Here is a 57671-nt window from a genome sequence, read left to right on the forward strand (position 1 = left end):
GATGGTGGCTACGCGGAAGAAACCTTCCACGGTGCTTCCGCGACCCGCGATCCCGGTAGCGGCCCGCGCAAGAAGCGCTCCAACGTGGCCGATCCGTTGATCAACCCCAAGTTCGCCGCACCGGCCGACCGCACCAAGCGCGCGTGGTGGCTGTTGGGCGCCACCGCACTGGTTCCCGGCTCCGCTCAGCTGGTGGCCGGACGCAGGCCGTTGGGACGCTTGGCGCTCCGGGTGACCGTAACCGTGTGGGCGCTCATTCTCTTCGCTGCCCTGCTGTGGCTCGTGTGGAAGACCGCGCTGATCTGGCTGCTCACCAACTCGGTCACCTCGTGGATTCTTATGTTCGGCCTGCTGGGCCTCGCGTTGGGCTGGGTATTCCTGTGGTTCGACACGCTCCGCCTGATCAGACCAGGTTTGTTGAGCGACAAGGTCCGCCGCGCCGTGGTCATCGTGACCGTGCTGGCCATGCTCATCACCGGTGGTGGTTTGGGTTATGCCGCCCACTTGGTCTCGGTGGCGCGGGGGGCGGTCTCCAACATCTTTGGCGGCGGTTTACCGTTCGCCCCGGACGACGGGCGCTACAACCTCCTGCTCATGGGCGGCGACGCCGGTGATGACCGCGAAGGCCGCCGCCCCGACTCCATGACCGTGCTCAGCGTGGACGCGGACTCCGGTCGCACTGTGACCGTGTCCTTGCCCCGCAACCTGCAGAACGTGCCGTTCCCGCAAGATTCCCCGTTGCACGACGTGTACCCCAGCGGGTTCAGCTGCGGCGACGAGTGCATCATGAACGCGATCTACACGGACGTGATGCAGAATCACCAGAACCTCTATCCGGACGTGGCCGACCCCGGCGCAGAAGCCACCAAGGATGCCGCCGAGGGCGTCACCGGCCTGGAGATCCACGGGTACGTGCTGATCGACATGGACGGTTTCGAGTCGCTGGTTGATGCCCTGGGCGGCATCACCCTGGACGTGGGTGGACGCGTGCCCATGGGCGGTGGCACCAACATGGACACCGGTCTGCCGAACCCCATCTTGGGCTGGATCGAACCCGGTGTGCAGCACATGGACGGCCATCACGCCCTCTGGTACGCCCGGTCCCGCGAGGGCGCCACGGACTATGACCGACAGGCGCGCCAGCGTTGCGTACAGGCCGCAATGCTCAAGCAACTGAATCCGGTCAACGTGGCCACCAAGTTCGAGGATCTGGCCAACTCGGGTGAAGAAATTATCGAGACAGACATTCCGCAGTCCTCCATCGGTTCCCTGGTCAACGTGGCCATGAAGGCCAAGAACCACGACCTCGAGTCCTATGCCGTGGGCCCACCGTTCTACGACCAGTCCTTCCCCACCTACCCGGACTTCGAGCTGTTCCAGTCCGATCTCCAGGGCGTGCTCGAGAAGGCAACGGACGACGGCGCTGAGGCGGCGTCGTCGTCGAGCGTTCCGGCCCGTGGTGTGGCCGGCGCGCCGGGTGGTGTGGGCGTGGGCATGTCGGTGCCCGTGCCGGCCTCCCCCGCGATGTTGACCACCGCCGAGGAGTTGTCTCCCAACGGCACCTGCTCCGTGCCGTAACCGAATCCGCGCTGCGCGTTCTGACCTGAGCGGCAGGTCGGTACAGTGGACGCGTGGCAAATATCCTGCAGTCCCAGGAATGGGCAGAGTTTCAGCGAAGCATCGGACACCAGGTCGTCCAGGCCTCCGGAGACGGGTGGCGCTACCTGGCCACGGTCGAGGGCGGGCGCACGGGCCGGTACCTGTACTGCCCGTACGGTCCCGAGGCGGATTCCCCACAGGCTTTCGACGCCGCTCTGGCGGACCTCACGCGCGTGGCCAAGGAGCACAAGTGCTGGTTCGTGCGTGTGGAACCGGCCAATGCGAATTTCGTGGACGGTCTGGAAACGGAGAAGTCTTCGTTGCGCCGCCGCGGTATGAAGGTTGCCCCGCGTCAGGTTCAGCCTTCGCACACGCAGCTCATTGACCTCAGCAAGGACGAGAAAGAGCTGCTCAAGGACATGAAGTCCACCAACCGAAATCTGTACCGGAACATCCACAAGAAGGGTGTGACGATTGAGCGCTCATCCAACCCGGAGGACGTCAATTACCTCCTGAAGTTCTTGGACGACACCGCCAAGCGCAAGGATTTCAACCGCCAGCACGACGACTACCTGCGCGCGGTAGCCCGGTCGCTGATGCCCGCCGGCGCTGCCGCGATCTATCTCGCGAAGCTCGAGGACGAGCCCATTGCGGCCTCGCTCGTGTACGACTCCTCGGACACCCGCACCTACGCCCACGCGGCCATGGATCAGTGTCACCGCAAGCTGTCAGCGGGCATCCCGCTGGTGGTCACGATGATCATGGACGCCAAGGAGAAAGGCCTCGCGTGGTTCGACTTGTTCGGCACCGCACCCGAGGGCGCTGGTCCAGAGCACGAGTGGTACGGATTCACGTCTTTCAAGAAGTCGTTCGGTGGCTCGCCGGTATCGTTTGCGGGCACATGGGACCTGCCCGTTTCGACCGGTGGCTACACCGCTTACACCGGCGTGCGCCACGCCCGGGAAGCGGTCACTGCGGCTCGGAAGAAAATCCGCGAGCGTACCATCGAGGCATGACTAAAACTGCTCTGATCACCGGTGCCACCGGAGGAATTGGCCGCGCTTTCACCACCGAATTGCACCGGCGCGGCTATCAGGTGATCATCACCGGTCGGAGCACGGAGAAGCTGACTGAACTGTCTCAAACCGTGACCGACGGTGCTGCGCAGATCGTGGCCGCTGACCTGGGAACGCAGGACGGGATCTCCACCCTGGTGGACGTGATTCGCTCCAACCCGCTGGACATCCTGATCAACAATGCAGGTTTCGGCACGCACGGTGCTTTCGCCGAACTGGACATCGATCGCGAACTCGAAGAAGCCACCGTCAACATGACCGCTCTGATGGCCACCACCCACGAGGCGCTTCAGTCGATGACCGCGCGGCGCACCGGCGCAATCGTGAACATTGCGTCTGTGGCCGGGTTCCAGCCCATTCCCTACATGGCCACGTATGGCGCCAGCAAGGCGTTCGTGGAACGGTTCACTCTTGCCGTGGGCGTTGAGGCCCGCAAGTCAGGTGTGCTGGTGACCTGCGTGAACCCTGGTCCCGTGGATACCGAGTTCTTCGACGTGGTCGGTTCCAGTGCCGTGAAGATCGGCCGTGCGATGAGCCCGGAACAGATTGTGGCTTCCGCCATGACCGCAGTGGACAAGCGCCGTTCCCGCGTGGTGGCACCTCGCACCTTCCACGCGGTGGAGGCCCTCACCCGCGTGCTGCCCGCACCGTTGGTGGCCCGGGCGACATCGATTATTTCCGGGCGGTGAGCGCGGCCGCTGCGGCGCTGATGCCGGTACGCGGCTGGCACTGCGTCGCACTACATTGCACGGCGCCGCGCTGCGCGTGAGGTGTCGTTAGAGCCCACGTTTACACCTGAGGTGTCATTAGAACCTTCCACGCTGGCGAAAAGGGTCCCAACGGCGCCTGAGGTGTTCCCGAGGGTCCTACTGGCCCCTCAAATGCGTTCGTCATCTCGCGAGAACCGCCACGCCTGACGTCGCGTTAGAGCCCACGTTTACACCTGAGGTGCCGCTGGAACCCTCCATGCTGACCAAAAGGGCCCTAACGGCCCCTGAGGTGTTCCCGAGGGTCCTACCGGCTCCTCAGATGCGTTCGTCATCTCGCGAGTACCGCCGCGCCTGAGGTCGCGTTAGAACCCACATTTACACCTGAGGTGTCATTAGAACCTTCCGCGCTGGCCATAAGGGCCCTAACGGCGCCTGAGGTGTTCCGGAGGGCCCCGCCAGCCCCTCAGATGCGTTCGTCATCTCGCGAGAACCGCCACGCCTGACGTCGCGTTAGAACCTACATTTACACCTGAGGTGTCATTAGAACCTTCCACGCTGGCGAAAAGGGTCCCAACGGCGCCTGAGGTGTTCCCGAGGGTCCTACCGGCTCCTCAGATGCGTTCGTCATCTCGCGAGAACCGCCACGCCTGACGTCGCGTTAGAACCCACATTTACACCTGAGGTGTCATTAGAACCTTCCATGCTGGCCAAATGGGTCCCAACGGCGCCTGAGGTGTTCCCGAGGATCCTATCGACCCTTCAGGTGTGTCCTCCCAGGGTGGTGAGTATTACCAGCGCGCGGCGTCGCGCATGGCGGCGGTGCCCTCATCCACGACCCGTCGCGCGAAGCCGCGGACTTTTCCGCGCTCGGCAGGATCGGTGCCATTCGAATCGGCACTCGAGGCGGCGTCGTCGTCGTCCTTTTTCATGAAGGATGGACGCGTGGGCATGGACACCTTGGGGACCGTGACTTTGGGCAGGCTACGTGACTTCTTGTCTTTCGCTGGCTGCTCGGTCGTGTCAGCGGTGTCGGTCGCCGCGTCACCTGAGGGTTCGGAAACCGACGCCGCCGACTTGGCTGCCGTCGGCCGCTTCTTCTGCTTGGGTGCGGCGGGCTGGCGAGCGAGGTCCGGATCGGCGTCGACGGCGCTATTGGCATCTTGCGCCGCGAGGGAACCGGTCTCGGGCGCGGCGGGATCATCCTCGCGAGCGGGCTGCGCCGAAAGAACCTTGAAGCGGCGCTTCTTCCTGGGCGGGCGCTCTCCGAAAATCTTGTGCCTGGTCTTCTCGGCGCGGCCAGCCAATTGATAGGCGCTGACCAGCGGGTACTCCCACACGCCCAGGATTTCGCGCTGCTCCTCGGCGAGCTCGCGCAGAACCACGGACGCGTTCTCGGAATCCGGATCGCCGGCCACCACATTGTGGACGCGGCGCTGCTGGAGCTGCACCAGCCCGGTGAGTAAGAGAGCGTCGTCCACACCCAACTGGCGGGCGCGATCGGTGAAGCCCACGCGATACAACAGCGCGGACTCACCGGTGTGCACGAACCACAGGTAGCCAAGTGCAGTTTCCTGCTCACCCTCGGCCTGTTCGGTGGCCACCAGGAACACGGAGTCCTGGCCCACGGCCTTGAGCAAATCATCGATGTGAGCGGTGCGCAGACCCACGTTGGCCAAGCTCTGAGTGTTGGCGGAAACGCGGCGCACCTTCACGCCAGCGACCTTGAGTCCCGCACGGCAGCGTTCGAGGGTCCCACTGGAGAGACGCTTCGACAGGTCGCTCTCGGTTTCGCCCAGGCGCACGATCAGTTCGCGGGGGCCGGCCTCACCCTTGCGGATCTTGTCCCGACGGCGATAGCCCGCCTCTTCAAGGTCGGAAAGCAGCTGTGGGTTGACCGCTGTGTCCGGGCTGATGCGAAGGACCGCACCGTCGTGCTTCTCGCGGGCGTAGTCCTGAAGCGCGCCCAGCACCTTGACGAGTTCGTGGGGACTTTTCACGTGCAAGGACCGAGCGTCCACCACCGTGTGCTTGTCTTCGGGGTAGATCAGGAGCTGGCCGTAGCCGATCGTTTGATTGGCGCGGTTCACCATCACGCGTTCCACGCTGATCTGCTCATCGCTGAGGGCTTCTGCCTCGCCGATGCCCCACAGCAGCTGGGGATTTCCGCCGGTCACGCGAACCCTGGCGTCCCACGTCTTCCGGTTGTCACACGGGTTCACGCTCAATGACACGGTGCGTCCTTTCGTTAGTCCCCAGCACACCGTCATACAGCTTAGCTGTGGACAGCACTCGCGCGTGACCACCCCGTGGGGCAATCACGCGCGAGTATTCAATGACTTCAAAGAGGTCAGTGGATCAGTTGTTGCCGCGCTCGTACTTCTCCCACTTCTTGGCCACGTGCTCGGCCTCGACCATGCGCACGGTGCCGGACTTGGAACGCATCACGATGGACTGGGTGGTGATCCTGGGCCCGCGGTAACGCACACCCCGCAGCAGATCACCGTCCGTGATACCGGTTGCCGCGAAGAAGCAGTTGTCCGAGGTCACCAGCTCGTCCGTGGTCAAGATGCGATCCACATCCAGACCGGCCTCTGCTGCCTTCTCGCGCTCGGCCTCATCGGTGGGAGCCAAGCGGCCCTGGATCACACCGCCGGTGGCCTTCACGGCGCACGCGGTCACGATGCCTTCCGGGGTTCCGCCGATGCCCATCATCACGTCCACACCGGTTCCCTCGCGGCACGCGGCGATGGCGCCGGCGACGTCGCCGTCGAGAATCATGCGCGTACGGGCACCGGTCGCACGAATTTCCTCCACGAGACCCTGGTGACGGGGACGATCCAGCACGCAGACGGTGAGCTGGTTGGTCTTCACGCCGCGAGCCTTGGCCACGAGGTGCAGGTTCTGCTTGACGGGCAGACGCAGGTCCACCATGTCTGCAGCTTCCGGGCCGACCACGAGCTTGTCCATGTAGAACACGGCGGAGGGGTCGAACATCGAACCGCCGTCCGCCACGGCAATCACGGCCAGGGCGTTGTTCATGCCCAGAGCGGTGAGCCGGGTTCCGTCAATGGGGTCAACGGCCACATCCGAAGCGGGGCCGTGCCCGTCACCCACCTGCTCGCCGTTGTACAGCATGGGGGCTTCGTCCTTCTCGCCCTCACCGATCACCACGGTTCCGTTGAAGCTCACCGTGGACAGGAACGAACGCATGGCGTCCACTGCCGCGCCGTCCGCTCGGTTCTTGTCACCCGCGCCAACCCAGTGACCACCGGCAATTGCGGCAGCCTCCGTAACGCGGACCAGTTCCAGAGCCAGATTTCGGTCCGCCGCGTTACCTGAAGCGCTACCTGCGGTTGTTTGAGTCGCCATGTTCCTCACCTTCGAGTCAGCTGCGCTCGTGAATCTCGCGACGCACGTGTTCGTGGGCGAGCACACAAGCCTTGCGTGCGTTTCCAGCATATCCCCGGCCTTGTCCGATTGGGCGGGTATGTCACGGCACGGCACAATAGAGGGGTGAGTGATTCAGCTACGACGCCGCCCCGCAAACCTGACGAGCCTCAGGTCACCTCCGCAACCCCGGAGGAAGGCGCCCCGCTGCCCCAGATCACCACCAAGCAGGCGGCCAAAATCAACGCACCCATCCGCGGCATGATCATCTCCATGGCGGTGCTGCTCATGCTCATCCTGCCGTTCTTGTGGCTCGCTCCTAAGCCTGATGCTCAGCCCTACCGCGCGGATGTGAACGTTTCCGAGGAAGCGGGCTTCGTAGCGGAGCAAGCGGAGTTCACTCCGGCTGCGCCCGAACTTGGCGACGACTGGACCGCCAACTACGCGCGCTGGCAGGCGAACTCTCAAGAAGGCGTTCCCCTCTGGAGCGTTGGCTACCTCTCCCCCAATTACCGGTTGGTCGAAATGGTGCAGACGGCCGAGTCCAACCCCACATGGTTGGCCCAGCGCACAGAACTGATTCCCGCGACCGGGCAGAAGAACGTGGGTGGCATCTCGTGGGACATTCACCACCGTGACCCCTCGGGTAAGCAGGAAAAATTCACCGCGTGGGTCGGCGAACTCGATGATTCCACCGTGATCCTTACGGGCAAGGCGACCGAGGGCGAATTCGAGCACGTCGCGAAGGCGCTGGCCGAGGGCCGCTGAGCTCACACCTCGCCCGCATCATGGAGCGACACATCTGAGGTAGGGGTTCGCAGCATCCGTGGCGCTGCCTACATCTCGGGCAGAGGTTCGCACACTATGTAGGTCTCCCGGCATCTGAGGTAGAGGTTCGCACGCGAAGTGCGGTTTTTGCTACGAACGTCTGCCATATTTGTTTGCGCTCGGGATTCGCTGGCCCAGATGTTCATGCGCGGTGCGTGGCACAACACCCTGAGGTTTACGCTAGGAACGCGCCACCGGGGCACGCTCCCGTGACGCACCAACCGTGAGTCGAACCGGGAGCCACCGTGAGCGAAAAGATCCAACCGAAGATCAGCGACGCCGACAAGCCGACCAGCATGCCCAAGACGCCGCAGGATGCGTGGCAGCGATTGAAGGACGGCAACGAGCGGTTCATCGCAGGTGAGACCCTGCATCCCCACCAGGATGCGCAGCGCCGTAAGGAACTGGAGCATAAACAGAAGCCGTTCGCCGTGATTTTCGGCTGCTCGGACTCCCGGCTGGCCGCGGAAATCATCTTCGACCTGGGCCTGGGTGACGCGTTCGTGATCCGCACCGCCGGGCAGGTCATCGACAATGCGGTGCTGGGGACGCTCGAGTACGCCATCGATGTGCTGGGCACTCCCCTGATCATGGTGCTCGGCCACGACTCGTGCGGCGCCGTGACGGCGACCAAGAACGCCGTCGACTCCGGCGAGCTACCGCGCGGCTTCCAGCGCGACCTGGTGGAGCGCATCACGCCTTCCGTCCTGGAGTCCAAGCGCAAGGGTCTGGACACCCTCTCCGACATGGTCGTGGAGCACACCAAGCAGACTGCCGCCCGCATGTTGGACCAGTCCCGTTCGATCGCGGCGGCCGTCTCCAAGGGTGACGCCGCAGTGATCGGCGTGTTCTATCACCTGGATGCCGGCAAGGCCGAACTCGTCTACGGCCACGGCCCGTGGTTCCCGGAGCGCGGCTGACAGCGCACTCGATTCTGCACGGCAAGGTGGCGTGTCACGGCACGCCACCGTCAGCCCGGCCCCGATCCGAGCGCATAAGCTAGGGGTCATGGCAGAAAATACTGAGTACCGCATTGAGCACGACACCATGGGTGAGGTCCGCGTTCCCAAGAACGCCCTGTACCGCGCCCAGACCCAGCGTGCCGTGGAAAACTTCCCCATCTCCGGCTCCACCCTGGAGCGCCAGCACATCAAGGCGCTCGCCCAGGTAAAGAAGGCCGCAGCCACCGCCAACGAGGATCTGGGTGTCCTGGACGCCCAGCGCGCTCAGGCCATTCGCGACGCCGCTGACGCCGTCGCCTCCGGTGACTACGACGAGAACTTCCCCATCGACGTGTTCCAGACCGGTTCCGGAACCTCTTCCAACATGAACACCAACGAGGTCCTGGCAACCCTGGCCTCCCGTTCGCTGGAGTCCGAGGGCGTGGAGGTCCACCCCAACGACCACGTCAACGCCTCGCAGTCCTCCAACGACGTGTTCCCCACCTCCGTGCACGTGGCCGTGACCAACGCGCTGATCAACGACCTCAAGCCCGCCATGGATGTGCTCGCTACCTCCTTGGAGAAGAAGGCCGAAGAGTTCAAGAACATCGTGAAGTCCGGCCGTACACACTTGATGGACGCCACCCCGGTGACCCTGGGTCAGGAGTTCGGTGGATACGCAGCACAGGTCCGCTACGGCATCGAGCGCATCGACGCTTCCCTGCCCCGCGTGGCCGAGGTTCCCTTGGGCGGCACCGCCGTGGGCACCGGCATCAACACCCCGGACGGTTTCTCCGCCCGCGTGATCGAGCTGCTGGCCGAAGAAACCGGCCTGCCGATCACCGAGGCCCGCAACCACTTCGAGGCCCAGGCCAACCGTGACGGTCTGGTCGAGGCTTCCGGGCAGCTGCGCAACATCGCGTACTCCTACATGAAGTTCATGAACGACATCCGCTGGATGGGATCCGGTCCCAACACCGGTCTGGGCGAGCTGCACATCCCCGACCTGCAGCCGGGTTCCTCCATCATGCCGGGCAAGGTCAACCCCGTGATCTGCGAGGCCGCTATCCAGGTCTCCGCCCAGGTCATCGGCAACGACACCACCGTGGCACTGTCCTCCACCAACGGCGCGTTCGAGCTCAACGTGGGCATCCCCGTGATGGCCGCCAACCTGCTCGAGTCCATCCGCCTGCTCGCCAACATCTCCCGCGTTGCCGCGGAGAAGATGGTTGACGGCCTGGTCGCCAACGAGGAACGCTGCACCTTCCTGGCTGAAGCTTCTCCGTCCATCGTGACCCCGCTCAACAAGGCCATCGGTTACGAGGCCGCGGCCAAGATCGCCAAGCACGCCGTGGCCAACAAGGTCACGGTGCGCGAGGCCACCATCGAGCTCGGCTACGTGGACGGCGACAAGCTCACCGAGGAGCAGCTGGACAAGGCTCTGGACGTCACCACCATGACCGGTAACTACTGAGCCAACCACTGATCGGTCCTAGCGATCGGTCACCGGCTCTCGGCTAAAAGCTTTGGCACCGCACGCACCGTGCGGGGCCGAAGCATTTTAAAGGTTAGGTCAGGCTTTCCAGCGGGACCAGGCCGCTTGCCGGGAGGTTCCGGCCGCACCGGCCACGGCCGTCCACGACGACGCCGCCGCCACGTTGCGGGCGCTGATCCCCAGGGACTCACCCACGGTTCCGCTCAGTCGCAGCAAAGCTTGGAATGCTTCCGGGTCACCGCTGGCGGCGAGTTGGCGCACTGCTTCCATGGCTGCGCTCTCCAACTGGGCCACGGGTGCCGGTCCGCCACTGGGTTCAGGAATCTCTGTACTCACGAGTCCATCATGGCACCGAGGATCAGCGGCCCACCAGTACGACGTCCAGGGTGTCGTCCGCGTCCTCGAAGCCACGCTTCCAGGACACACCCGGCCAGCGGTACTCAACGTGCCCCTCGTCCGGGCGGTAGTGAGCGGTGAACAGAGTGCCGAAGCCGCCGGAGAAGTTGTCCTGATACAACGGATCGGTCAGGAACTGATCGCGCATCTCATCCGCGGTGATCTCGGTGCCCACGGTGCGGTCCAAGTGCTCGAGACGTTCCTTGGAGAAGAACTGCGCGGCCTTGGCCGGGTACTCGGGCTCCTTGCCGCGGTGGTTGGTCGCGGTGCAGGCGTCGAAGAACTCGGCCTGCTGGCCGGGAGCTACGAACGCGGTGAACTTGTCACCGGAGGTGTCCACCACGGTGATGTTGTAGGACATGGACACCGGCAGATCCCGCAGCAGCTCGCGTGCCTGTTCCGCAGTTTCGGCCACTTCCAGCAGGTAGCGGATCACGATCGGGATCGCGAAGCCCGGGCCCGATCCAGGGCGGCCACCGAACGTCAGGGACACGGCCAGACCGGCGTCGTTCATGCCGTCCAGCAGACCCCACAGGCAGTCACCGGTGCCGATGACCTTGCGCCCGGTGAACTCGCTGGAGTAGACCGTGGCCTCCCACAGGCTCGGGACATAGTCGTAGTTGCGGGTCAGCGAGGTCTCCTCGCCGGTGAGCGCTACCTGCGAGCAAGCCGGTGCGAATGCGGGAAAGTTCCACATGGTCAGGAAGCGTGCCGCGACATCGTCATTGCCGGTCAGCTCCACGAGCTTGCGCCACGTGGGCAGCAGCTCGGGCATGTACTTCTCGAGCATCCCGCGAGCCTCTTCCAACTCGGGTCGCGCGTCCGGACCGGACTGGTAGAAGGCGCGGTAGGCCGGCCAGGTCGCGTCGAACAAGGCCTTCCATCGCGGACCCGGCTGGGGCTCGCGGATACCGAACACGGTCACGGGGAATTCGCGCTGGGCAGTCCACGACGCCACGGCGCCGTAGTTCTCGCCGCTGGTCTCCGTTTCTGTGGCCCGGGTAGCGGTTGCGGTGGAGGTGCCATGAGCCGGGCGGGTGGCGCCACCGGCAAAGTCAATGGTGGGTGCTGTGCGGTAGAAATCGACCCAGTTGATCCGAGGTGAAGCGGTCTCGGCCCAGTTGACGGCGGCCCAGTCAATGGCCGCCCAGTCGATGTCGGTCCAGTGAGCTTGGGTACGGGGTGCGGTGGTTTTCTGTTCGCAAGTCATGTGTCAAGGAAACATTGACACGGGGTGGTCTGTCAAGTTTTTCTTGACGCCGGGTTCATGTGATTCACCTCACGACTCACGGTCCCGCGCCTCACAAACCCCTCCACGAGGCGCGTTCACAGGGCTAGGCTGAGACGGAAGCAACCTTTCTACCGGGCCCTTCGCGGCCACACTCATTCAGCAGGAGCGATTCGTGAAACTTGCAGAACAGATCATCCAGCAGCTCATGGACGCGGGTGTCCAGCGCATTTACGGCGTGGTGGGTGACAGCCTGAACCCCATCGTTGATGCGGTGCGGCGCACCGGAGGTTCAGCCAAGGGCGGCATCGATTGGGTTCACGTCCGCCACGAAGAGGCCGCGGCATTCGCTGCGAGCGCCGAGGCCCAGCTCACCGGCCAGCTGGCGGTATGCGCGGGTTCGTGCGGCCCGGGCAACTTACACCTGATCAATGGGCTATACGACGCCAATCGGTCCGGCGCCCCGGTGCTGGCGATCGCCTCCCATATCCCGTCGCAGTACATCGGTTCTTCCTACTTCCAGGAAACCCACCCGGACCGCCTGTTCAACGAGTGCTCGGTGTACTCGGAGTTGATCAGCACCCCCAAGCAGTCCCCGGCCGTGGTCAGCTCGGCCATCCAGCACTCCTTGACGGTTCCGGGCGTGTCCGTGGTGACCCTGCCCGGCGATCTCGCGGAATCCGAGACCGAAACGGATGCGCGCCCGTTCTGCGTACCGGAACCGGGCGCCGTCGTCCCCTCGGACGCGACCATCGAGCGTATGGCCGCCACCCTGAACAACGCGAAGGATATTGCGATCTTCGCGGGCATCGGTGTGGCCGGCGCTCACGACGAGGTGATTGCCCTCGCGGACACCCTGGGTGCTCCCATTGGTCACTCACTGCGCGGTAAGGACCAGATCCAGTACGACAACCCGTTCGATGTGGGCATGACCGGTCTGCTCGGTTACGGCGCGGCCGCCGAAGGGCTGTACGGCGCAGACGTGATGGTCATGTTGGGCACGGATTTCCCCTACGACCAGTTCCTGCCGGACGTGACCACGATTCAGGTGGACACGGACGCTTCCGTGATCGGGCGCCGCACCGGCGTGGACATTCCCGTGCACGGTGACGTGAAGTCGACCATCCTCAAGCTCCTGCCGGAGCTGAAGCGGAAGAAGAACCGTTCCTTCCTCAAGAAGACCCTGGCCAAGCACGACAAGCTGATGAACAAGGCCGTGGGTGCCTACACCCGCAAGGTCGAGAAGATGACGCCCATTCACCCGGAGTACGCGGCGTCGATCCTGGATCAGGTCGCGTCCGACAACGCGATCTTCACAGCGGACACCGGCATGTGCAACGTATGGACGGCCCGCTACATCAACCCACTGGGTACCCGGCGTGTGATCGGTTCCTACCTGCACGGTTCCATGGCCAATGCACTCCCCCAGGCCATGGGCGCGCAAATGGCTTACCCGGACCGCCAGGTCATTTCGGTCTCCGGCGACGGTGGGTTGTCCATGCTCATGGGCGAGCTGCTCACGCTGGCGGCCTACAACCTGCCCGTGACCGTGGTGGTCTTCAACAACTCCTCGCTGGGGATGGTCAAGCTGGAGATGCTCGTGGACGGGATGCCCGATTTCGGGGTGGACGTACCCCAGGCGAATTACGCAGGAATCGCCCAGGCCATTGGTTTGCAGGGCATTCGTGTGGAGAAGCCCAAGGATGTGGAGGGTGCCTTCACCAGTGCCCTGGCACACCAGGGCCCCTCGCTGGTGGAGATCATCACGGACCCCAACGCCCTGTCGATCCCGCCGCAGATCGAGAGCTCCCAGGTCTTCGGGTTCGCCACGGCCATGTCCAAGATGGTCTTCAACGGCGGCGCGGGCGAGGCTGTCTCCATGGCGCGCTCCAACCTGCGCAACATCCCGCGCGGCTGACTCCCGCGGGATGTTCCTCTATTCGATGGTGAAAAGGGTGGCGGTTATCACATGAGTTTCGCTATGATCTCATATGAGAGTGGCCCAGGTCACTCTCGCCATCCTTTTCTCCTACGGATCGTCCGGCACGTGCCTGCCGGGAAAGAGGAACTACATGTCCAGCGTGCGCTACGATCACGTCACCTGTCAGTACCCCGGGGCCGAGCGCCCTTCCGTCTCTGACCTCAGCCTCGACATCGCCGACGGCGAGTTCCTGGTTCTCGTGGGCCCCTCCGGTTGCGGTAAATCCACTACTCTGCGCATGCTCGCGGGCCTTGAAGACGTCACGGGCGGTGCCATTCACATCGGCGACGACGAAGTGACCGATACCCCCTCGCGTGATCGTGATATCGCCATGGTCTTCCAGAATTACGCCCTGTATCCGCACATGACCGTGCGCGACAACATGGGTTTCGCGTTGAAGATCGCCAAGGTGGGCGAGGCCGAGCGCAATAAGCGCATCGAGGAAGCCGCCAAGATCCTGGACCTCACCGAGTATTTGGACCGCAAGCCCAAGGCTCTGTCCGGTGGTCAGCGTCAGCGCGTGGCCATGGGCCGCGCTATCGTGCGCTCGCCCCAGGTATTCCTCATGGACGAACCCCTGTCCAACCTGGATGCCAAGCTGCGCGTGCAGACGCGCACCCAGATCGCTTCCCTCACCCGCCGCTTGGGCGTGACCACGGTCTACGTAACCCACGACCAGACCGAGGCTATGACCATGGGTGACCGCGTAGCAGTACTCAAGGATGGCCGGCTCATGCAGGTGGACACGCCCCGTGAGCTCTACGACCGCCCGGCCAACGAGTTCGTGGCCGGTTTCATCGGCTCTCCCGCCATGAATCTCTTCCGTACCACCGTGACCGAGGACGGTTCGGTAGAGCTCGGGAGTCTGAAGCTTCCGCTCAGCGCTGCCGCTCGCGAAGCGCTCACGGGTTCTGAGGTCACGGTGGGCATCCGCTCCGAAGACCTGGTGCCCTCGGAGAACGGCCAGGGCTTGGCTGTCATTGCAGACATCGTGGAGGAGCTCGGGGCGGACGCGTACGTCTACGGCCACCTCGACCACAGCGCCGATCAGCACGTCACTCCCATTGCCGGTGTGGCCGGCCAAGAAGAAGACACCGTTCCCAACACCGGAACCAGCGAAGATGCGGACGCGAGTCCCATTGTGATCCGCGTGGACGGCAGGCAACCACCGGCCGCCGAATCCACTGTGTGGGTCAGCACCCATGGCGACCGGGTTCACCTCTTCGACGCCAGCACGGGCGAACGGCTCCCGGACTGATCTCCCACGTTCATGCCTGTCAACGTCACGCGCTCTCGTGGGGAGCGCGTGACGTTTCTTTGTTTGATGCCCCACCCGTCCACTCGATCAGCCCCTATGGAAAGGCCGCCGACATGACAACAGCCAGCCCCGCCGACATCCCCGTGATCCCTGCCACCATGAAAGCCAGCGTGCTGCTGGCTCCTCGTGAACTGGAGCTTCAGGAGCGGACCGTCCCGCACCCCGGCCCGCACGAGGTGCTCATCCGCATCACCTCGGTGGGGGTCTGCGGCTCCGATACGCACTACTACGAGCACGGTCGGATCGGTGATTTCGTGGTCGAAGAGCCCATGATTTTGGGCCACGAACCCTCCGGCGTCATTGTGGCCGTCGGTTCCGAGGTCACCGACCGTCACGTGGGTCAGCGCGTCTCCCTGGAGCCTGGGATCCCCCAGCCGTTCTCGCCTCAGACACTGCACGGGCAGTACAACTTGGATCCGGCCGTGCGCTTCTTCGCGACCCCGCCCATCGACGGCGTGTTCTGCGAGTACGTGACCCATCCCGCCCCCTTCGCGCATCCCGTCCCCGATGCGCTCTCCGACGACGCCGCCGCCCTCCTCGAGCCGCTCTCCGTGGGCATCAGCGCGGTGCGCGCCGCCGGAGTGACCCTGGGTGACCGTGTCCTGGTCACCGGAGCCGGCCCGGTCGGCCTGTTGGCCGCCCAGTGCGCTCGTCTGGCCGGCGCATTGGACGTGGTGGTCACGGACACCCGGGACGACCGCCTGGAAACGGCCATGAATTACGGCGCCACCGAAACCTTCCGAGCGGACAACGCTCCCTCGCCGGACGAGCCCTTCCCCGGAAGCGGCTACACCGTGCTGCTCGACGCGAGCGGAGCCGAGCCCGCGATTCTCTCCGGGATGCAGCGCCTGACACCTGAGGGCCGCGTGGTGCTGGTCGGCATGGGTGCGGACACCCTGCGGCTTCCGGTGCCCCTGATCCAGGAGCGACAGCTGCACCTGACCGGGATCTTCCGCTACGCCAACACGTGGGACACGGCCATTCGCATGGTCGAGCAGGGCCTCGTGGACTTGGATTCCTTGGTCACCACACGACACGGCCTGGACGACGTCGCCGCGGCACTTACCACGGGGACGCGCCCAGGCGCATTGAAGGCTGTCGTGAACCCCTGACGGGGTCGATGGACGTTGTCTACTTGATGGCGCCCATCGACAGGCCGCGCACCAGCTGCTTCTGCGCGATCCAACCAGCGAGCACCACGGGCAGTGAAGCCAGCACGCTGGCGGCCGAGAGACGTGCCAAGTAGAGACCCTCACTGGTCATGGTGGACACCAGCATGATGGGCACCGTGGCTGCATCCGCGGCCGTGAGGTTGAGTGCGAAGAAGAACTCGTTCCACGCGAAAATCACGCAGATCAGAGCCGTGGACGCGATGCCCGGAGCCACCATGGGAATCAGCACCACGCGCATGGTGGTCATCAACGACGCACCGTCCATCTGGGCGGCCTCGAGCACCTCACGCGGAACCTCTTGGAAGAACGAGCGCATCATCCACACCGCGAGCGGCAGGTTCATGGCCGTGTAGAGGAACACCAGGGTCCAGATGTTGTCCAGCACCTTGAGCTTGCCGGCCACCACGTAGATCGGCATGATCACGGCGACCACGGGCAGCATCTTGGTGGAGATGAAGAAGAACAGCACGTCCTTGGTCTTCTCCACGGGCCGAATACTCACCGCGTAGGCCGCGGGAATGGCCAACAGGATCACGAGGATTGTGGACACGACCGTGGCGATCACCGAGTTCCACAGGTACCCGCCCGCCCCGGCCTCGAACACGGCCTTGTACTGGTCCAGTGTGGGAGTGAAGAAGAATTTGGGAGGGTTGGAGGCGGCGTCGGCCTCTTGTTTGAACGAGGTGAGCACCATCCACAGGACGGGCATGAAGAACCCGAGGGCCAGCAGCCACGTGAACAAGGTGAGCGCCGCGGAGCCCGCGCCGCCTCCTTTGCGCTTGCGACGGACGGGCGGCTCCGAGGTTTCGGCGGAGGGCGTCTGTGTTTGAACGGTGGTGCTCATCAGTTCTGCTCCGTGCTCATGAAGCCCTTGAAAATCAATCGCAGGGCGAAGTTGGCAATGATGATCGTGGCGATGACAACCACCACGCCCATGGCTGCGGCCTGACCGATGTCAAAGCCCAGGAAGGCGCGCTGGTAGATGTAGTAGGGCAAGTTGGCGCTACTGGTACCGGGGCCGCCGGCGGTCATCAAGTAGATCTGGTCGAACGTGTTGACCACGTAGATGGCACCCAACAGCACCGACAGTTCGATGTAGCGGCGCAGGTGCGGCAGCGTGATGAAGAAGAACGTCTGCAGGGATGACGCACCGTCCATCTGCGCAGCCTCCAGAACATCCTTGGGCTGGGACTGGAGCCCCGCCAGGATCAGCAGCATCATGAACGGCGTCCACTGCCACACCAGGGCGATCAAAATGGAGACCACGGGGTGGGAGGACGTCCAGTCCACGGCCGGGATTCCGAAGATTCCTAGGAACCAGTTCACCAGGCCGAAGGTCGGGTTGAACATGGACACCGACCACAGTGTGGATGCCGCCACCGGCATGATCAGGAACGGCGTGATCAGCAGGGTGCGCACCACGCCGCGGCCCAGGAACTTGCGGTCCAGCAACAGGGCGAACAGGATGCCGAGCACCATGGCGATCAACACGCATCCGAGCGTATAGATCACCGAGTTCATCGCGACTTGCCGGAACGTGCGGTCGGCGAAGATCTCGATGTAGTTGCTCAGCCCGACGAACACGTCCGAAGCCGGGTTCAACAGGTTCCAGGAACGCAGCGAGTACCAAATGGTGATCAGGAACGGAATCTGCGTGGCAACGATCGTGAAGATCAGGGCCGGCAGGAGCGGGAGGCGCCGCTGCCACGCGTCACTGCGACGCGGTGCTTGAGCGCGGGATTTGCGCGGGCGGCCAGTACGGGCAGCCCCGGTTGACGTAGACATGGCGGTTACTGGCCTTCCTCACGCTGATAGGTGCGAGCCACCTGTTCTGCATAGGCCTGGGACTGCTCCAGGGCCTCATCGACGGTGATCTGACCGGCCACGGCCGCCGAGATCTGCTGGCCCACGCGGGTGCCCAAATCCTGGAATTCGGGAATGGCCACGAACTGAAGTCCTTCGTACGGGACCGGGTGAGTCATGGAAGATTCCTGCGACGCACCGTCCATGGCATCCAGGGTGGGCTGCGCGTACGCCTGCGAGATCTCGCGGTACTCCGGCACCTCGTAGGTCGAGTAGCGCGACCCCGGTGGCACGCGCTCCCAACCGAAGCGCTCACCCACGAGCTTGATGTACTCCTTGTTGGTCATCCAGGACACGAAGTCCCACGCGGCGTCCTTGTGATCGGAAGTGCTGGGGATGGCCAGCGACCAGCTGTAGAGCCAGCCTGCATCCTCGGTGTCCATGACGGGTGCCGGTGCGTAGCCGTTCTTCCCCGCCACGGTGGAGGACGCGGGATCCTCGATCGAGGAGACCATGGCCGTGGCGTCGTACCACATGGCCGCATTGCCCTGGCTGTAGCGGGTGATGCAGTCGCCGTAGCCGGAGGTGGCCGCGCCGGGCTGACCGTGCTCGCGCACCAGGTTCACGTATTCGTTGACGGCCTGCTTGGTCTCGGGCGAGGTAAGGGTCGGATTCCAATCCTCGTCGAACCAGCCGCCGCCGTAGGTGTTCATCACGGTGCTCAGCGGTGCCATGACCTCGCCCCAGCCGGCCAGGCCACGCAGGCAGATACCGGAAACGCCGTTGTCCGGGTCATCCAGTTTGGCCGCCAGCTCATTGATCTCCGGCCAGGTGGGGTTCTCCGGCATGGTCACGCCGGCCTTCTCGAACATTTCCTCGTTATAGACCAGGAATGAGGACTCGCCGTAGAAGGGCACCGAGTACATGTCGTCCTCGTAGCTCAACGCATTACGGATCGAGCCGATGAAATCCTGATCGTCATAGCCCTCGGTCTTGTCGATGTAGGGCTGGAGGTTCTCGATCCAGCCGTTCTCGGCCCAGATCGGCGTCTCGTAATTGGAGATCATGACCACGTCGAATTCACCACCACCGGTGGCCACCGAAGCGGTGATCTTGGCGCGGGCCTCGTTCTCGGGCAGGGACACGAATTTCACGTTCACGTCCGGGTGGGCCTTGGCGAACTCGTCCTGTAGTTCCATGGCGTCCTGCATTTGCGGGTTGGACACGATGGCCACGACGATCTCGTCCTTGGTTTCGTCCGCGGATGCGGCGCAACCGGTCATTGCAAAACCCGTGACGAGAGCGAGTAACAATGCTTGCCACCACGCTCCTCGCCGCACTGCGGTGCGATGACGGCCCCTGACACGATCCGGAGCAGCTGTGCTGTTACGCATGATGTTCCTTGTCATCGGTGTTCTGATGTCGGAAGAGCGCAGCTAGCGTCAGCTACTCTCAAGTGAGAATCTATGGATTCACATCTGAGATGTGATGCTAGTCATATAGACTCAGATGATCAAGAGCCGACCCCTCAGATGCGGTGAATAATGTCCATACCCGATCCATGGCCTCCCAGTGATCAACCGGAGCGCCAAAAACTCTTAGCCCAACTTGCGCAGCTGTACTTCGTGGACGGCGCATCCAAGGTGGCCATCGGCAAACAAACGAACCTGTCCCGGTTCCAGGTGGCCGCCCTCATCCAGGAGGCGCAGGACACCGGAATCGTCCGCATCGAGATCACCATCCCGGATAACGACCAGGATGCCCAGCTAGCTCACGCATTGGGCATCGAGAAAGTCGTCACCGTGGGAACGGGGCCGTGGTCCGCGGACCGCCACACCCTCGCCCGAGAGACGGCCCGGGTGTTCATGGATCAGGTCAACCCGGAAGACGTGCTGGGCATTTCGTGGTCGCGCACCCTCCAACTCGTGACCCGTGAACTTCCTCCACTCCCCCACAATCAGGTGATTCAGTTGGCCGGGGCACTCAGCAACGAAGACAGCCAGGCAGCTCCCCGGCTCCTGGCCGACCTGACCTGCCAGTCCGCGTGGCCCCTGTGGGCACCGCTCATTGTGGAGAACGCCCCCGCGCTCATGAAGAGCCCAGAAATTGCGCAGACCCTGGATCGCGCGAACAGCCTCGACGTGGCCTTGATCGCGATCGGTAGTTGGTCTCCGGAGCTGTCCACCGTCTGGAACAGGGTGAACCCGGAGGTCGCGGAGCAGGCCCGCGCCTCGGGCGCCGTCGCCGAAATCTCGGGCCACCTACTGGCCACGGATGGCACGCCGGTCGACTCACCGGTCGAGTCCATGGTGGTCGCGGCCTCGGTGGAGCAGATCAGAAACGCGCGCACCACGGTGGCCGCCGCCTTCGACGCCGGTCGGGCACCGGCCGTACATGCCGCCGCGAGGGCGGGGCTCATCAATGTCCTTGTGTGCGACGAGCCGTTGCGCCACGCACTGGCCGCACTCGTCGACCACCCCGAACCCACCCCGGCCAGCGCCGGCTGACCCCTCGACGTCCGAAAGGTAAAAGCGTATGCCCGCAACGGTGGTGGGGATCGACTCCTCAACACAGTCCTGCAAAGTAGTGGTCGTGGAACTGGAGAGCGGAGAGGTGCTTTCGACCGCCACGGCGCCCCATCCGGACGGCACGAGTGTCGATCCACGGGTGTGGCTGGAAGCCCTGAGGAACGCGTGGCGAGCGGCGGGCGTGCCCGAGCGCAGCGACGTCGTGGGCGTATCCGTGGCCGGGCAACAACACGGCATGGTGGCCGTGGACGCCCAGGGTGAGCCCGTGCATGACGCACTGCTGTGGAACGACGTGCGCAACGCTCCACAGGCTGCCCGCATGGTGACCGATCACGGGTTGGATTGGTGGATGGAAGCCGTGAACATGGCGCCGATCAGTTCCATGACCCTGGCCAAGCTCGCGTGGCTGCGGGAGAACGAACCCGAGGCCGCAGCCCGCGTGCACCGGGTCATGCTGCCCCACGATTGGCTCACGCTGCATCTGTGCGGGGAATTCGTCACGGACCGCTCGGACGCTTCCGGCACCGGCTATTTCAACGCCACGGACAACCGGTACCGCCCCGAGCTGCTCGAGGAGTATTTCGGCGCGGTTCCGGAACTGCCGCGGGTGCTCGAGGCTCACGAGACCGCAGGGTCGTTGAGTTCCAAGTGGGGCGGGTCCGGCGAGACTCCCGCCGTGGTCGGCGCAGGCGCCGGTGATAATGCTGCCGCGGCACTTGGCCTGAACCTCGAACCGGGCGAGGTCACCATTTCCGTGGGCACCTCGGGCACGGTCTTCGCCTGCAGCGCCGAGCCCACGATCGATCGCTCCGGCGTCACCGCGGGATTCGCGGATGCCACGGGCCAGCACCTTCCGCTGCTCTGCACCATCAATGCCGCGCGCGTCATGACCACCACGGCCGAGACCTTGGGTGCGGATTTGGACGAATTTACGCGGCTGGCTTCCAGCGGCCCCAGTGATGCCGGCGGGCTCACGATGCTCCCCTATTTCGACGGCGAGCGCACGCCTAACCTGCCCGAGGCCACTGGCCGCCTGGACGGACTCACCCGGGCGTCATTCACGCGTGAGAACTTGGCGCGTTCCGCCGTCCTGGCCGTGGCGAATTCCCTGGCGGACTGCCTGGATATCCTGCGCGACATCCACGTGGATGTGGAGCGCGTGCTTCTGATCGGCGGCGGCGCCAAGTCGGACGCGCTGCGCAGTGTCCTTCCGGACACCCTGGGCCTGGCAGTGAGCGTTCCACGTTCCTGGGAGTACGTGGCGCTGGGCGCCGCGCGCCAAGCCGCGTGGGTTGCGACCGGACAGCAACCCGAATGGCCCCGCGTGATCTACAGCGAGTTGGAGCCCACCGGCGACGCGGGTATCGGCGAGTTCCGCGAGCGCTATGGTGCCTTGCGGCGCCGCTACGAGGAGCAGTTGAGGTAACGACGCCGCTCGGAGACTCCGCGGGTCAGGCGAGGGTTCCGTTGACCGCGGCTTGGATCGTGGCTCGGGCTCCTTGGCCGCGGAAGCTTCGCAGTGCCGCGAGATACGGTTCGGTGAACTCAGGGTGTTCCACCAGGTCGCCGAAGAGTTCTGAATCGCGGATGAACGCGAGTTCGTCATCATCGTGTTGGGCGGCAGCAATCATGACGCGGTCCTTGCGTTGATCGACCACGTCGATCGGCTGGCCGTCCTCGTCAGTTCCTTCCGCGTAACGCGCCCACGAGGCCACGATGGTGGCGGAGAGCGTGACATCTCCCCCGGTTGCCAGGTTCTCTTTGATGACCGGGACCAGCCACTTGGGAATCCGGTCCGAGGACTCGGCGCACAATCGTGCCAGGGTGTCCCGGACGTTGGGGTTCGCGAACCGTTCAATCAGCTGTCGCTTGTAGGCGTGGAGGTCCACTCCCTCGACGGGCTGCAGGGTGGGTGTGGCCTCTCGGTCCATGTAGGCCAGCAAGTAGTCGATGAACAGCGGATCCTGGCACACCTCGTGCGCGTAGCGGTAACCGGCAAGGTAGCCGGGGTAGCACAGGGCCTGGTGACTCGCGTTGAGCAGGCGAAGCTTCATGAGTTCGTAGGGCACCACGTCCGGCACGACCTGCACACCGACGTCCTCGAACGGCGGCCGTCCGGACACGAAGGAATCTTCCAGCGCCCACTGCGTGAAGGGTTCGCACACGACCGGCCAGGCGTCCTCGACGCCGAACTCCTGCGTGACGAGTTCGCGGTCTGCGTCCGTGGTGACCGGGGTGATGCGGTCGACCATGGAGTTGGGGAACGGCACGGTGTCCTGGATCCACTGCGCCAGCGCAGGGTCACGCAATCGTGCGTAGGCGGTAAATTGCTCGCGCGCCATGTCCCCGTTGCCCTGAATGTTGTCGCAGGACATCACGGTGAAAGGTTCGATCCCCGCGACCTTGCGCTGCGCGAGTGCCTCCACAACCAGCCCGAAGACGGTGGCAGGAGGTTCCGCCGACAAACCTTTCTCCGTCGCTTGGGCTTGCTCAAGATCGTGCACCACAGCGGGGTTGGTCTCATCAAATCGACCCGTGGCCTGATTGAAGTTGTAGCCGCCCTCGGTGATGGTCAGCGAGACAATGCGGGTGCTGGGCGCGGTCAGCAGGTCCATGGCCCGTTCGGGCTGGGCCGGGGCCAGAACGTAGTCACCAATGGAGCCGATCACTCGGGGTTCAAGAGTGCCGTCCGGGTGCTTGAGGACCAGTGTGTAGAGGTGATCCTGTTCCTCCATGACCTCCTGCATCCGAGCATCTCCGGGCAGCACACCCATGCCGGCGATGCCCCAGTCGAGGGCCTCTCCCTGGTTCATCAATTGATCCAGGTACATGGCCTGATGCGCTCGGTGGAAGCCACCCACACCAAAGTGCACGATCCCCACCGTGACGTTGGAACGGTCATAAGCGGGCACCGGAATGTCCAGCGCATCCAGGTTCGAACGTTTGAGAGGGCGGGCCTGTCCCGCGGCATGGTCAGAACTCACGAGATCCTCCAGAGGGGTGCATCCAACCGCAGCAGGGAGAGCTGGGTCACACTCGGAGAATATCAGATGAGCAAAGCCTGCGTCTCATATGAGATCGAGGAATGTAATGGGATTTTCACCGCACGAAGTCGGTCGTCCCCGAGAATTCCTGTGCCGCCCGCAACCGTTCCAACTGATGTTCGGGAATGGGCGGCAGATCGTCCAGGTCGTACCAACCGACGATCAAGGATTCGTCGTCCGCTACCCGCGCTTCGCCACTCACATAACGGCAAAGGAAGGTGTGGTCCAGGAACTGGCACATGTCCTCGTTAGGGAATCGCACGACGTCGTAGGCCTTGACGCTCACGAGCGCATCGACGTCAACCTTCACGCCGGTTTCTTCGAGGCATTCGCGCCGGGCGGCAACGCCCGGATCCTCCCCCGGTTCGACGATGCCCGTGATCAGGCCCCAGTTACCGTTGTCCGATCGCTGACCGAGCAGCACCTTGCCCTCGTGGATGACCACCGCGGTGCAACCGGGCAGCCACAACAGGTCGTGACCGATCTTCTTGCGCATTTCCACGATGAATTCGGGTGTGGCCACGGGGAAGTCCTCCTGTTGGTTGGGTCGGCATCCTGAGGTTCTTGTCTACCGGAGCTGGCTACACGAACGCCAAGACTCCCAAACTGCCGACCAGCATGAAGGGACCGAAAGCGACGCGCGAGGTCATGTCGATTTTGTGCATAGCCAAGAGCGCTGCAGAGAACAAACCCGCCAAGACAAAGGTCACCGCAATGGCCATGAACGTATGACCCACGGACGCGAACCCCGTGGCGATCCCCAAAACTCCAGCCAGCCGAACATCCCCCAGGCCCATGCCTGCCGGGTAGACGAGGCGCAGCAGAACGAAAAGACCGCCCATGATCATGAGGCCCCACAGCATCCACCACCAACGAACGGGCTCACCAGCGAGAATCGCAGAGACCCCCAATAGTGCAGTGACGGCGGGATAGAGCGGCCAGACCACTTTGCGTGGCAGTCGGTGGTACCGAATGTCGGTCGCGGCTAACCACACTCCGGTGCATGCAAGAACCAGGACCCCCAGGGCACAAGTCGCCGCGGCCAGCCACCCGGAAGCGTTGGCCGCTTGAAGCTGTTCCCCCACGAATACCCCGACACTCGCCGTCATTGGCTGCATCATGATCTCCATCCTAGGCACGCCCGCGCCGAGCGCCAGGCAACTCAGGGGATGTGCAGTACGAGTTCCTAGACTGGGGGCATGAGCGCACCGTGGGATTCCCGCCCCGCCCGAGTGACCGTACCGGCCAATCAGTTCGCTGCGCTGTGCCGATCGTCCCCGTGGCGGTGGGACACGCTGCAGTTCTCGTTGTACTGGATGGAACGCGACGATCAGCCAGCAGCCCTTCCGGTTCGCGCGTGGCTCAGACGCCCGACGGATCTGCGCGTCGAGACGTTGCAGGGCAAGCTGCTCTATACGGCGACGTCGCTCGAGAAGTCCCGCGACGATTTCTACGTTACCGCCACCCCCAAGTCCTGGCTGCTACCGCCCGCGCTCGTAACCCCGGTCTACACCGACGAAGGCCTGGTTTGGCGCCGCCCCGAGGCCGCCTACGGTGATCCCATGTTCGGAGGTGGCCGTTGGCAAGCGGTCCTCGATCCGGTCGAATGCGTGGGCCCCGCGCCCATTCCCAACAATTTGCCCGAACAGCGACCGTCCAATCTCACGGACATGGTGGAAGGTCGCTTCGCGAACCGGAAGGTGTGGCTCGCGACCGTCAATCCGCGAACGCGCTACCGCCCCTTCACTCCGGAGCATCCCCTGGCGCCCGGCCCCACGCGCATCGCCGTGGATACGGCAACCGGCGTGTGTGTGTATTCCAAAGTGCTCGACGGACCCTTTGCTGGCCAGGGGCACAAGCTGGGCATCGAGGCCGTGGACGACTACCTATTGGACGACCTCTTCACCGACATGGACTTCAACCTCACGGATGTCTCGGACCACGTGCCGTGGCCGATTCCGTTGGGCTGATTGGTCATAACCACTGGCCAGCGCGTGACTGGCATCGCCTGATCCAGCCACCCCGGCGGCAAGTTCAACGGGCAGTAAACCAACACCCTCGCCCCGTTCGAAGACCCCTTCTCCAAGACGCCAACAATCTCTGACCCTTCCTCCGCCAGGTTGCGCGCAAAAATACCTAACCATCTATTGACTTACACTAGTTTGTCAAACTAGCGTAATGGTTACACAAGTTAGGTGGAGGGAAAAGAAAATGAGCATCAACATTGGCAACATCTGCGTAGACACCAATGACCTGGCGGGCAGCGCCACTTTTTGGCGGGCGGTCACCGGGTATCGAGTCGCGTCCTCGGACGAGGGAACTGCATACCTCGAGGATCCGAGCAAGGTGGGGGTTGGGCTATCACTGCAACTGGTACCCGAAACGCATTCAGGCAAGAACCGACTGCACCTTGACCTATTTACTGACGACATGGCCGGCGAGGTCATCCGGCTCCAAGGACTCGGAGCCACCGAGGTCATGCGTTTCGACAACGACGGCTGGGTTGTCCTGGCCGACCCCGACGGCAACCAGTTCTGCGTGGTCTCGGCATAACTATCGCCGTCGTCGCGGGATTCGAATGCACCAACTGGGGTCCCGCGATGTCATTAGTTGAGACGAACCAATTTGCCCGCAAGTCTTTGTGCCTGCACGGCCCAACGGGTTCTTTCACATCTCATTCATCGGGGCACCCTGACCTGATCTTCACTGGTTGCGGCTGTAAAAAGCTCGCCCCTTCGCGCGATTGCCACACAGTTCCATAGAGCACCAAGACCTCGAGCGATTGCGCGAGTGATCATAAAACGCCCGACGACAACTGGGTTCGCGACAGGCTTTGAGCCGTACCCAGGTTCCATCAGGGACCGCAGTCAACGCACCCACTAGCAAGGCCGCGAGGGCCGAATCGACATCCGACAAACCCGCCTGTGGAACTAGGCGAGGTGGGCTGGATCGGACATCCACTACGAGGGGGAGGTTCTCGGCGAGCTTGGCGAATTCATTCCGCGCAGACGGGTTCAAGCCATCCGGTCGAGGGCTGGCAACTGGCGCAGCATTGTTCTCGGCGATCACCGCTCGAAGACCTTCGCGCACCGCGCGAGCACGGGACAGCTCGGAGTCGTTGGCCGATATCGAAGAAGGTGCCAGGTCGCGACTGGTCAACCACTGCTCAAGTTCCTCGTGAGTAGCCAGGCCATCACCGTCCGCGCGCCGCGTATTAATGAACTCCTCGATCAACTGCAGCGGCAGGGGTGGCGTAGTTGTATTCATCTCCGCATTCTAACCAGCTACCGGCTATGAGCGGTAGTCGCTCTCAGAGAACGCACCTTCCAGAAAGAGTTCACCATGAAAACCTCTTCAGCTCGCCTGCGCATGGTCGCGTTCAGCGCGGTGATCCTGGCGGTTCTCCCTTACGTGACTTTGAAGGTCATGTGGCTCATGGGCTCCACTCTGGGACTGACCCCCGGATTGGCAAGCAATCACATGCAAGACCCCCGCTTGGTAGTGGGGAACGCGATCACTATTGGCCTCGAAATCATCGCCCTCGGCCTAGCCGTGGCGCTGATCAAACCTTGGGGTCGGAGGGTGCCTGGATGGCTAGTGCTCTTGACTGCCGGGGGCGCCACGGGCCTGCTAGCTCCGGTACTTCTCGGGCTTCCGCCCGGACTGATCTTGCAGCTTTTGGTGGACGGCACCATGACCACCGGCGATGAAGGAGGTATGCGGCAGTGGGTCTTCATCGTTGTCTACTCCAGCTTCGGCCTCCTGGCCATGGCCTTGGCCTGCCTGTTCGCGATCTACGCAGGAGACCGGTGGCGCAGGTTGCTGTCCCACCAGCCTCAGCGACCGCCGTTACGACTTGTTCTGGCCTGTAGTCCCGGGATAGTCGTATTTGGCACTGCAATGATCTCGTGGGGAGTTACGGGACCTGGTGATACCGGCCCTCAGGGTCTAACGTCCATCGCTCAGCGCACACCATTGATCGCCACTGGCATCCTGGCTCTTCTCGGATGGGCAGTTCCACTATTGCCAAAGCTCATGTCGCTTCACCCCCGGGCCGCTTGGTTGGCCATGTGGACCGGTGTCGCTACAGCAGCTTTACAGGGCCCCGCTCACATCCTGCTGGCCCACGGCGGCATCGGTGAGCCGATCGTCACGACCCTCGCGATTATCGCAACGCTCAGCGCCAGCGTCTACGGCCTGTCGGTTCTCAGCCGCGCACACCCGGCCAGGGTTCTCCCCACAAATGACACCGCGGGCCAGACGTCTTCCACGGCGGCACCCGCCATAGGGTGACGGCCCACTCATACAAAGGAACGCCATGATTGCCACGACCAACCCACTTTCCATCTTCGACGGGTACGAATCACCGAAACCATTCCGCATCCACGTCGCTCAGGCCGACTTAGACGACCTGCACGAACGACTCGCACGAACTCGATGGCCGCACAGCATTCCCGATTTCGAGGACGCCACCGACTTCAGTCGTGGAGTACCACTGGGCTACTGGCAGGATCTCGCCGAATACTGGCGTGGAGATTTCGATTGGAGAGCGCAGGAGCGTGCACTCAATGCTCACGAGCAGTTCACCATGGATGTTGACGGCCAGACTTTTCAAGTGCTCCACGCCCGCTCACTCGTGCCCGGGGCCAAACCATTACTTTTGAACCATGGGTGGCCGGCTTCCTTCGTGGAGTACACCCGGATCATCAACTCACTAGTCGACCCCTGCGCCCATGGCGGTGACGAAGCTGATGCTTTTCACGTTGTGATCCCGTCACCGCCCGGTTTCGGCTTTTCTACCCCACTCGTCAGTACGGGGTGGGAAGTGGCACGAACAAGTAGTGCCTACGCAGAAATCCTGACGCGGCTGGGGTACAAGAGGTTCGCCACCCACGGCACCGACACCGGCGCCGGCGTTTCGCTGCGATTAGGCGCGACTCTCCCCGAACGCGTGATCGGCGTGCACGTTGGAAGTGACGGGCGCGCCCTGGCCATGGTGGGTAACAAGTATCCCTATCCCGATGACTTCAGCCCTGAGGATATCGCCGAGGTCGAGCGAGTGCGCCGGTCCGACGCTGGCGAGCGCGGTTACTTCGAGGTCCAAAACCATCACCCGGCCACCATTGGTGCAGCGCTCACCGACTCGCCCGTCGGGCAACTTGCCTGGATCGTGGAGAAGTTCCAGACCTGGACCGGTGGGCCGCACAGTACCCCTGACGAGGTTGTCGACCGCGACCAGTTGCTGACTAATGTGAGCCTCTACTGGTTTACAAGGGCAGGAGCTTCGAGCGCTCAGTTCTACTACGAGGCAGAACACTCACAGCTCGACTGGCTAGCTCCCACGGGTGTGCCGACCGGATGGGCGGTTTTCGACACTCACCCGTTGATGCGCCGCGCCATGGATCCTTGGAATGCAGTCGATCATTGGAGCGAGTTCGCTCTGGGTGGCCACTTTCCGGCCATGGAACAACCCGACCTACTGGTCGGTGATCTCCGTGCCTTCTTCCGAGGTCGCACCTGATCTTCAACCGGGGTACCTTGGGGACATCACTTCCGGCGATGTTCGGATCCGCGGCTTCCTTCTGCTATTCATGTCGTTCGCTGCAGCTCTGGGGACATCGGCCATTTACCCCATGCAACCGGCAATCGCGGATGTTGCGGATTCGTTGAGCACCTCGATCACCTTGGTAGGCGTAGGGCTTGCTTTCGGTCCGGTTGGCTACTTGGTCGGGATCGTTCTGTTGGTACCTCTGGTCGACAGATACTCGCCCAACCGCGTCCTTGCTGGCCAATTCTTCGTCCTCGCGATCTCACTGGCCGCCACCGCAATCATGAATGGCGTCGTGACCTTAGCCCTGGCGATGGCCGCTGTGGGGATCTGTTCCGCAGTGGGCGCAAGTCTCAGTTCATTGACCGCACGACTAGGTTCATCTCGACGTAGTGCGACGAGTCTTGGAATCGTAACCGCCGGAATCTCCGCGGGAGTCCTGTCGGGTCGAATCCTCGGTGGGTTCTTGGCGGATGAGATCGGGTGGCGGCCGATGGTGTTGGTCTTCGCCACCGCCTGCCTCATCGTCGCCGGGTGTAGCCTCCGGATTCTGCCGGGGGCAACCGGCACGAATAAGCGCGACTACTTCTCGACACTGCGTTTGCTCCCTAGCCTCGTCGTCCAGAACTCCACACTGCGGGCCGCGGCAATCAGGGGTGCGTTGTGGTTCTTTGCCTTCTCCGCAGTGTGGGCAGGCCTTGCTGTCGCGCTCTCAGAGGCCCCGTATAGTTATTCCTCCGAACGCATCGGTCTTTATGCGGTAGCAGGATTGTCTGGAATTCTTGTAACCCCAATTGCCGGCCTTCTAACCGATCGAATCGGTGCGCACCACGTGATAGTTGTCAGCTTGGTCCTTGCGGGAATCGCAGCAGTTGTCGCCGGTTTGAATCTCGTCAACACTCCATTGACGCTGCTATGCCTTGCAGTCTTCGACGCAGGGTTGTTCGCAGCTCAGGTAGCGAATCAAAATACGGTTCTCGCGATCGATCGTTCGAGTCCGGCGAGATTCAACAGCGCGTACATGGTGATCTATTTCATTGGAGGAGGCGCCGGGACCGCCTTCGGCGCAGCAGCGGTCGACTGGATGGGCTGGCCCACCACGGCCATGATGACCGCGATTGCGATCGGAGCCGCGCTGGTACTCACGTTGTTGAACAACCGACCAGTTGCCCCGGTTGTTGGAACAAACTGACGTACCTTCACGCAGCCCCTATAAACCGCAACTCTCTGAGACTTGAACTCACCGCGGCAACAGCCCGCCAATTCCGGCAACCAGGAAGACTGCTCCCCCGAGGAGCATGAACGGCGAATAGCGTCGCACAAGCTCCATCGCATCATCCTCCGTGGCACCCTGGCCAGTGCTCGAAAAGTAGCGGGCTACTGATCGATTAATCTCGAGATTGCTGCGGTAGATAAAAAACATGACGAAGTACAGAGCAGCGAAGGCGAGCATGAACCACACTGCCATGGAGGAGTCGTCGCGCCACCCCTCATCCGTGACAATAAATGCCACAATACCTACCGCGACTGCTGCAAAGAACAAAAACGTTGACAGGATGAGAAGCTTCGCGCTCACCTGCGCCCCTCCTTCAATCAGGATGACCTAGACAAATAGACTAACTATTCCAACCAATATGCACGCTGCAGATACGACGTATAATATTTTCTTAGTTTGATGGACACTAAATTGCACAACCCTAGGTGCGCGTCGCTGTACCCCCAGCACGGCGGGGTAGTACTTCATTTGATTATTCCAGAATTCATTGGACTTCATTACTGAAGCACTTATTAAGGCTAGTAGCCCCCTGAGAGCATCACGAAGGTAAAATCATTTGCTTCTGACGGGTTGAGAAAGATCCAAATTATCAACACAACTAACGCAATGCCCATAAAGAGTCACGCGATTACCTTCGTGCGCTTCGTCAATGGCCCCTCCTTCTCATCATTGATAACTGTCATAAAACCCCGGTGATGAACGTCAGAGTACGCCTGACTTTCACCAGTGACTAGCATCACATTCAAGAATCTTTCACTCGTCAGAACAGACATATGAGTCGGTAGACCAGAACGACAAGCAACGACTGTCCTGCATGAGCACCCACACAACGGACCACCGCCCGGTGACCTGGGCAAACAAGGCCACCGAGCGGCGTCGGCGTCGAAAGTAGCGAGCGAACTACACGTCCGAACGCTCCAGAACGTCGGTGACGAGCGCGGCGATCGGCGAGCGCTCGGAACGGTTCAGGCTCATATGACCGAACAGCGGCTGGCCCTTGAGCGCCTCGACCACGGCGATGATGCCATCGTGGCGACCCACGCGAAGATTGTCGCGCTGAGCGACATCGTGCGTAAGGACCACCTTGGAATTCTGCCCGATCCGGGACAGCGCGGTGAGGAGCACGTTGCGTTCCAGGGACTGTGCCTCGTCCACGATCACGAACGCGTCGTGCAGAGACCGGCCGCGGATGTGGGTCAACGGCAGCACCTCGAGCATGCCGCGGGCCACGACCTCCTCGACGACCGTGGTCGAGACGACCGAGGAGAGCGTGTCGAAGACCGCCTGGCCCCACGGGTTCATCTTCTCTTCCTCGGTGCCCGGCAGGTAGCCCAGGTCCTGGCCGCCCACGGCGTAGAGCGGGCGGAACACCATGATCTTGCGGTGCTCACGGCGCTCCAACACCGTCTCCAGGCCGGCACACAAGGCCAGAGCGGACTTTCCGGTACCGGCGCGGCCGCCCATGGACACGATGCCCACCTCGGGATCCAGGAGCAGGTCGATCGCGAGTCGCTGCTCGGCAGAACGGCCGTGCAGTCCGAACACATCCCGATCGGCGCGCACCAGGCGGGTGCTGCCGTCATCGTGCAGCCGGCCCAGTGCATGGCCCTTGGACGAGTGCAGAACCAGCCCCGTGTTCGTGGGCATCCCGGCAGTCTGTTCCAAGTGCACCTGGGATTCGGCGTAGAGCTGCTCGAGTTCATCATCTGTGACATTGAGGGTTGCCGTGCCGCTGTATTCGTCATCGGTGCCCACCCACTCGGCACGGTACTCATCCGCCTCGAGCCCCAGCGCGGAAGCCTTCACACGCATCGGCAGGTCCTTGGACACCACGCATACGTCGTGGCCCTCTTGTGCCAGGTTCTTGGCCACGGACAGAATCCGCGAGTCGTTGTCCTTGAGCCGGAAGCTCTGCGGCAGGACGGTGTCCGCCACATGGTTGAGTTCCACGACCAGGCAACCACCACTGGTACCCAACGGAATGGGGTGGTCCAGTCCCCCGTGCTCCACGCGCAGATCGTCCAACAGCCGCAGAGCCTTGCGAGCGAAGAACCCCAGTTCGGGATCGTGGCGCTTGGCCTCGAGCTCAGAGATGACCACCACCGGCAGCACGACACGGTGCTCGGCGAAACGGAGGATGGCGCGGGGATCGGACAACAAGACAGACGTATCAATCACGTAGGACCGTACCGTTTCGGCCGTGGCCGGGGTGGACGGTGCAACTACGGATTCGGTGCTGACGGTCATGGAAACCTTCCGACGTTGGGCTCAACCGGTTGCTGAGGGGTAACCGGTTGCTTTCAACGTAGGGACTCCAAGGATGCGCAAGTCACACTCGCGGTGAACGGGGCGTGAATTCGGGTTGGGGACTCAGTTGCCGAAGCGCCGCTGACGGGTCGCATAGTTGCGCAGCGCGCGCAGGAAGTCCACGCGGCGGAAGTCCGGCCACAGGGCCTCGCAGAAGTAGAACTCGCTGTAGGCAGACTGCCACATCAGGAACCCGGAGAGCCGTTGCTCACCGGAGGTGCGGATCAGCAGGTCCGGATCCGGTTGGCCCCGGGTGTACAGGCGCGCGGAAATGTCGTCCACGGAGAGGGTCTCGGCGAGCGCCTCTACCGAATCCCCGCGGTCGCGGGTGTCGCGGATGACTTCGCGAACGGCGTCGACAATTTCTTGCCGCCCGCCGTAGCCCACCGCAATGTTCAAGTGGGGTCCGGGAATGTTCGCGGTCGATTCCGCAATGCACTCGACCTGGTCCCGTAGCCGAGGGGGCAGAGAATCTAACGCTCCGACCGGTTGTATCCGGCACAGCGCCTCGTCCTGCAACTGAGTCACGAGCCCCGAAATGATTTCGATCAGAGCGGTGAGCTCTTCCTGGGGCCGCTTCAGGTTCTCAGTCGAAAGGATGTACAAGGTGACCACGTCAATGTTGAGATCCGCACACCAGCGCAAGAACTCCACGATCTTCTGGGCACCAGCTTTGTGACCGTCGGCGGTTGAGGCACCGAACTGGCGAGCCCACCGGCGGTTGCCATCCACCAGGACACCCACGTGATGCGGCAGGGTGTCCTCTTTCAGGCTGCTGGCCAGGCGCGACTCGTACAGCGAGTACAGCGGACGAGGCAGTTTCACCGTAGAGATCCTCCCCTGTTTCGACTGGGCCAACACACAACCATGCCCTCTAAACTACCCGTATGGGCAGCCGCCGGTGGTCAAGCGAATCCCCAAACACACCCGTGTTCGCTCCGGCTGGCAGCGGAGAAAGTGACTGGTGATATGACGCGCGGCAACAGTACCCGCACCGGATCCACGGTGCACCGGGCCACGGAGAGCCTGAGTGCGGCGGCGGAGCGAATCATCGAGAAGAAGCCCGCGTGGCGCGGCTGGATCCACGCCGGATTCGCCCCGGTAGCGCTGGCCCTCGGCCTGATCTCGGTGTTCCTGGCACCCACCACGGATTTGCGCATCGCGTGCGTGGTCTACTCGATCACCGCCGTGATGCTCTTCGGCACCTCTGCCGTGTACCACCGCTTCTACTGGGGCCCCCGCATGAACGCGGTGCTGCGCCGGCTGGACCACTCCAACATCGCCCTGGTCATCGCGGGCACCTACACGCCCCTGGCCGTTGCGTTATTATCCCCGAGCGCGGCCCAGGTGTTGCTGATCATCATCTGGTCCCTGGGCGCTGCCCTCGTGATCTTCCGCGTCTTCTGGATGCACGCCCCGCGCTGGCTCTACACCCCGCTCTACATCATCATGGGTTGCCTCTCGCTGGTGTATCTTCCGGCGTATTTTGCCGCGAACGTCCCGGCCACCCTCCTGGTGATCGCCGGCGGCGTCTTCTACATCGGCGGGGCCGTCTGCTACGCACTCAAACGCCCACACCTGCTGCCCACGGTCTTCAGCTTCCACGAGGTGTTCCACGCCTGCACGATTCTGGGCTTTGTCTGCCACTACATCGCGATCATGCTGGCCATGTTCATGGAGTGATGCGCCCTTCCTCATCAACACGCCCGACGACGCCGCTACGCCCGGTCCAGGAGCTCATCCACCTTCTCCGGCGAGCGCACCGGCAGTTCGCACTGACCGTTGCGACACAGCCAGACTGCGAACTCATCGCTTGATGCTTCGGGTACACCGTAGGGTGCGTGGCCCTCGCCCAGCACCAGGACGTCCGTGACACGACGTTCACCGGCGCTGGCCTGAACCTGCTCCCAGTCTTGATCACTTGCATGCACCACTTCGAGCAGCGCGGGCGGCTGGGCACGCAACAACCACGCGTGCAGGGTGCCCCCGGCCGCAGTCGCTGCACGAGTGGCCAACCCCTGGGCCGGTTTCACCAACAGGTCCACCAGACCGTCGCTCGAGCGCCCGGCGACTTTGGGCTGGCCGAGCAGCACGAGCCACCGGGCCAGACACGACTGGGCCGACGCCGCGACGTCGTCGAACGGGTCCGACTGGCCCGTGGCACCCGCGGCGACCAGAACGGCATCCGGTTCCGCCGAATCCATGGGGGTGTCCCCGCGCATGAACTTCTCGACCGTCGCCCGCGCCAACTCCAAGCTGCGGGCGTACCACTGCTCGAGTCCAGTGGCCCGATAGAGGGCCAGAAACGCCAAGCCCGCCCGCACATAATCCTCGAGCTGTCCATCGTGTGGATCCACGGTTCCTTGGCGGGACGTGCGCGCCAAGGTCGTGGTCTCCGCGTTCCAGTGCCGCGTCCAGACGAACTCAGCGGCCCACTCGGCGGTCTCCAACCACTCGGGGCGATCCAGCAGCACGGCAGCCTCAGCGAGCGCTTCGATGGTCATGCCGTTCCACGCGGTCACCACCTTGTCATCGCGTTCCGGAGGTGTGCGCTGCTCGCGTTGCTCCCACAGCTCTTCTCGCACGTTCTGATCCAGGATTCCCGTGACGGACCCGGATTCGCCCCAGCCGGCCACGGCTGGCTGCGGTTCGCCGACGTCGCCGCGAGAGAACGTGTAAAACGCACCTTCGCGCTCCGCTCCAGGAGTGACGGGGTCGCTGTCCGCGTCCAAGGAGGCGGCGATCGCGCCCTGTTCCGTGATCATCTCGCGGGCCAGCCAGGTCACGATGCCCTCGGCCGCGTTCCGGTACCTCGCGGCTCGAACGGGATCGGTGCCGCGCTTTTCGAGGTACCTGGCGGTGTGGGCCAGTACTCGTAGCAACTGGGCGTTGTCGTAGAGCATCTTCTCGTAATGCGGGAGTGACCAGTCGGGGGTCACCGAGTAGCGGAAGAATCCCCCGCCCACGTGATCGTGGAGCGCTCCGGTGACCATGGCGTCCAGAGTGGCCGTGAGCAGTTCGGCCGCGCGAGCGGATAAGTCACCATCGCGGGATGCCAGCAGCACCAGCGCTTCGAGCATCGGGGACGGTGGGAATTTGGGGCCGTTGCCGAAGCCCTCGTGCGTGGAATCGCGGGCCACCTCGAGTGCGTCCAACCACGGGCCAATCAGCTGCGATTCCTGGTGGGTGATGTCCCCTGAGGGATCCGGAGCATCGATCTGCACCGGCCCCGCCGTGTGCCGATCCGTTCCAAGCATGGAGGCGACCGCTTCCGGATGGCGTTGCAGCGCATCCGTGACCGATTGCGCGCCCTGAAGCACTTGCTCACGGCGTTCGGTCCACGCGTCATTCACCGCGTGGAGTACCTGTGTGAACGAGGGTCTGCCCTGCATGGGACGCGGCGGGTAATAGGTACCCGCATGAAAAGCCTGGCCTTCCGGCGTGAGGAACACGGTCATGGGCCAGCCACCCTGCTGAGTCAGCAGCTGGGTTGCGGACATGTACAGCGCATCGACATCGGGGCGTTGCTCGCGGTCCACCTTGATGGCCACAAAGTGCTCGTTGATGTACTCCCCCACGGCGGGGTCCTCGAAGGATTCATGCGCCATCACGTGACACCAGTGGCACGCGGCGTAGCCCACGGACAACAACACGGGCACGTCACGGGTGCGAGCCTCGGCGAAGGCAGCCGGCCCGAACTCCCACCAGTCCACGGGGTTCTGGGCGTGCTGCAGCAGATACGGGCTGGTGGAGTTGGCGAGCCTGTTGGTCATGACTCAACGATGTCACGAGCCCCTCACACGCATAAGGGGATCGGCCAGAAAAAAGGGGCCCGCCCGAGCCGAGAATCAAGTTCTCAGCATCGGAGCGGACCCCTTCTGGTCTGGTTCAGCGATCAGTCACGACGAGCGGAGCTTCCGCCGTTCTCCCCGCGGTCCGCATCCGGTGCCGTGCGAGGCTTGGGTGCGCGAGTGGCGGCGTCGGCGTCGGAATCTGCTGACGCAACCTGACCGTCGCGGCCGTGCGCGTACCCGCCCACGCCCTCTTCCGCGGCGCGCTGCTCGGCGTACTGGGCACGGTACCGCAACCGGCGATTGCGACGGTTGAAGTCAATGATCAGGAGAATCACCACGGCGACCAGGAAGAACGTCGCGATGAAGCCCGCGATCCCCGGCGAAACCTGGCTCGGTTCCAGACCGGGCTTGAGGTCACCCGCGGGATTTTCCGTGGCCGCTTGGAGCAGCACGGTGGTCAACATGTTCACGGCTGGTTACGCCTTTCGAGGGGAAGAAATCTGGGCATCAGGATCGATACCGGCGAACAGGTCGGTCTCCGGAATGGAGGTCTCCACGCGCGAATCCGCCAGCGAGTAGTCCTCCCACGGCCAGACCTCGGCCTGCATGTCCGAGGACACGGCGAAGAACGGGCCGTCCGGGTCCACCTGCGTGCGGTGACAGCGCAGGGCTGTGTCACGAGCGGAGAAGGTGTCCGGGCACTCGATCTTGGTGGTGGTTTCGTGGCGAGGCACCGGCGGACGGTGACCCTCGGGATCGGTCTCCTGCAATGCGGCGATGCGCTCGGCGTACGGGGACTGGAATCCGCGCTCCTCCAGCGCTTCGTGCAGCGCGATGAAGCGCTCCACGTTGAAGGCGCGGTCGTAGTAGACCTTGAGCGGGGTCCAGGGTTCGCCGGTGCCCGGGTAGGCGTCGGGATCGCCGGCCTTGCGGTAGGCCTCCATGGACACGTTGTGCGTCTGGATGTGGTCCGGGTGCGGGTAGCCGCCATTCTCGTCATACGTGAGGATCACGTGCGGACGGAATTCGCGCACCAGCTGGACGAGCGGTGCCGCGGCGCGTTCGAGCGGCTGCAGGGCGAAGCAGCCCTCGGGCAGCGGAGGTAGCGGATCGCCCTCGGGCAGCCCGGAATCCGCGAACCCGATCCAGCGGTGCTCGAGGTTCAGGGCCTCGGCCGCCTGAGCCATTTCCTCGCGGCGCAGACCCGGCAGGTCACGCTCGGCCCAGGGAACGCCCTCCATCTGCGCGTTCAGGATGGAGCCCTGCTCGCCACCGGTGCACGTAGCCACCATGACGCGAGCACCCAGGCCCACGTAATGAGCCATGGTTGCCGCGCCCTTGCTGGACTCGTCATCCGGATGGGCGTGGATGGCCAAGAGCCGGAGTTTCGAATAATCCGTCACGGAACGGGAGCCTCCCGGGTGGGGTTCGGACAAAACACAATCCCCGGTATCTTACGCCCGTGCACCGGATAATGCTGTCGGCTCCGTCACCCGCACCACGCATTCTCAGGGGATCCCAACCCGTACTGGATACAATGGTGTCATGAGTTCTTCCACCCCCGCGTCAGGATCCGCCTCGGGCGATGTCCTGGCGCAGCGTTATGGCTCCGGGCACCGGACGTTGTCTCCGCGCGGCCGCCGCGGCCCCTCCTTCCGGGGGTGGGTGGTCATTGCCGCAATCGCCACGTTGTTGTCTGCGCTGTTCGTGGTGTGGATCGTGCAGGGGCAATCCAGTGCACCGGTCGCCAAGGACGTCAGCTTCCAGGTGCAGGATGCCGGCAACACCTACGCGGACTTCGATCTCACCAAGGACCCGGACCAAACGGTCACGTGTGCGGTGCGCGCGCTCAACGAGCAGTACGCGATTGTCGGATGGAACGAAGTCACCATTGGTGAGGTGGCACCCAAAGAACTCAACGGCCGCACCAGCACTCACCGAGTGCCCGTGCGCACCACCAACGAGGCCAACTCGGTAGGCGTGGATTCCTGCTGGAAGGTCGACTGACACCCCTCCAGACGGGCGTCGCGGCTGAGTCGCTTTGAGACCAGCCCGTGGCCTCACTTACACTGGTGTACTAGAAACTTTGTACGATCCCCGACCCGGATGGGCAGCGAGCCACCACGGCTCACCACCGGGGCGGGGTTTTTCACACGTGCTCACCACCCCGGTGGGCACCCGAGAACGGAGATAGCGTGTCTACTAACGAGGGCGCCTGGCTGACCCAGGAAGCATACGATCGACTCAAGAAAGAGCTCGACCACCTTTCCGGGCCGTACCGCCAGGAAATCGTTGATCGTATCGAACAGGCCCGCTCCGAGGGTGACCTCAAGGAGAACGGCGGTTACCACGCTGCACGCGAAGAGCAGGGCAAGAACGAAGGTCGCATCAATCAGCTGACCCAGCTGCTCGAAAACGCCCAGGTGGGCGAGGCTCCCGCCGACGACGGCGTGATCGAAGCCGGCATGGTCGTCACCGCGGACATCGCCGGTGACGAGATGACCTTCCTGATGGGCTCCCGCGAGGTCGCTGAGGACCTCACCGGCGGCGAGGACATCGAGGTGTTCTCCGAGCGCTCCCCCATGGGCGCCGCCATCAGGGGCCACAAGGTGGGCGACGAGCTGACCTACAAGGCCCCCAACGGCAAGAACATCAAGGTCAAGATCCTGGACGCCAAGCCGTTCCACAACTGATCTTCACGTCATCATGACGCAGTGATTCGGGGCCGCTCTCAGCACATGAGGGCGGCCCCGAATCATTTCCCCGCATTTTCTATCCGAGGAGTATTCGTGGTTACCCATTGGAACCGCCAGCCCAATAAATGGACCGTGCCGCTGATCGCCCTGACCGCGCTGTTGGCCGTCTCGGCGATCGTCGTGCACTTCCTAGGTCAGTCCAACCCGGAGCTCAACACCACCGGCGGTCTGCGCAACATCCTGTGGTTCTCCACATTCGTTGCCGCGTTCATCACGTACTTCACCGCCCGGGGCCGACGTCGCCGCTGACGCACGGTTCGCTAGTGCACCACCACGGGCCGGAAACCCTGGGCCTCCAGGGCATCGATGACCTTGTCGCAGTGCGCGTGCCCCTTGGTCTCCATGTCGATGGTGATGGACACATCACCCATCGACAGTGAACCGCCGATGCGCGTGTGATCCACGCCGGTCACGTTGGCGTCCATGTCCGCGATGATGCGCGAGATCAAGGCCAGCTCGCCGGGGCGGTCGGTCAGCATCATCTTGATGGTCATGTAGCGCCCCGCCGCGGAGAGACCGCGTTGGATGACCTTGAGCATGAGCATGGGGTCGATGTTGCCCCCGGACAGCAGCACCACCGTGTTGCCCAGATCCCCGTAGGACTCCTTGAGCTTGCCCTCCAGGATGGCCGCCACGCCCACGGCACCGGCGGGTTCCACGACCATTTTGTTGCGTTCCAGCATGAAGATGAGCGCCTGCGCCAAGGAATCCTCGCTGACCGTGGTGACGTCGTCCGCGAGTTCTTTGATGATTTGGAACGGCAATTGTCCTGGGCGGCCCACGGCAATGCCGTCCGCTATGGTCGAGACCTTGTTGAGGGTCACGAGCGCGTCACCGGCCAACGAGGGCGGGTACGCCGCAGCGTTCTCCGCCTGCACGCCGATCAGGCGAATGTCCCGGCCCAGTTCCTCCGCCTTGGCCTTCACCGCCACGGACAGACCGGCCAACAAGCCACCGCCACCCACGCCGGCAATGATGGTGTCCACGTCCGGTACCTGATCCACGATCTCCAGCCCGAGTGTGCCTTGACCGGCAATGATGGCCGGGTGGTCGAAGGGGTGCACGAACACGGCACCGGTTTCCTCCGCGTACCGCTGCGCCTCGGCCAGCGCCTGGTCCACGGTGGTGCCGAACAACACGACCTCTGCCCCGTGGTCGCGAGTCGCGGCGACCTTGGGCAGCGCCGCCCCCAACGGCATGTAGATGCGCGCCTTGATACCCAGTTTGTTGGCCGCAAGCGCCACGCCCTGCGCGTGATTACCCGCCGACGCCGCCACGACACCGCTGGCCTTCTCGTCCTCCGAGAGCTCCGCCATACGAATGTAGGCACCGCGGATCTTGAACGAGCCTGCGCGCTGCAGGTTCTCGCACTTGATGTGAACCTCGGAACCGAGCAGACGGGACAGCGCCCGGGAGTGGGCCACGGGCGTTCGCTCAATTACGTCTTCCAACATGTGCGAGGCGTGTTCGATGTCCGCCGCAGTCACCGGCATTTCGTTGAGGCCCACTTCAAACTTCTTTCACTCTGCAACGTGCGCCGCCCGTGGGCGGTCACCGTGTCTGTCGGTCAGCCACGGTCTTGCACTGCCGTACGAAAACGCGGCGCCCTCGTTCAAGGGCGCCGCGTTCCATGGTATTACGCGATCAGACGCTGGTTCATTGTGCGACTACGCGCGGTTGGTGCTGTCCTGCTCAATGCTGGCGTCGTGTTCGGTGTCCTTCTTGTGCTTTTCTTCGCGCTTCTTCTCTTCCAGCTCGCGATCCTTGTGCCGCTTGAGACGGAAGCGCTGTAGCTGCTCCATGACCTGCTCACGGGTCAGATCCTGCTTCTTGGCTTCCTTCTTGATCTCCCAGGGATACAGGAACGGTGACCACGCGATCTGGTCGTCCTGCTCCCAAGAGCGCGACGAAAGGTAGCGGACGATCGTGTTCAGAATGGCCAGCAGCGGCACGGCGAACAGCGCGCCCACAATGCCGTACAGCACGGCACCGGCAGCCACGGCCAGGAACACTGCCACCGGGTGCAGGGACACGGCCTTGCCCATGACCAGCGGCTGTAGGACGTTGGACTCGAGTTGCTGAACCAGCAGCACCACGCCCAACATGGCCAAGGCGATACCGGGGCCGTTGGCCACCAGGGCGACCAACACGGCAATGATGCCGGTGGCCACCGCACCGACGATCGGGATGAAGGAGGCAAGGAAGACCAACACACCGATGGGCAGCGCCAACGGCACGCCCAGGAGGAAGGCACCCAGGCCGATACCCACGGCGTCGACGAAGGCAACGAACACCTGAATCCGCACGTACTGGGCGAGCGAGAGCCAACCCTTGCGACCGGCGCCATTAACGGCGGTGCGCGCACGGTGCGGGAACAACTTGACCAGGAACAGCCAGATCGATTCACCCTGCATCAGGAAGAACAGCAGCACGAACAGCATGATGATGATGCCGGTCAGAATGTTGCCCGCGGTGGAGCCGAAGGTCACAGCACCGGAGAGAATCGCTTGGGAGTTCTCCTGCAGGGTATTGCCGAGCTCGCCGATCCACTGGTTGATGTTTTCGGTCGAGACGTTGAGGGGGCTGTCCTCGAGCATGCCGGTGAGTTTCTGGAAACCACCCACCGCGCTGCTCGAAAGCTGAGCGAAGCCGGAGATCATCTGCTGGCCGGCCAAGGTCAACAACCCCAGCACCAGAACGATGAGACCGATCTCCACGATGGCCGCAGCCAGGCCCCCGGGCACGCGCTTGGAACGCAGCCACTTGACGGCCGGGGTCAGCAGGCCTGCCAACAGCGCAGCGATGGCGACCGGGATGAGCACTGTGGAAACCTTGGACAGCAACCAGCCCACCAGGCCGATCGCGGCCACCACCAGGATGACGCGCCAGGACCATGCTGCCGCAATGCGCACCGGGGCGGACACCATTTCGCGACCGTGACGATCAGGGTTCGAGACCGGCCCGGAATCGTGTTCGGGGCGGTCCGGCTGAGAATGCGTCTGCGATATAGACACGGTTGAAGACATGCGTACATCATGGCACGCCCGCCCGGAAATTCTTATTTCACAGGTCACTGTCCAAACGGTGCAAAAATAGGGGGTATGTCCGCTACTTTGCTCCGTGTCCTGGCCCAGCGCCGCCCAGCAAGTGTTTTGACACAGGAGGCTCCGAAACGCCCCGAGTTGGAAACCGTCCTCCGCGCCGTGGCGGGTGCTCGTTTCGACGATTCGCTCACGCCGTGGCGGGTGGCCGTAACCAACCGCCAGTCAGCTTCGGATCTCGCGGCCGCCATGGCCGGGCTCACCTCCGTGCCCAACATGGAAGGCCCCATCCCACGTCTCAAGGGCAAGAAAATCCGCCGGTTGGCCGCCTACCGGGGCAGTCTGCAGTGGGCGTCCACCGGCGGCGCTGGACTGGCCATCATCTTCCGCTTCGACCCGGAGTCCGAAACACCCAAGAAGGTCCAGCGGTTCGACGCGTACTCGATCCGGGGTCTGCTGGAGGCCGCGTTTTACGCGCAGGGGTGGGCCACCGTGTGGTCCCGCCGCTCCCCCAGCGACGAGCAGGTGCTGCGCGACTTCTACCGGCTGAATGACAACGAAGAAATCCTCGGGTGGTTGTTCGTGGGACGACCCGCGCACAATTCGGTTCCAGATCGCGCGATCAACCTCCCCCCGCAGGACCTCGAGATCACCTACATGTAGGAACCGCCCATATGAGGGGCGCCACCCGCAGCCGGGGCGCCACACCCTACGACGACGCCGCGGGCCTCGCGTTCACAACGCAAGGCCCGCGGCGCGGTTAATAGCTCTCGTGGAGAGCTCAGCGGATTACTCGGACATGCTCCGGATGATGGCGATCACGCGCAGGATCTCGACGTAGGCCCAGATCAGGGTCACGGTGAGGCCGAATGCGGCGGACCATGCGGCCTTCTCCGGAATACCGCGGCGAACGCCGTCGGTGATGTTCTCGAAGTCAAGCACAAAGCTGTAGGCGGCCAACAGAATGGCCAGTGCACCCACGATCAGGCCCAGCGGGATGCCGAACAGGGTGACGTCGTAGCGCATGTTGAAGCCACCGAGCAGCGAGGTGCCCAGGTTGATCAGCGCAAACAGGGCGTACGCCATGATGGCGACCATGAAGATCTTGGTCACGCGCGGCGAGGAACGCAGCACACCCACCTTGTAGAGAACCAGCACGGACACGAAGACCGCTACGGTGCCCATGACGGCCTGGATCACGATGCCCGGGTACATGTTCTCGAACATGCCGGAGATGCCACCCAGGAAAAGGCCTTCGGCCAGGGCGTAAGCAATGATCAGCACGGGGCTGGGCTCGCGCTTGAACGCGTTGACCAGGCCCAGGACCAAACCGATGAGGGCGCCGGGCAGGGCCAGGATGGGCATCATCCAGCCGAGCACGCCGGTGACGACAATGCAGACCAGCAGAACGCCGGTACGCACTACGACATCGTCATAGCTCATGCGCCCGGTCTGGGCGGGGCCAGCTGCCGGGGCGTTGTACATCTGCTCGAGTTGTTCGGGCGAGTAACGCGGATCCTGGTAGGAACCGGGCGCGCCTTGTTGCGCGTTTTTCTTGTTGAAGTCGCGCAGGAGCGGGTTTCCACCGGCCATGTGTGCGTCCTTTCATGACGTATACGGGCTGTTCGTCAAGGGTAGCAGTGACGTGTCATGCGGAGCTGGGAGTTTGTGCACAGCGAACAGTGAATTTCACCGTGCGTTTGCGAACTATCGCGGCGTGAGCCGGAACCATTTTGTCGATCATCGACAGTGTGATCTGGACAACAGTTAAATAGTTGGGCATCCTACTAAAGCACCCCACCGAGAGGAATATTCCATGGATGTCTCCAACACTTCTGCCCTGGTGACCGGAGCGGCGTCGGGTCTGGGCGCGGCGACCGCCGCGGCCCTGGCGGATCGCGGCGTACGCGTGATCGGCGTGGACCTCCCCGCGGGTATCGAGAAGGCCCCGGAGGTGGACGGAATCACCTACCACGCAGCTGACGTCACCCAGCCCGACGACGTACGCGCCGCCGTGGCAATGGCCACGGAAGTCGGTCCGTTGCGCACCGTGGTCAATTGCGCCGGCATCGCGCCCTCGGCCCGCATCCTGGGCAAGAAGGGACCGCACGACCTGGCACTGTTCGAGACCGTGATCCGGGTGAACCTGATCGGCACGTTCAACGTGCTGACCCTCGCAGCGGAAGCCATGGCGGAAACCGACCCCGTGGACGAGGACGGCCAGCGCGGACTCATCGTCAATACGGCCTCTGTGGCGGCGTTCGAAGGACAGGTGGGTCAAGCGGCCTACGCGGCGTCCAAGGGAGGCGTGCACAGCCTGACCATCACGGCCGCCCGGGACCTGGCGAGCCTGGGCATCCGAGTGAACACCGTGGCCCCCGGAATCGTGGAGACACCCATGCTGGCCACCGTCAGCGAGGAGTACCGGGCCGGCCTGGCCGCAGGTGTTCCGTTCCCCCGCCGTCTGGGCCGCCCCTCGGAATACGCGCAGATCGTGACCACGTTCGTGGACAACGATTATCTCAACGGCACCACGCTGCGCATGGACGGCGCTCTGCGCATGGCCCCGCGCTGATCGCTGTCGTATTGCCCTACCCCACTCGACCAACTGTTCGGAGTACTTCTCATGGCTGAGGCCTACATCATTGATGCTGTCCGCACCCCCGTGGGGCGCCGCGGCAAGGGACTTGCGGAGGTTCATCCGCTCGATCTGGCCGCCGCACCGTTGCGGGAGCTGGTGAACCGCCAGGGCATCGATTCCCAGGACTACGACGAGGTGATCCTGGGGTGCATCGATCAACTGGGTCCGCAGTCCATGGACATTGCCCGCAATGCGTGGCTCGCTGCCGGGCTCTCGCAGGCGGTGCCCGGTAGCACCATCGAACGGCAATGCGGTTCCGGTCAGCAAGCGATCAGCTACGCGGCGCAGGCCGTGATGAGCGGAACAAGTGACCTGGTGGTCGCCGGTGGTGTGCAGTCCATGTCCAGCATTCCGCTCACGTACTCCAACGTGGCCGCGGAGAAATTCGGTTTCCCGGATCCCTTCACCGGATCCACCGGGTGGGCCGAGCGCTACGGCGACCAAGAGATATCCCAGTTCCGGGGTGCGGAAATGATGGCCCACCGCTGGGGTTTCACCCGGGATGAGCTCGAGGCCTTCGCCGTGGAATCCCACGAACGCGCGCTCACCGCCCAGCGGGAAGGCCGCTTCGATCGGGAGATCCTGCCGTTGGCCGGGCTGTCCGCGGACGAGGGTCCGCGCGAGCCAGATCTCGACAAGCTTCGTTCGTTGCAGCCCATCGTGGAGGGTGGCCTGCACACGGCCGGTAGCGCGTCACAGATGTCCGACGGCGCCGCGGCGCTTCTGATCGCCTCTGAGCGTGCTGTTGAGAAATACGGGCTCACACCGCGAGCGCGAATCCACCACGTCTCGGCTCGCGGTGACGATCCCGTCATGATGCTGTCCGCGCCGATTGCCGCGACCCGTCACGCGCTGGAGCGCACGGGCATGCGCCTGGACGACATGGACCTGATTGAGATCAATGAGGCCTTCGCCGCTGTGGTGCTCGCATGGCAGCGCGAGACCGGCGCGGACATGTCCAAGGTCAATGTGAATGGCGGGGCTATCGCGCTGGGGCACCCCATCGGTGCGACCGGCGCGCGGCTCATGACCTCTCTGCTGCATGAACTCGGACGCCGGGAGTCCCGCTGGGGATTGCAAACCATGTGCGAGGGCGGCGGCCAGGCCAACGTCACCATCATTGAACGCCTCTGAGCGGCCGCTCTGACCTTCGGAACCACTCCCTTTTAAGGACACGCCCATCATGAACGCAGCATCCCAGAACCACGAGACCGAATACGCGGTGGCCACGGCACAGTCCAACACGGTCGGTGATCTGCTCCGCCGCACGGTTACCCGCAACGGTCCCGCCACCGCCCTCCTGTTCGAAGACCGGCGCTGGACGTATACGGAACTGGGCGATGCGGTCCATCGCGTGGCTCGTCGCCTGCTGGATGCCGGGCTGCCATCCGGTGCCCGGGTTGCCGCCTACGGCGCCAATTCTGACGCCTATCTCCTGCTGTACCTCGCGTGCGCCGAGGCAGGTCTGGTGCACGTTCCGGTGAACTTCGCCCTCAAGGGTGACGAGCTGGCCTACATCCTGGAGGATTCCGGAGCGAGCCTGCTCGTGGTCGACAACGCATTGCTCCCGCTGGTCGACGACGTCCGCGCCTCCGGTCGCGCCGCGGGTGTCGGCCAGGTGTGGTCGATGTTCCCGAACGCAGACTCGAGTTCCGATACCCGGCCCGAAGAGGTCTCGCTGCTGGAGACGGCGCTGGACCGGGCGGCGTCGTCGGACCCCGTGGAGGCACCCGTGGACGAAAGCGACCTGCTGCAGCTGCTGTACACCTCCGGGACCACGTCCGCGCCCAAGGGGGCAATGATGACGCACGCCGCGCTGATCGCCGAGTACGTCTCCTCGATCATCGCGCTGGATTTCACGGCCGAGGACCGCCCGCTGATCGCCATGCCGCTCTACCATTCGGCCGCGATGCACGTGTTCCTGCTCCCCTACCTCACGTTGGGTGCCACAGCGCGCGTGATTGCCAAGCCCGACGTCGCTCAGATCCTCGAGCTCGTCGAGAAAGAACACATCGGCTCGCTGTTCCTGGCGCCCACCGTGTGGGTGCCGCTGGCGAACTCCCCCGAGCTGGACACCCGCGACCTGTCCTCGCTGACCAAGGCGCAGTACGGCGCGTCCATCATGCCGGTGACCGTGCTGCAGCGGTTGCGCTCGCGATATCCGAAGATCGGGTTCTACAACTGTTTCGGACAATCCGAATTGGGTCCGCTGTGCACCGTGCTGCGCCCGGAGGAACATGACGCGCGGCCGGCCTCGTGCGGGCGGCCCGTGTTTTATGTGGAGGCGCGCGTGGTCACCTCGGAGGGTGAGCTGGCTGCGCCCGGTGAACCAGGAGAGATCCAATACCGTTCCCCGCAGCTGCTGACGGGGTACTGGAACAAGCCCGAGGCCACCGAGCAGGCGTTCGTGGATGGCTGGTTCCGCTCCGGCGACCAGGTCACTCAAGATGCGCAGGGATTCATCCAAGTGGTGGACCGCATCAAGGACGTCATCAACACGGGCGGTGTGCTCGTGGCCCCGCGCGAAGTCGAGGACTGTATTTACGAGTTGGACGGGGTTGCCGAGGTTGCCGTGGTCGGCCTGCCCGACGAGCGCTGGATCGAGGCCATCACCGCGGTAATCGTGCTCAAGGAGGGCACCACGCTGACTCCAGAAACCGTGCGCGCGCACGTGAAGTCGCGGATCGCCGACTACAAGGTGCCCAAGCGGGTGGACTTCGTGGCGGAGCTGCCCCGCAACCAGTCAGGCAAACTGCTCAAGCGGGAGCTGCGGGCGGAGCGAACTCAGGAGGCCAACGGAGCATCATCCGGACAGGGTGACGCGGGTGTGTCCGGTACGGAAGGTGGCGGAGCGGCGTCGTCGCCGGTGGCTGCGGAAGCGAGCGAAACCGGGGCCGGTACCGGGACCGGGACCGGGACCACGGAGGATCGCGCGTGAGCGCCGGGCCGTCGCGGCGCTATGACCTGGCCGAAGCTCTGGGCACCGACTATCTCTGGGTGCTGGACGGAATGAGCGACGAGGACCGGGCGCACTGGGACCGTGCCCGCGAATACGGTGCGGAGATCCTGCCCCTGATCAACGAGTACTGGGATCGCGGTGAGTACCCCACGGACCTGGTGCGCCGGGCCGGTGAACTCGATCTGCTGACCGATGGGCTGGATGTCTCCGGTCATCGGACTATGTCGCCATTGGCGGCTGGCCTGGTGACCATGGAAATCTCCCGCGCGGACGGTTCCCTGGCCGCCGCCGCGGCCGTGCAGGGTGGTCTGGTGCTGCGCAGCTTGGTGCTGTTCGCGAGCGACGAGCAGAAGCAGCGGTATCTGGAACCCGTGGCCAGCGGTGAGCTGCTCGGTGGTTTCGCGCTGACGGAACCCAACCACGGCTCGGACTCGGTGTCGCTGGAAACCACCGCGCGCCGAGAAGGCTCCCAATGGGTCCTGGACGGTCACAAGAAGTGGATCGGTAACGGCGCCGCCGGCGGGATCACCATCGTGTGGGCCCGCGATCAGGCGGACGGCCAGGTCAAGGGCTTCATCGTGGAGCAGGCCACCCCGGGATATTCGGCGGAGGTCATTCAGGGTAAGGGCGCGTTGCGTGCCATTCATCAGGCTGAAATCACGCTGGACAATGTGCGCGTTCCCGCCGAGGCGCAACTGCCTAACGTGAGCTCCTTCAAGGACGTGTCCCGCGCTCTCGTGGAGACGCGCGTGAACGTGGGTTGGTCCGCGCTGGGCCACGCAACATCTATGTTCGAGGCGGCGTTGTCCTACGCAAAGCAACGCACACAGTTCGGCAAACCGCTGGCCGGTCATCAAATGGTGCAGGAGCGCCTGGCCCAGATGCTCGCGGAGCTGACCAACATGCAGTTGCAGTGCGTGGCGGTGACGCAGCTTCAGGCCGCGGGCACCATGAGGCCCGCGCAGGCCTCGATGCTCAAGTACCACAACACGCGCGCGGCCCGTCGGATTGCTTCCGCGGCCCGGGACATGCTGGGCGGCAACGGGATTCTGCTGGAGAATCACGTGATCCGCCACATGACCGATGTGGAAGCGCTGCACACGTACGAGGGCACCGAGTCCGTTCAGGCCCTGATCCTTGGCCGCGACCTCACCGGCGTCAGCGCCTTCGCGTGACCGCGCCGTCACCATCCCAGACCAGTCCAACAGGAGCACCGTGACTACTAGCGACACCCCCTCTGCAGTCCGGATCGAACACCGGTCCGGCGTGGTTCGGCTCGTGCTGAACCGTCCCGCGGACGGCAATGCTTTCACCCTCGACATGGCGCGTGAGGCACTGGCCGCCCTGCGCGACGCCGAGTCCGACCCGGACGTCCACGTCCTGACTCTCACGGGCGAGGGTCGCTTCTTCTGCGCGGGCGGGGACGTCACGAGCATGGCCTCTTACGAGCCCGCGGATCGTCCCGCTTTCTTACGCGACCTCGCCGACGCCGCCCACGACGTCGCGCTGGCCATGATGCGTTCTCGTCTGCTCATCATTGCTGGCGTCAATGGCACGGCGGCCGGTGCGGGGTTCGGGTTGGTGTTGAACTCTGACTGGGTATTGGCCTCCGATCAGTCGAGCATGCTGACGGCGTACTCCAAGATGGGTCTGTCCCCTGATACGGGCGTCGCCTACCTGCTCCCCCGCACGGTGGGCCATCAGCGCGCCACCGATCTGGCGCTCAATAGTCGGGTTCTCAGCGGTGCGGACGCCGTGGACTGGGGCCTTGCGAACGAGGTGACGGCAGCGGCGTCGTTCGCGGAGCAGCTCACCGAGGTCGAGGACCGTTTCTTGAGCGGGGCGACGCAGACGTACGGGTCGACCAAGAAATTGCTGCGGGCCGCCACGCTGGACGGGTACGAGGAGCACCTGCGCAACGAATCAGCGAGCATCGCGAAACTGTCCGGACATCCGGAGACCGTGCAGCGCGTGGATCGGTTCGTCGGCAAGAAACGCAGTTGAGGGCTGCTTCTTTCTGATCACGACGAGATTTTCTACCGTGATGGCTCACTGCCGTAGACCGGGTTACCAAGTGGACTTATAATTGGTTCAGCGTCGTACCGTTCCAGCCCGGAGACACATTGGGAGGCTCCGAGGCCCGGGAATGTCATTCCCCGAGTTCTGCAGTGGCGGCGTGGAGAAATTCCGATCCCTGCAGCCACCATTCACCGTCATGTCAGAGATGCAGATCTCTCATCGGGGAAGCAGCAGCATCATGAGCACGCACACTTCGCACACCAACAGCCCCGAGATCACGGCTGCGCTCAAAAAACTGGACGATTCGTTGTCCGGGGATCTGATCACCCCCGACGATTCCCGGTACGACAGTGCTCGAACGGTGTGGAACGGCATGATCGATGTCTACCCTTGCGCGGTGATCCGTGTGGGATCAGACTCTGACATCGATGTGGTCCTGGAGGCCGCGCGAGACACGGGACTGCCACTTGCCATCCGCGGAGGCGGCCACAACGTGGCGGGGCACGTCACCGTGGAGGGCGGGCTCGCCCTGGACCTGTGCCAACTCCGGGCCGTGGAGGTTGATCCGGAACGTCGCCTGGTCTCGGTCGCAGCTGGAGCCACTCTCTCGGACGTCGATCATGCGACCGCGCCTCATCAACTCGCGATTCCCATGGGCGTGATCAGCGCGACCGGGATCGCCGGGCTGACGCTGGGCGGCGGCGTGGGATGGTTGACCAGGTCTTGCGGCCTGAGTCTGGACAATCTGGAATCCGCCCGTATCTTCACAGCCTCCGGGGAGCATCTCACGGCGAGCGCCGGGGAGAACCCCGACCTCTTCTGGGGAGTGCGCGGCGGGGGTGGCAACTTCGGTGTGGTTTCGTCCTTCACGTTTCACGCTCGGTCACTGTCATCGCCCGTATTGGCGGGAAACTTCTTCTACCAGCCGGCTCACTGGCGTGATGCCCTGACTTCATTCGAACAGTGGACTCAATCCCTGCCCGACGAAATGACTCCCATCATCTCCATCCTGGTGCTGCCACCGGAGTTCGGCATGGGCGACGACCCGTGGATGGTTGTGGGTTTCGCGTGGGCTTCGGAGGACCAGGCCTCGGGGTTGGAGCTGATCCAGCAGTTGCGGGAGATTGCGCCACCGGATGGTGAAGACGTCCACCTCACGGACTGGATCGGCTGGCAGTCGAGTCTGGACGGTCTCTTCCCCAAAGGCTCACGCGGGTACTGGAAAAACGTGTCCTTCTCCCGGATGGATCGTGAGGTCGTGGATGTCCTTGCGGACATCGCCTCGGAAGTCACCTGGCACGGAACGGGCATCGACATCCATTGCTTAGGCGGTGCGTTTAGTCGCATAGCGGAAGACGACACCGCATTCCCCAACCGCTCCGCCCGGTTCTGGCTCAACATCTACGGATTCTGGACCGATCCTGCCGAGGATGAGCGGTTGACCGCTTTTGCACGAAAGGCTCACGCACGCATGCAGCCCTTCGCCGAGCAGGGGCAATACGTGAACTTCCTGGGGGCAGAGGACGGTCACGACATGACCCACGCGGCCCGCCAGGCCTACGGCCAACGCACCTACGACCGATTGAAGGAACTGAAGAATCGCTACGACCCACAGAATCTGTTCCGTCTGAACCACAACATCGTGCCCGACCCCAGCTGACCGAACACGGAATCATGGAACGCGAGTGGTGCGGGGGGATGAAATCGGATCAGGTGCGCTGGCTAGCTAACACCGAGTTCCTTCTTACGCTCCTCAAGCACCTTTTGTAGCTTCTCTGACTGCTTCAGGAGTCGTTGCTGCTGTTTGGCGCTGTACGTGTTGACCTTGCCCGTACGAGCGGCGCTGTCAGTTTTAGCCGTCAACCTGGTCCTCGCATTGCGGCCACCAGCGGAAGAAGCTCTCAACGTCGCCATGGGTTACACCGTCCTCCTGTGGGAATCCACTCTACGGTCTCTGCGACTATGACGGGTCTCCGTGATGTCGAATGAGATTTTCCCTGTAGCGGGGATCCGGAACCGGTCCATTGAGGATTGTCGCGACCGGGGAACATCTGTGGCTGAGTTTGGCACGGCAGAACATCTGAGGCTCCGGACCGCAGCGGATCAGGGGTGAACGCCGCGAACCGAAGCCATAAATGTAATGGGCCGCGAACTTCGGCCTCAGATGTCGTCAGCGGTGGCCCAACATGCCGGAACGCAGGCCGTGCAAAGAAGAAAGTGGTGCCCCCAGTGGGACTCGAACCCACACTGCGCGGATTTTAAGTCCGCTGCCTCTGCCAATTGGGCTATGGGGGCCAGTGCAAAAGCTACCGGTTCACCGCCCGTGAAGGGAGCTGAACCGGTAGCTTCGCGAGTAAACGTAGGTTACAGCCTTGCCTTGGCCTTATCCACTTCGTCACCTGCGGCGATCTTGAACGAACGGCGCGGGTCACGCACGTGGCGCATGCCGGTGGTGTCGCGGCCGAAGAGCATGTTGATGCCCCATTCGCTGAACACGCGGACCTTGCGCTCGATCGTGGGGATCGCGTAGCCGTGGTAGAGCCGGTGTGCGGCCCAAGCGGGTAGACCACCGAAGTCCACGCCGCGAATGGTGGCGGCACCCTTGTACAGGCCCAGACCCGCCACAGCGCCGAGGTTCTCGTGGTAGTAGTCCTCGAGCGGCTTGCCCTCGCGGGTAGCCATGATGTTCTTGGCCATGGTCTTGGCCTGGCGCACAGCGTGCTGAGCGTTGGGAACGCAGAAACCGCCGGGGCCGGCACCCGTGAGGTCCGGAACTGCGGCGATGTCACCGGCGGCCCAGGCACCCTTGATGGGGCCGTCGTCCCCGGTCACACGCAGATCAGCACCGGCACGGACGCGCCCGCGCTCGTCCACGGGCAGGTCACTGTTCTTGACGAACGGCGAAGCCTGAACACCAGCGGTCCATACCAGCGTGTCGGTGTACATTTCGCCGGCCGGAGACTTGTCCTTCATGTTGATCAGCTTGACCAACTGGTCCTTGGCGGAATCCAAGGAGGTGTTCAACAGAACTTCGATGCCGCGCGAACGCAGGTCGGCGACAACCTTCTCGGCTCGCTCCTCGGTCACCTCGGGCATGATGCGGCCCATGGCCTCGACCAGCACGAAGCGCAGGTCGGAGACCTTCAAACGGTCGTTGCGCTCCACTGCGGTGCGCGCCATGTCCTCGAGTTCACCAATGGCCTCGATACCGGCGAAACCGCCACCGACCACGATGAAGGTGAGAGCCTTGCGCTTCTCTGCTTCGTCATCGGTCAGCGAGGCGATCTCGATGCGTTCCAGGACCCAGTTACGCAGAGATACAGCCTCTTCGATGGTCTTGAGACCGATCGCGTTCTCGGCCAGTCCCTCGATGGGGAAGGTGCGGGTCATGGAGCCACCGGCAATGACGATCTCGTCATAGGGCAGATCGAAGTCGGGACCCTGATCGATGCCGCGGATACTGACCGTACGGTTGGCGTGGTCAATGCTCTCCACGCGGCCAGCGATGAGTTCGCAGTCCTTGAGGTGCTGACGGTGCGGAACGATGGCGCTACGTGCCTCGATGTTGCCGGCAGCAACTTCGGGCAAGAACGGCAGGTAGGTCATGTACGGGTTGGGATCGACAACCGTGACAACGCCACCCGATTCTTTGATGCGGGTTTGCAGCTGTTGTGCGAGCGTGAAACCAACGTATCCGCCGCCGACGATCAGAAGACGCGGACGGTCTTTAGCCAATTGATTGAAAGCCATGCCTGAAAGTCTACTCATCGCCGCCCCAATTTCCGCTTCGAAAGGCGGGGGTGGGACTGCGCTGATCGTGAAATGTTGGCGTCAGCGGTTCATCGAGCGGATGTGCAGTACCGCGGCCACCGTGAGTCCCGCCACTACCAGACCGAATCCGGCCAGGATGACCACGGGCAGTGCACCGGTCTCGTTGAGCGGCGCCTGGGCCACCGGCGGGGTCGCCTCCTCTGTCACCTGTTCCGTGTCCGGGGTCTCGGAGACTTCGGGCGACGACGCCGCCTCGCTGGGTTCCACAGCTGCCGGTCGGTGCACGCTCATCCAGTGCTTCATGCTCCCCAGCGGATTCTTGTCGACGTCTGGCACGTCCTGTTCGACAGCGGCCTTCACATCCAGAATCCCGTGGCCGTAGAACGAGTCCTGACCTTCTTCACCGGCGTCGTGAGCGGTGCGAATGATCTGGTTGGCGATCTGCGCCGCGCTCAGTTCCGGGTTCTTGGACTTGATCAACGCGGCGGTTCCGGAGACCAGCGGCACCGTGGCAGACGTGCCGGACCATTCGGCGTAACCGTCACCCGGCATGGCGCCCACCATGTCCTCACTCGGACCCGCAACCGCGATCGAGATCCCCTGGGAGGAGGAATCCCAGCTCGCCTGGCCCGCGCGGTTCACGCCACCCACCGTGAGTACACCGGGGATCGTGGCCGGCGCTCCCACTTGGTTGAGTCCGGAACCACGGTTGCCCGAGGCCGCCACGACCAGGACGTCCTTCTCCTCTGCATATGCGAACGCTGAGTCCCAGGACTGCGGCCATTCCGTGGAATCCGATCCCACGGACATGTTGATCACGTCCGCACCGTTGTCCACGGCCCAACGAACGGCATTCGGAATCTGCTCGTTGACGTCCTTGACGCCAGGTTCCTCGTTGCCGAGCCACAGGGACACGGGCAGGATCTCCGCTTCCGGCGCCACACCGATCACGCCACCCTGCTTACCGGGACCGTCGGGAGTATCCGCACCGTGACCGGTTCCGGCGGCCAAGGACGAAACGAGGGTGCCGTGTTCGGGTTCCGAGCCCAGTCCGCGGTGCCCCTTGCCGTCTCCCTTGCCGGAGACGTCCGTGCCGTCCTTGACGGTGCCGCTCAGATCCTGATGTGTCGCGTCCACACCGGTGTCGATCACGGCGATCTTCACACCCTTGCCGGTGGATTCCTTCCACGCATCGCGCACACCGTATTCGTCGAGCCAGTACTCCCGCTCGCGGATCGAGTCCACGGGAACCGGTACCTTGCCGTCCGGGGGCGGCGGCGCCACGGGAGTTTCCACGGGGATCGACGGCGCGGGGGCGGGCGCTCCCGGTGGCTGCTCGTTGTCGGGCATGGCTACCGCGGGGGCGGCGGCGAAGGACAAGACCATGGCGGCAGCGGCCGCACCCGAGAGTGCGCGGCGACGCGTGGTGTGAACCGACATTACTAACCTCAACTCGACTGGGAACGCACCGGTGGGGACGTCCCTGGCGGTTGAATGTTCAGGACGTTTGTGGGGTCAGTGCACCAGGGACAGACCGATTCCGTCCAAAATATCGTGTTCGCTGGCCGTGACCGACTGCACACGCCCTTGTGTCGCCGCGACCACGCGTTCGATCACGCGCCGCCACACCAGGGCACCGCCACCGATCACGTCCACGCGGCCCTCGTGCATGAATCCCAAGCGGGCCCGTTCCTTCTTGGTCATGGCCGTGAGATCCTTGCAGGCCTTGGCTATCGAGTCCACCGATTGCGTGGAGCCGTGAATCTTGTCCGGGTCATAGCTCTTGAGATCCATGGCGTGAGCGCTCACCGTAGTCACCGTTCCGGCGACACCCACCAAATGGGTGGTTTGTGACAACGGGACCATCCGGGCCACGGAATCCATGGCCTCGTCCACGTCCTGGAGTACCTGGCGCTGCTGTTCGTCGGTGGGAGGGTTGGAGCCCAAGTGCCGTTCGGTCATCCGCACGCATCCAATGTCCACGCTCTTGGCTGCGGTTACGCCGTCCACGGTGCCCAGTACGCATTCGGTGGAACCACCACCCAGATCGACCACGAGCACGCGATCCTCGGGTTTGAGAGGCCCGGTTGCGTTGGCCGCGCCGCGGAAGGACAGGGCGGCTTCTTCGTCACCGGTCACGACCTCGGGTGCAACTCCTAGCCGTTCCTTGATGCCGTCCACGAACACCTGGCGATTCCCGGCATCGCGCGTGGCCGACGTCGCGACGAAACGGATCTTGTCCACCTTGTGTTTCTTGATGAGCCGCGAGTACTCCTCAGCGGCGGCGAAGGTGCGATCCAGGGCGGCCTCGGCCAGCCAACCGGTGGCGTCCACGCCCTGTCCCAATCGGACCACGCGCATTTCCCGCACGATGTCGACGAGTTCGGGGTGACCGTTGTCGTCCTTCACATCCGCGATCAGGAGGCGGATGGAGTTGGTACCGCAATCAATGGCCGCAACGCGCATGGGTGATGGATCCTTGGGTCTATGGGGAATGCGCCGATTCTGCCAGCGCGATCCCACTTTACCCGCGTTCTGGGCGCGTCCACGACGGCGTGGTCTGACCAGGGTGTGAAAAACTGAAGCCAGCTAACGATTTCCCTGCCTGACACGCGACAACACGAACGAGACCAATGATGACCTCAGAAATCGGCGACACAGTATCCACCCGTGCCTTCCACGCGCTCACGCCGGCGGAAGCCCTGCGGGAATGGGGTTCGCAAGAATCGGGCCTGACCAACGCCCAGGCAACGGACATTCGGGATCGGGTAGGTCCCAACCGGTTGCCGGCCGCCAAGCGGAAACCCGCGATTCTGAGGTTCCTGGCGCACTTCAAAAACGTGCTCATCTACATCCTGCTGGTCTCCGCGGTGATCACGGCGTTCTACCGGGAGTGGGTCGATTTCTGGGTGATCATCGCCGTGGCCGTGGGCAACGCGGTGATCGGTTTCGTGCAGGAGGGGCAAGCGGAGAAGGCACTCGCTGGGATCCGCGGCATGCTCTCGGTGCACGCTTCGGTGCTGCGCGATGGCGAGTGGCAGCAAGTAGATGGCGAAGATCTGGTGCCCGGTGACGTCGTTCGGCTGGGTCCCGGCGACAAGGTCCCCGCCGATCTGCGCCTCCTGGACGCCAATCGACTGGCCATCGACGAATCCGCGCTCACGGGCGAATCCGAGCCCAGCGACAAGCACGTGGAAGCCGTGGCGGAGGACGCCGGAATCGGTGATCGCACCAGCATCGCGCACTCCGGCACCGTGGTCACCCGCGGTACCGCGCTGGGTGTGGTGGTCGCCACCGGCTCGAACACGGAGATCGGACGCATCCAGTCCCTCGTGGACGACATCGACCAGCTGGCTACTCCCCTGACCGAACAAATGGACCGCCTGGGCAAGCAGTTCGCGCTGGGCATCTTGGTCGTGAGTGCCGTAATGATGCTGGTCGCCTGGTTCATCTATTCGATGCCCACGCAGACCGTGCTGAGCTCATTCATCAGCTTTGCCGTGGCCACGGTGCCCGAGGGGCTACCGGCGCTCGTGACCATCACGCTGGCGCTGGGCGTTCAACAAATGGCGCGTCACAAGGCCATCACCCGCACGATGACGGCCGTGGAAACTCTCGGCGCGGTCACCACGATTTGCTCGGACAAGACCGGAACGCTGACCCGCAACGAGATGACCGCCCGCGTCGCGTCCGTGCCCGGTGGTCGCTTCGCCATCACCGGCGAGGGATACACGGATCAGGGCACGGTCGTGGCCTCCGGCGAGGCAACCGAGGAAGCCTCACGCAACGCGCGGACGCTCGCGCGCGCCGTCGTCCTCTGCAATGACGCCACCCTGCGCGGGACCGGCGAACGCATCCAGATCGTGGGCGAGCCGACCGAGGCGGCGCTCGCGATCTTCGGACGCAAGGCCGGGTTCGACGCCGCTCCATACAGTCGCGTGGGCGCGCTCCCCTTCGATTCGTCCAACAAGTACATGGCGGTGCTGAGCGAGGCCCCCGGCGGCGAGCGCGAGATCCTCGTCAAGGGAGCGCCGGACCGGCTCCTGCAGCGTT

General features: G+C 63.6%; 52 protein-coding genes and 1 tRNA gene (2 of these 53 only partly in view). 28 read left to right on the forward strand and 25 right to left on the reverse strand.

Annotated features, from left to right (window positions below; genetic code table 11):
- The 3 genes in view from CKW39_RS03805 to CKW39_RS03815 are tightly spaced (at most 53 nt apart) and all read left to right on the forward strand, a layout consistent with a single transcriptional unit that may run on beyond the window.
- Positions 1-1578, forward strand: the 3' portion of a protein-coding gene (locus tag CKW39_RS03805) for an LCP family protein (protein ID WP_254049264.1). It extends 69 nt beyond the left edge of the window; only the last 1578 of its 1647 coding nucleotides appear in the window; its start codon lies beyond the left edge, outside the window; its stop codon occupies positions 1576-1578.
- Positions 1579-1631: 53 nt separating this feature from the next.
- Positions 1632-2615, forward strand: a complete 984-nt coding sequence (locus CKW39_RS03810) for a peptidoglycan bridge formation glycyltransferase FemA/FemB family protein (protein ID WP_095796828.1) — start codon at positions 1632-1634, stop codon at positions 2613-2615.
- Entirely contained in the window at positions 2612-3364 is a 753-nt protein-coding gene (locus tag CKW39_RS03815; RefSeq protein ID WP_095796829.1) for an SDR family oxidoreductase, read from the forward strand. The genes CKW39_RS03810 and CKW39_RS03815 overlap by 4 nt, the downstream gene beginning before the upstream one ends.
- A gap of 809 nt (positions 3365-4173) precedes the next feature.
- On the opposite strand, the gene CKW39_RS03820 is transcribed toward CKW39_RS03815, so the two are convergent.
- Together CKW39_RS03820 and glpX are read right to left on the reverse strand one after the other, a co-directional pair.
- A complete protein-coding gene (locus CKW39_RS03820; protein ID WP_095796830.1) occupies positions 4174-5616 on the reverse strand; it encodes a hypothetical protein in 1443 nt (480 codons plus the stop codon).
- 124 nt (positions 5617-5740) lie between these two features.
- The gene (gene glpX, locus CKW39_RS03825; protein WP_095796831.1) at positions 5741-6754 is read right to left on the reverse strand and encodes a class II fructose-bisphosphatase; all 1014 of its coding nucleotides are present in this window, start codon (positions 6752-6754) and stop codon (positions 5741-5743) included.
- A 144-nt stretch (positions 6755-6898) separates the two neighbouring features.
- Here glpX and CKW39_RS03830 point away from each other — a divergent pair, with 144 nt between their 5' ends.
- The 3 genes from CKW39_RS03830 (at position 6899) to CKW39_RS03840 (ending at position 10015) form a co-directional block, all read left to right on the forward strand.
- Positions 6899-7540, forward strand: coding sequence for a DUF4245 domain-containing protein (locus CKW39_RS03830; protein ID WP_095796832.1), 642 nt, complete (start codon positions 6899-6901; stop codon positions 7538-7540).
- Positions 7541-7896: 356 nt separating this feature from the next.
- The gene (locus CKW39_RS03835) at positions 7897-8520 is read left to right on the forward strand and encodes a carbonic anhydrase (RefSeq protein WP_095796991.1); all 624 of its coding nucleotides are present in this window, start codon (positions 7897-7899) and stop codon (positions 8518-8520) included.
- 88 nt (positions 8521-8608) lie between these two features.
- A complete protein-coding gene (locus tag CKW39_RS03840) occupies positions 8609-10015 on the forward strand; it encodes a class II fumarate hydratase (RefSeq protein ID WP_095796833.1) in 1407 nt (468 codons plus the stop codon).
- Between the two features lie 99 nt (positions 10016-10114).
- Here the strand turns inward: CKW39_RS03840 and CKW39_RS03845 are convergent, their stop codons facing one another.
- The gene (locus CKW39_RS03845) at positions 10115-10372 is read right to left on the reverse strand and encodes a hypothetical protein (RefSeq protein WP_095796834.1); all 258 of its coding nucleotides are present in this window, start codon (positions 10370-10372) and stop codon (positions 10115-10117) included.
- Between the two features lie 22 nt (positions 10373-10394).
- Positions 10395-11642, reverse strand: a complete 1248-nt coding sequence (locus CKW39_RS03850; protein ID WP_095796835.1) for a C45 family autoproteolytic acyltransferase/hydolase — start codon at positions 11640-11642, stop codon at positions 10395-10397.
- A gap of 226 nt (positions 11643-11868) precedes the next feature.
- Between CKW39_RS03850 and CKW39_RS03855 the strand changes: the two genes are divergently transcribed.
- The 3 genes from CKW39_RS03855 to CKW39_RS03865 all read left to right on the forward strand — a co-directional run bounded on the left by CKW39_RS03855 (position 11869) and on the right by CKW39_RS03865 (position 16071).
- Complete coding sequence (locus CKW39_RS03855; RefSeq protein ID WP_371514561.1) at positions 11869-13578, forward strand: pyruvate dehydrogenase; 1710 nt, start codon at positions 11869-11871, stop codon at positions 13576-13578.
- 154 nt (positions 13579-13732) lie between these two features.
- On the forward strand, positions 13733-14899 hold the full coding sequence (locus tag CKW39_RS03860; protein WP_095796992.1) for an ABC transporter ATP-binding protein: 1167 nt from the start codon (positions 13733-13735) through the stop codon (positions 14897-14899).
- Positions 14900-15012: 113 nt separating this feature from the next.
- A complete protein-coding gene (locus CKW39_RS03865; protein WP_254049265.1) occupies positions 15013-16071 on the forward strand; it encodes an NAD(P)-dependent alcohol dehydrogenase in 1059 nt (352 codons plus the stop codon).
- 19 nt (positions 16072-16090) lie between these two features.
- On the opposite strand, the gene CKW39_RS03870 is transcribed toward CKW39_RS03865, so the two are convergent.
- The 3 genes from CKW39_RS03870 to CKW39_RS03880 are packed head-to-tail and all read right to left on the reverse strand — an operon-like array spanning position 16091 to position 19328.
- Entirely contained in the window at positions 16091-16975 is an 885-nt protein-coding gene (locus CKW39_RS03870; protein ID WP_016995848.1) for a carbohydrate ABC transporter permease, read from the reverse strand.
- Positions 16975-17916: a carbohydrate ABC transporter permease gene (locus CKW39_RS03875; protein WP_095796837.1), complete on the reverse strand. Its 942-nt coding sequence runs from the start codon at positions 17914-17916 to the stop codon at positions 16975-16977. The genes CKW39_RS03870 and CKW39_RS03875 overlap by 1 nt, the downstream gene beginning before the upstream one ends.
- Positions 17917-17921: 5 nt before the next feature.
- A complete protein-coding gene (locus CKW39_RS03880) occupies positions 17922-19328 on the reverse strand; it encodes a sugar ABC transporter substrate-binding protein (protein WP_095796838.1) in 1407 nt (468 codons plus the stop codon).
- 150 nt (positions 19329-19478) lie between these two features.
- Here CKW39_RS03880 and CKW39_RS03885 point away from each other — a divergent pair, with 150 nt between their 5' ends.
- A complete protein-coding gene (locus tag CKW39_RS03885) occupies positions 19479-20441 on the forward strand; it encodes a sugar-binding transcriptional regulator (protein ID WP_095796839.1) in 963 nt (320 codons plus the stop codon).
- 28 nt (positions 20442-20469) lie between these two features.
- Complete coding sequence (xylB, locus tag CKW39_RS03890) at positions 20470-21888, forward strand: xylulokinase (protein WP_095796840.1); 1419 nt, start codon at positions 20470-20472, stop codon at positions 21886-21888.
- Positions 21889-21913: 25 nt separating this feature from the next.
- Here the strand turns inward: xylB and CKW39_RS03895 are convergent, their stop codons facing one another.
- From CKW39_RS03895 to CKW39_RS03905, 3 genes are all read right to left on the reverse strand, one after another.
- Complete coding sequence (locus tag CKW39_RS03895; protein ID WP_095796841.1) at positions 21914-23446, reverse strand: mannitol dehydrogenase family protein; 1533 nt, start codon at positions 23444-23446, stop codon at positions 21914-21916.
- Between the two features lie 115 nt (positions 23447-23561).
- The gene (locus tag CKW39_RS03900; RefSeq protein WP_095796842.1) at positions 23562-24029 is read right to left on the reverse strand and encodes an NUDIX domain-containing protein; all 468 of its coding nucleotides are present in this window, start codon (positions 24027-24029) and stop codon (positions 23562-23564) included.
- A gap of 58 nt (positions 24030-24087) precedes the next feature.
- A complete protein-coding gene (locus CKW39_RS03905; protein WP_095796994.1) occupies positions 24088-24627 on the reverse strand; it encodes an A24 family peptidase in 540 nt (179 codons plus the stop codon).
- A gap of 78 nt (positions 24628-24705) precedes the next feature.
- Between CKW39_RS03905 and CKW39_RS03910 the strand changes: the two genes are divergently transcribed.
- Together CKW39_RS03910 and CKW39_RS03915 are read left to right on the forward strand one after the other, a co-directional pair.
- Complete coding sequence (locus tag CKW39_RS03910) at positions 24706-25476, forward strand: hypothetical protein (protein ID WP_095796843.1); 771 nt, start codon at positions 24706-24708, stop codon at positions 25474-25476.
- 241 nt (positions 25477-25717) lie between these two features.
- Entirely contained in the window at positions 25718-26059 is a 342-nt protein-coding gene (locus tag CKW39_RS03915) for a VOC family protein (protein ID WP_095796844.1), read from the forward strand.
- Positions 26060-26209: 150 nt separating this feature from the next.
- On the opposite strand, the gene CKW39_RS03920 is transcribed toward CKW39_RS03915, so the two are convergent.
- Positions 26210-26773 carry a CGNR zinc finger domain-containing protein gene (locus CKW39_RS03920; RefSeq protein WP_202976190.1) on the reverse strand — a complete coding sequence of 188 codons (564 nt, stop codon included), beginning with the start codon at positions 26771-26773 and terminating at the stop codon, positions 26210-26212.
- Positions 26774-26848: 75 nt separating this feature from the next.
- On the opposite strand from CKW39_RS03920, the gene CKW39_RS03925 reads away from it, so the two are divergent.
- Genes CKW39_RS03925 through CKW39_RS03935 form a run of 3 tightly spaced genes read left to right on the forward strand, consistent with a single transcriptional unit; the run spans position 26849 to position 30246 of the window.
- Positions 26849-27799, forward strand: coding sequence for a hypothetical protein (locus CKW39_RS03925; RefSeq protein ID WP_143469928.1), 951 nt, complete (start codon positions 26849-26851; stop codon positions 27797-27799).
- Between the two features lie 25 nt (positions 27800-27824).
- The gene (locus CKW39_RS03930; RefSeq protein WP_095796846.1) at positions 27825-29027 is read left to right on the forward strand and encodes an epoxide hydrolase family protein; all 1203 of its coding nucleotides are present in this window, start codon (positions 27825-27827) and stop codon (positions 29025-29027) included.
- Positions 28918-30246, forward strand: coding sequence for an MFS transporter (locus tag CKW39_RS03935; RefSeq protein ID WP_254049266.1), 1329 nt, complete (start codon positions 28918-28920; stop codon positions 30244-30246). Before CKW39_RS03930 ends, CKW39_RS03935 begins: the two co-directional genes overlap by 110 nt.
- A gap of 48 nt (positions 30247-30294) precedes the next feature.
- Here CKW39_RS03935 and CKW39_RS03940 read toward each other — a convergent pair whose 3' ends face one another.
- From CKW39_RS03940 to CKW39_RS03950, 3 genes are all read right to left on the reverse strand, one after another.
- Complete coding sequence (locus CKW39_RS03940) at positions 30295-30630, reverse strand: hypothetical protein (RefSeq protein WP_095796847.1); 336 nt, start codon at positions 30628-30630, stop codon at positions 30295-30297.
- A 600-nt stretch (positions 30631-31230) separates the two neighbouring features.
- On the reverse strand, positions 31231-32577 hold the full coding sequence (locus CKW39_RS03945; protein WP_095796848.1) for a PhoH family protein: 1347 nt from the start codon (positions 32575-32577) through the stop codon (positions 31231-31233).
- 123 nt (positions 32578-32700) lie between these two features.
- Entirely contained in the window at positions 32701-33462 is a 762-nt protein-coding gene (locus CKW39_RS03950) for an isoprenyl transferase (RefSeq protein ID WP_095796849.1), read from the reverse strand.
- Positions 33463-33606: 144 nt separating this feature from the next.
- On the opposite strand from CKW39_RS03950, the gene CKW39_RS03955 reads away from it, so the two are divergent.
- Positions 33607-34320 (forward strand): hemolysin III family protein, encoded by a 714-nt coding sequence (locus CKW39_RS03955; RefSeq protein ID WP_095796850.1) that lies wholly within the window; start codon positions 33607-33609, stop codon positions 34318-34320.
- A gap of 35 nt (positions 34321-34355) precedes the next feature.
- Here the strand turns inward: CKW39_RS03955 and CKW39_RS03960 are convergent, their stop codons facing one another.
- The 3 genes from CKW39_RS03960 to mca all read right to left on the reverse strand — a co-directional run bounded on the left by CKW39_RS03960 (position 34356) and on the right by mca (position 37834).
- A complete protein-coding gene (locus CKW39_RS03960; RefSeq protein ID WP_095796851.1) occupies positions 34356-36410 on the reverse strand; it encodes a thioredoxin domain-containing protein in 2055 nt (684 codons plus the stop codon).
- A gap of 122 nt (positions 36411-36532) precedes the next feature.
- The gene (locus CKW39_RS03965) at positions 36533-36895 is read right to left on the reverse strand and encodes a hypothetical protein (RefSeq protein ID WP_254049280.1); all 363 of its coding nucleotides are present in this window, start codon (positions 36893-36895) and stop codon (positions 36533-36535) included.
- Between the two features lie 12 nt (positions 36896-36907).
- The gene (gene mca, locus CKW39_RS03970) at positions 36908-37834 is read right to left on the reverse strand and encodes a mycothiol conjugate amidase Mca (RefSeq protein ID WP_095796853.1); all 927 of its coding nucleotides are present in this window, start codon (positions 37832-37834) and stop codon (positions 36908-36910) included.
- Positions 37835-37976: 142 nt separating this feature from the next.
- Here mca and CKW39_RS03975 point away from each other — a divergent pair, with 142 nt between their 5' ends.
- From CKW39_RS03975 to CKW39_RS03985, 3 genes are all read left to right on the forward strand, one after another.
- Entirely contained in the window at positions 37977-38438 is a 462-nt protein-coding gene (locus CKW39_RS03975; RefSeq protein WP_095796854.1) for a DUF4307 domain-containing protein, read from the forward strand.
- A gap of 188 nt (positions 38439-38626) precedes the next feature.
- Complete coding sequence (gene greA / locus CKW39_RS03980) at positions 38627-39124, forward strand: transcription elongation factor GreA (RefSeq protein WP_095796855.1); 498 nt, start codon at positions 38627-38629, stop codon at positions 39122-39124.
- A gap of 96 nt (positions 39125-39220) precedes the next feature.
- Positions 39221-39436 (forward strand): hypothetical protein, encoded by a 216-nt coding sequence (locus CKW39_RS03985; protein ID WP_095796856.1) that lies wholly within the window; start codon positions 39221-39223, stop codon positions 39434-39436.
- An 11-nt stretch (positions 39437-39447) separates the two neighbouring features.
- Here the strand turns inward: CKW39_RS03985 and ilvA are convergent, their stop codons facing one another.
- Positions 39448-40680 carry a threonine ammonia-lyase gene (ilvA, locus tag CKW39_RS03990; RefSeq protein ID WP_095796997.1) on the reverse strand — a complete coding sequence of 411 codons (1233 nt, stop codon included), beginning with the start codon at positions 40678-40680 and terminating at the stop codon, positions 39448-39450.
- Between the two features lie 174 nt (positions 40681-40854).
- On the reverse strand, positions 40855-42213 hold the full coding sequence (locus tag CKW39_RS03995; protein ID WP_095796857.1) for an AI-2E family transporter: 1359 nt from the start codon (positions 42211-42213) through the stop codon (positions 40855-40857).
- Between the two features lie 75 nt (positions 42214-42288).
- Here CKW39_RS03995 and CKW39_RS04000 point away from each other — a divergent pair, with 75 nt between their 5' ends.
- Positions 42289-42891 carry a nitroreductase family protein gene (locus CKW39_RS04000; RefSeq protein ID WP_095796858.1) on the forward strand — a complete coding sequence of 201 codons (603 nt, stop codon included), beginning with the start codon at positions 42289-42291 and terminating at the stop codon, positions 42889-42891.
- 126 nt (positions 42892-43017) lie between these two features.
- Here CKW39_RS04000 and CKW39_RS04005 read toward each other — a convergent pair whose 3' ends face one another.
- Complete coding sequence (locus CKW39_RS04005; protein WP_095796859.1) at positions 43018-43821, reverse strand: Bax inhibitor-1/YccA family protein; 804 nt, start codon at positions 43819-43821, stop codon at positions 43018-43020.
- Between the two features lie 223 nt (positions 43822-44044).
- Here CKW39_RS04005 and CKW39_RS04010 point away from each other — a divergent pair, with 223 nt between their 5' ends.
- From CKW39_RS04010 to CKW39_RS04035, 6 genes are all read left to right on the forward strand, one after another.
- A complete protein-coding gene (locus tag CKW39_RS04010; protein WP_095796860.1) occupies positions 44045-44803 on the forward strand; it encodes an SDR family NAD(P)-dependent oxidoreductase in 759 nt (252 codons plus the stop codon).
- Between the two features lie 51 nt (positions 44804-44854).
- A complete protein-coding gene (locus CKW39_RS04015; RefSeq protein WP_095796861.1) occupies positions 44855-46003 on the forward strand; it encodes an acetyl-CoA C-acetyltransferase in 1149 nt (382 codons plus the stop codon).
- 49 nt (positions 46004-46052) lie between these two features.
- Positions 46053-47807 (forward strand): fatty acyl-CoA synthetase, encoded by a 1755-nt coding sequence (locus CKW39_RS04020; RefSeq protein ID WP_095796862.1) that lies wholly within the window; start codon positions 46053-46055, stop codon positions 47805-47807.
- Positions 47804-49003: an acyl-CoA dehydrogenase family protein gene (locus tag CKW39_RS04025; protein WP_095796863.1), complete on the forward strand. Its 1200-nt coding sequence runs from the start codon at positions 47804-47806 to the stop codon at positions 49001-49003. Before CKW39_RS04020 ends, CKW39_RS04025 begins: the two co-directional genes overlap by 4 nt.
- Before the next feature lie 40 nt (positions 49004-49043).
- Positions 49044-49832, forward strand: a complete 789-nt coding sequence (locus CKW39_RS04030) for an enoyl-CoA hydratase/isomerase family protein (RefSeq protein ID WP_095796864.1) — start codon at positions 49044-49046, stop codon at positions 49830-49832.
- Positions 49833-50085: 253 nt separating this feature from the next.
- Entirely contained in the window at positions 50086-51507 is a 1422-nt protein-coding gene (locus tag CKW39_RS04035) for an FAD-binding oxidoreductase (RefSeq protein ID WP_095796998.1), read from the forward strand.
- A 62-nt stretch (positions 51508-51569) separates the two neighbouring features.
- Here CKW39_RS04035 and CKW39_RS15400 read toward each other — a convergent pair whose 3' ends face one another.
- The 5 genes from CKW39_RS15400 to CKW39_RS04060 all read right to left on the reverse strand — a co-directional run bounded on the left by CKW39_RS15400 (position 51570) and on the right by CKW39_RS04060 (position 56084).
- Positions 51570-51710, reverse strand: coding sequence for a hypothetical protein (locus tag CKW39_RS15400; protein ID WP_158222903.1), 141 nt, complete (start codon positions 51708-51710; stop codon positions 51570-51572).
- 355 nt (positions 51711-52065) lie between these two features.
- Positions 52066-52142, reverse strand: a tRNA-Leu gene (locus CKW39_RS04045).
- Between the two features lie 69 nt (positions 52143-52211).
- On the reverse strand, positions 52212-53597 hold the full coding sequence (locus tag CKW39_RS04050; protein ID WP_095796866.1) for an NAD(P)/FAD-dependent oxidoreductase: 1386 nt from the start codon (positions 53595-53597) through the stop codon (positions 52212-52214).
- A gap of 81 nt (positions 53598-53678) precedes the next feature.
- Complete coding sequence (locus CKW39_RS04055) at positions 53679-55058, reverse strand: S8 family serine peptidase (protein ID WP_095796867.1); 1380 nt, start codon at positions 55056-55058, stop codon at positions 53679-53681.
- Positions 55059-55133: 75 nt separating this feature from the next.
- Positions 55134-56084, reverse strand: coding sequence for a Ppx/GppA phosphatase family protein (locus CKW39_RS04060; RefSeq protein ID WP_095796868.1), 951 nt, complete (start codon positions 56082-56084; stop codon positions 55134-55136).
- Positions 56085-56251: 167 nt separating this feature from the next.
- Here CKW39_RS04060 and CKW39_RS04065 point away from each other — a divergent pair, with 167 nt between their 5' ends.
- Positions 56252-57671 carry the 5' portion of an HAD-IC family P-type ATPase gene (locus CKW39_RS04065; RefSeq protein WP_254049267.1) on the forward strand. Its footprint extends 1307 nt past the window's final position, so only the first 1420 of its 2727 coding nucleotides appear in the window; its start codon is at positions 56252-56254; its stop codon lies beyond the right edge, outside the window.

The organism is Kocuria sp. WRN011 (assembly GCF_002295155.1).
Taxonomy (GTDB): domain Bacteria; phylum Actinomycetota; class Actinomycetes; order Actinomycetales; family Micrococcaceae; genus Kocuria; species Kocuria carniphila.

Excerpts from the sequence above, each read along its gene's own strand:
- CKW39_RS03815 (WP_095796829.1), top strand. The coding sequence starts at position 2,612 with ATGACTAAAACTGCTCTGATCACCGGTGCCACCGGAGGAATTGGCCGC.
- glpX (WP_095796831.1), bottom strand. The coding sequence starts at position 6,754 with ATGGCGACTCAAACAACCGCAGGTAGCGCTTCAGGTAACGCGGCGGAC.
- CKW39_RS03835 (WP_095796991.1), top strand. The coding sequence starts at position 7,897 with ATGCCCAAGACGCCGCAGGATGCGTGGCAGCGATTGAAGGACGGCAAC.
- CKW39_RS03840 (WP_095796833.1), top strand. The coding sequence starts at position 8,609 with ATGGCAGAAAATACTGAGTACCGCATTGAGCACGACACCATGGGTGAG.
- CKW39_RS03850 (WP_095796835.1), bottom strand. The coding sequence starts at position 11,642 with ATGACTTGCGAACAGAAAACCACCGCACCCCGTACCCAAGCTCACTGG.
- CKW39_RS03855 (WP_371514561.1), top strand. The coding sequence starts at position 11,869 with ATGGACGCGGGTGTCCAGCGCATTTACGGCGTGGTGGGTGACAGCCTG.
- CKW39_RS03860 (WP_095796992.1), top strand. The coding sequence starts at position 13,733 with ATGTCCAGCGTGCGCTACGATCACGTCACCTGTCAGTACCCCGGGGCC.
- CKW39_RS03865 (WP_254049265.1), top strand. The coding sequence starts at position 15,013 with ATGACAACAGCCAGCCCCGCCGACATCCCCGTGATCCCTGCCACCATG.
- CKW39_RS03870 (WP_016995848.1), bottom strand. The coding sequence starts at position 16,975 with ATGAGCACCACCGTTCAAACACAGACGCCCTCCGCCGAAACCTCGGAG.
- CKW39_RS03875 (WP_095796837.1), bottom strand. The coding sequence starts at position 17,916 with ATGTCTACGTCAACCGGGGCTGCCCGTACTGGCCGCCCGCGCAAATCC.
- CKW39_RS03880 (WP_095796838.1), bottom strand. The coding sequence starts at position 19,328 with ATGCGTAACAGCACAGCTGCTCCGGATCGTGTCAGGGGCCGTCATCGC.
- CKW39_RS03885 (WP_095796839.1), top strand. The coding sequence starts at position 19,479 with ATGTCCATACCCGATCCATGGCCTCCCAGTGATCAACCGGAGCGCCAA.
- xylB (WP_095796840.1), top strand. The coding sequence starts at position 20,470 with ATGCCCGCAACGGTGGTGGGGATCGACTCCTCAACACAGTCCTGCAAA.
- CKW39_RS03905 (WP_095796994.1), bottom strand. The coding sequence starts at position 24,627 with ATGATGCAGCCAATGACGGCGAGTGTCGGGGTATTCGTGGGGGAACAG.
- CKW39_RS03910 (WP_095796843.1), top strand. The coding sequence starts at position 24,706 with ATGAGCGCACCGTGGGATTCCCGCCCCGCCCGAGTGACCGTACCGGCC.
- CKW39_RS03915 (WP_095796844.1), top strand. The coding sequence starts at position 25,718 with ATGAGCATCAACATTGGCAACATCTGCGTAGACACCAATGACCTGGCG.
- CKW39_RS03920 (WP_202976190.1), bottom strand. The coding sequence starts at position 26,773 with ATGAATACAACTACGCCACCCCTGCCGCTGCAGTTGATCGAGGAGTTC.
- CKW39_RS03925 (WP_143469928.1), top strand. The coding sequence starts at position 26,849 with ATGAAAACCTCTTCAGCTCGCCTGCGCATGGTCGCGTTCAGCGCGGTG.
- CKW39_RS03930 (WP_095796846.1), top strand. The coding sequence starts at position 27,825 with ATGATTGCCACGACCAACCCACTTTCCATCTTCGACGGGTACGAATCA.
- CKW39_RS03935 (WP_254049266.1), top strand. The coding sequence starts at position 28,918 with ATGCAGTCGATCATTGGAGCGAGTTCGCTCTGGGTGGCCACTTTCCGG.
- CKW39_RS03945 (WP_095796848.1), bottom strand. The coding sequence starts at position 32,577 with ATGACCGTCAGCACCGAATCCGTAGTTGCACCGTCCACCCCGGCCACG.
- CKW39_RS03955 (WP_095796850.1), top strand. The coding sequence starts at position 33,607 with ATGACGCGCGGCAACAGTACCCGCACCGGATCCACGGTGCACCGGGCC.
- CKW39_RS03960 (WP_095796851.1), bottom strand. The coding sequence starts at position 36,410 with ATGACCAACAGGCTCGCCAACTCCACCAGCCCGTATCTGCTGCAGCAC.
- CKW39_RS03965 (WP_254049280.1), bottom strand. The coding sequence starts at position 36,895 with ATGTTGACCACCGTGCTGCTCCAAGCGGCCACGGAAAATCCCGCGGGT.
- CKW39_RS03975 (WP_095796854.1), top strand. The coding sequence starts at position 37,977 with ATGAGTTCTTCCACCCCCGCGTCAGGATCCGCCTCGGGCGATGTCCTG.
- ilvA (WP_095796997.1), bottom strand. The coding sequence starts at position 40,680 with ATGCCGGTGACTGCGGCGGACATCGAACACGCCTCGCACATGTTGGAA.
- CKW39_RS03995 (WP_095796857.1), bottom strand. The coding sequence starts at position 42,213 with ATGTCTTCAACCGTGTCTATATCGCAGACGCATTCTCAGCCGGACCGC.
- CKW39_RS04000 (WP_095796858.1), top strand. The coding sequence starts at position 42,289 with ATGTCCGCTACTTTGCTCCGTGTCCTGGCCCAGCGCCGCCCAGCAAGT.
- CKW39_RS04005 (WP_095796859.1), bottom strand. The coding sequence starts at position 43,821 with ATGGCCGGTGGAAACCCGCTCCTGCGCGACTTCAACAAGAAAAACGCG.
- CKW39_RS04010 (WP_095796860.1), top strand. The coding sequence starts at position 44,045 with ATGGATGTCTCCAACACTTCTGCCCTGGTGACCGGAGCGGCGTCGGGT.
- CKW39_RS04015 (WP_095796861.1), top strand. The coding sequence starts at position 44,855 with ATGGCTGAGGCCTACATCATTGATGCTGTCCGCACCCCCGTGGGGCGC.
- CKW39_RS04020 (WP_095796862.1), top strand. The coding sequence starts at position 46,053 with ATGAACGCAGCATCCCAGAACCACGAGACCGAATACGCGGTGGCCACG.
- CKW39_RS04035 (WP_095796998.1), top strand. The coding sequence starts at position 50,086 with ATGAGCACGCACACTTCGCACACCAACAGCCCCGAGATCACGGCTGCG.
- CKW39_RS04050 (WP_095796866.1), bottom strand. The coding sequence starts at position 53,597 with ATGGCTTTCAATCAATTGGCTAAAGACCGTCCGCGTCTTCTGATCGTC.
- CKW39_RS04055 (WP_095796867.1), bottom strand. The coding sequence starts at position 55,058 with ATGTCGGTTCACACCACGCGTCGCCGCGCACTCTCGGGTGCGGCCGCT.
- CKW39_RS04060 (WP_095796868.1), bottom strand. The coding sequence starts at position 56,084 with ATGCGCGTTGCGGCCATTGATTGCGGTACCAACTCCATCCGCCTCCTG.